Below are 50,285 nucleotides of genomic sequence, written 5' to 3' on the forward strand. Positions count from 1 at the left end.
GAACAAGCAGCTGTCGCCGCAGAAACTGAATTACAAGCCTTACTGGTGCGCGAAAAAGTTGAAGCCGCGCGCAGAGCGATGCTGCTGTATCCGCAACAATTAAGCTGGAACTGGTGGGATGACGTCACCGTAGAAATCCGTTTCTGGCTTCCGGCGGGAAGTTTTGCAACCAGCGTTGTCAGGGAACTTATCAACACAACAGGTGATTATGCGCATATTGCTGAGTAATGATGACGGGGTACATGCACCCGGTATACAAACGCTGGCGAAAGCCTTGCGTGAGTTTGCTGACGTTCAGGTGGTCGCCCCCGATCGTAACCGCAGCGGCGCTTCAAATTCTCTGACACTGGAATCCTCCCTGCGCACGTTTACCTTTGAAAATGGTGATATTGCTGTGCAAATGGGAACCCCGACCGATTGCGTCTATCTTGGCGTGAATGCTCTGATGCGTCCGCGCCCGGACATTGTTGTGTCCGGAATTAACGCCGGGCCGAATCTGGGGGATGATGTTATTTATTCCGGTACGGTAGCCGCCGCGATGGAAGGCCGTCATTTAGGTTTTCCGGCGCTTGCCGTCTCGCTTGACGGGCATAAACATTACGACACTGCCGCGGCGGTAACCTGTTCAATTTTGCGCGCACTGTGTAAAGAGCCGCTGCGCACCGGACGTATTCTTAACATTAACGTTCCGGATTTACCCTTGGATCAAATCAAAGGTATTCGCGTGACGCGCTGCGGTACACGACATCCGGCAGATCAGGTGATCCCGCAGCAAGATCCGCGCGGCAATACGCTGTACTGGATTGGCCCGCCGGGCGGTAAATGTGATGCCGGTCCGGGGACCGATTTTGCTGCGGTAGATGAGGGCTATGTCTCCATCACGCCGCTGCATGTGGATTTAACTGCGCATAGCGCGCAAGATGTGGTTTCAGACTGGTTAAACAGCGTGGGAGTTGGCACGCAATGGTAAGCAGACGCGTACAAGCACTTCTGGATCAATTACGTGCGCAAGGTATTCAGGATGAGCAGGTGCTGAATGCACTTGCCGCCGTGCCGCGTGAAAAATTCGTTGATGAAGCGTTTGAACAAAAAGCCTGGGACAATATCGCCTTGCCGATAGGTCAGGGGCAGACAATTTCGCAGCCGTATATGGTGGCGCGAATGACCGAATTACTCGAGCTGACGCCGCAGTCGCGGGTGCTGGAAATTGGCACCGGTTCGGGATATCAAACGGCAATCCTGGCGCATCTTGTCCAGCATGTTTGCTCGGTTGAACGGATTAAAGGCTTGCAGTGGCAGGCGCGTCGCCGCCTGAAAAATCTTGATTTACATAATGTTTCAACCCGTCATGGCGATGGATGGCAAGGTTGGCAGGCACGTGCGCCGTTTGACGCTATCATTGTTACGGCGGCACCGCCGGAAATTCCAACTGCGCTAATGACGCAGCTGGACGAAGGCGGGATTCTCGTCTTACCCGTAGGGGAGGAGCACCAGTATTTGAAACGGGTGCGTCGTCGGGGAGGCGAATTTATTATCGATACCGTGGAGGCCGTGCGCTTTGTCCCTTTAGTGAAGGGTGAGCTGGCTTAAAACGTGAGGAAATACCTGGATTTTTCCTGGTTATTTTGCCGCAGGTCAGCGTATCGTGAACATCTTTTCCAGTGTTCAGTATGGTGCCTTGCACGGTAATTATGTCACTGGTTATTAACCAATTTTTCCTGGGGGATAAATGAGCGCGGGAAGCCCAAAATTCACCGTTCGCCGCATTGCGGCTTTGTCACTGGTTTCGCTATGGCTGGCAGGCTGTTCTGACACTTCAAATCCACCGGCCCCGGTCAGCTCCGTTAATGGCAATGCGCCTGCAAATACCAATTCTGGTATGTTGATTACGCCGCCGCCGAAAATGGGGACGACGTCTACAGCTCAGCAACCGCAAATTCAGCCGGTACAGCAGCCACAAATTCAGGCCACTCAACAACCGCAAATCCAGCCGGTGCAGCCAGTAGCTCAGCAGCCGGTACAGATGGAAAACGGACGCATCGTCTATAACCGTCAGTATGGGAACATTCCGAAAGGCAGTTATAGCGGCAGTACCTATACAGTGAAAAAAGGCGACACACTTTTCTATATCGCCTGGATTACTGGCAACGATTTCCGTGACCTTGCTCAGCGCAACAATATTCAGGCACCATACGCGCTGAACGTCGGTCAGACCTTACAGGTGGGGAATGCTTCCGGTACGCCAATCACTGGCGGAAATGCCATTACCCAGGCCGACGCAGCAGAGCAAGGAGTTGTGATCAAGCCTGCACAAAATTCCACCGTTGCTGTTGCTTCGCAACCGACAATTACGTATTCTGAGTCTTCGGGTGAACAGAGTGCTAACAAAATGTTGCCGAACAACAAGCCAACTGCGACCACGGTCACAGCGCCTGTAACGGTACCAACAGCAAGCACAACCGAGCCGACTGTCAGCAGTACATCAACCAGTACGCCTATCTCCACCTGGCGCTGGCCGACTGAGGGCAAAGTGATCGAAACCTTTGGCGCTTCTGAGGGGGGCAACAAGGGGATTGATATCGCAGGCAGCAAAGGACAGGCAATTATCGCGACTGCAGATGGACGCGTTGTTTATGCCGGTAACGCGCTGCGCGGCTACGGTAATCTGATTATCATCAAACATAATGATGATTACCTGAGTGCCTACGCCCATAACGACACAATGCTGGTCCGGGAACAACAAGAAGTGAAGGCGGGGCAAAAAATAGCAACCATGGGTAGCACCGGAACCAGTTCAACACGCTTGCATTTTGAAATTCGTTACAAGGGGAAATCCGTAAACCCGCTGCGTTATTTGCCGCAGCGATAAATCGGCGGAACCAGGCTTTTGCTTGAATGTTCCGTCAAGGGATCACGGGTAGGAGCCACCTTATGAGTCAGAATACGCTGAAAGTTCATGATTTAAATGAAGATGCGGAATTTGATGAGAACGGAGTTGAGGTTTTTGACGAAAAGGCCTTAGTAGAAGAGGAACCCAGTGATAACGATTTGGCCGAAGAGGAACTGTTATCGCAGGGAGCCACACAGCGTGTGCTGGACGCGACTCAGCTTTACCTTGGTGAGATTGGTTATTCACCACTGTTAACGGCCGAAGAAGAAGTTTATTTTGCGCGTCGCGCACTGCGTGGAGATGTTGCCTCTCGCCGCCGGATGATCGAGAGTAACTTGCGTCTGGTGGTAAAAATTGCCCGCCGTTATGGCAATCGTGGTCTGGCGTTGCTGGATCTTATCGAAGAGGGCAACCTGGGGCTGATCCGCGCGGTAGAGAAGTTTGACCCGGAACGTGGTTTCCGCTTCTCAACATACGCAACCTGGTGGATTCGCCAGACGATCGAACGGGCGATTATGAACCAAACCCGTACTATTCGTTTGCCGATTCACATCGTAAAGGAGCTGAACGTTTACCTGCGAACCGCACGTGAGTTGTCCCATAAGCTGGACCACGAACCAAGTGCGGAAGAGATCGCAGAGCAACTGGATAAGCCAGTTGATGACGTCAGCCGTATGCTTCGTCTTAACGAGCGCATTACCTCGGTAGACACCCCGCTGGGTGGTGATTCCGAAAAAGCGTTGCTGGACATCCTGGCCGATGAAAAAGAGAATGGTCCGGAAGATACCACGCAAGATGACGATATGAAGCAGAGCATCGTCAAATGGCTGTTCGAGCTGAACGCCAAACAGCGTGAAGTACTGGCACGTCGATTCGGTTTGCTGGGGTACGAAGCGGCAACACTGGAAGATGTAGGTCGTGAAATTGGCCTCACCCGTGAACGTGTTCGCCAGATTCAGGTTGAAGGCCTGCGCCGTTTGCGCGAAATCCTGCAAACGCAGGGGCTGAATATCGAAGCGCTGTTCCGCGAGTAAGTAAGCATCTGTCAGAAAGGCCAGTCTCTTATGAGGCTGGCCTTTTTCTTTTGTATGGGGAGTTGGTGTGTTTCGTCGCCTGGATAAGACACGTCAGCGTCCCATCCGGCAATCAACATCCTATTTGCTCATCATCTTGCGCACCAGCTGCATAAACAGCTCCTGCTCTTCTGCACTCAAACGCCCCAAAAATTCCTCATCCACACTGTCACCAATCGGTATCGCCGCAGCAAGTACCTTTTCTCCTTCGGCAGTCAGCCAGACAAAGCGTCGCCGCTTATCAGCAGAGTCATGTTCTCGTCTGACTAAGCCACGATTTTCCATTCGTGCCAACATTTCTGCCAGCGTTGCTTTGGTGCTGACGGCTGCTTCTATCAGTGCCACCTGTTCGATACCAGGTTTATCAGCAATGGCGCGCATCACCGCGTACTGTGGTTTGGTCAGATCAGGTAACTCGTGCTGCCAGCGAGCCGTGTGCTGCTGAAAAAGCTGTCGTAACTGATGGAACGCTTTATTTCGTAACGCCATGTAAACTCCGGGCAAACTATCTGCCGCTATCATAGCGGTTTTTCAGTGACGCAGGGGATGTTGTTACTTTTCAGTGCTTGCCGCGATGAGAACAGAGGCGTATTTTAATAATAACGTTCGTGTACGAACAATTAAGAGAATTAACAATGAGACTGATCGTCGGGATGACAGGGGCCACCGGAGCGCCTCTTGGTGTGGCATTACTGCAAGCGCTGCGGGAGATGCCGAATGTCGAGACTCATCTGGTGATGTCGAAGTGGGCGAAAACCACCATTGAACTGGAAACGCCTTACAACGCCCGCGATGTTGCTGCCCTCGCAGACTTCTGCCATAACCCGGCGGATCAGGCCGCAACCATCTCCTCAGGTTCCTTTCGTACCGACGGCATGATCGTTATTCCGTGCAGTATGAAAACGCTCGCCGGTATCCGTGCCGGTTACGCCGATGGCCTGGTGGGGCGCGCGGCGGACGTCGTGCTCAAAGAAGGCCGCAAACTGGTGCTGGTGCCGCGTGAAATGCCGCTTAGCACAATCCATCTCGAAAATATGCTCGCACTTTCGCGCATGGGCGTGGCGATGGTGCCGCCGATGCCTGCCTTTTATAACCATCCCGAAACGGTAGATGACATTGTCCACCACGTGGTAGCCCGCGTGCTGGATCAATTTGGCCTCGAACATCCTCACGCCAGGCGCTGGCAAGGATTGCCGCAGGCCCGGAATTTTTCTCAGGAGAATGAATAATGGCATTTGATGATTTACGCAGCTTTTTACAGGCGCTCGACGACCATGGGCAATTGCTGAAAATCAGCGAAGAGGTGAACGCGGAACCGGATCTGGCAGCAGCAGCTAACGCCACCGGGCGTATCGGCGACGGCGCGCCCGCGCTGTGGTTTGATAATATTCGCGGCTTTACCGATGCCCGCGTGGCAATGAACACCATCGGTTCCTGGCAGAACCACGCGATTTCCCTCGGCCTGCCGCCAAATACCCCGGTTAAAAAACAGATTGATGAGTTTATCCGCCGCTGGGATAACTTCCCGATTGCCCCGGAGCGCCGCGCCAATCCGGCCTGGGCGCAGAACACCGTTGATGGCGACGAGATCAACCTGTTCGATATCCTGCCGCTGTTTCGTTTAAACGATGGCGATGGCGGTTTCTATCTCGACAAAGCGTGCGTGGTTTCCCGCGATCCGCTTGATCCGGATAACTTCGGCAAGCAGAACGTCGGCATCTACCGTATGGAAGTGAAGGGTAAGCGTAAGCTCGGTCTGCAACCGGTGCCGATGCACGATATCGCCCTGCATCTGCATAAAGCGGAAGAGCGCGGTGAAGATCTGCCGATTGCCATCACCCTGGGTAACGACCCGATCATCACCCTGATGGGGGCCACGCCGCTGAAATACGATCAGTCCGAGTACGAAATGGCGGGCGCGCTGCGCGAAAGTCCGTACCCGATCGCCACCGCTCCGCTGACCGGTTTTGATGTGCCGTGGGGCTCGGAGGTGATCCTCGAAGGAGTCATCGAAAGCCGCAAACGCGAGATTGAAGGGCCATTCGGTGAGTTTACCGGCCACTACTCCGGCGGGCGCAATATGACCGTCGTGCGCATTGATAAAGTCTCTTATCGCAGCAAACCCATTTTTGAATCGCTCTATCTCGGGATGCCGTGGACGGAAATCGACTACCTGATGGGGCCAGCCACCTGTGTGCCGCTGTATCAACAACTGAAAGCTGAGTTCCCGGAAGTGCAGGCGGTAAACGCCATGTACACCCACGGCCTGCTGGCGATTATCTCCACCAAAAAACGCTACGGTGGCTTTGCCCGCGCGGTGGGCCTCCGTGCGATGACCACGCCGCACGGTCTGGGCTACGTGAAGATGGTGATTATGGTCGATGAAGACGTTGATCCGTTCAACCTGCCGCAGGTGATGTGGGCGCTCTCTTCGAAAGTGAACCCGGCAGGGGATTTGGTGCAGTTGCCGAATATGTCCGTGCTGGAACTCGACCCTGGCTCAAGTCCGGCGGGGATCACCGACAAGCTGATTATCGACGCCACCACGCCTGTCGCCCCGGACAACCGTGGTCACTACAGTCAGCCGGTGGTGGATTTACCGGAAACCAAAGCCTGGGCTGAAAAACTGACCGCTATGCTGGCCGCACGTCAATAAGGAGAACAAGATGATTTGTCCACGTTGTGCCGATGAACAGATTGAAGTGATGGCGAAATCGCCGGTAAAAGATGTCTGGACGGTATATCAGTGCCAGCATTGCCTTTATACCTGGCGCGATACCGAACCGCTGCGCCGCACCAGCCGCGAACATTATCCCGAAGCGTTCCGCATGACGCAGAAAGATATTGATGACGCGCCGATGGTGCCGAGCATCCCGCCGCTGCTGGCGGAAGGTAAGTGTTAATAAAAAAGTGCCGGGTAGAGGCTTTGCTTTACCCGGCCACGTTATTTAATTTTATAAAACGATAACCGTCTGCTTTCCGGCGAGCCGGTATCAATATAAACCTGATTGGCAAATGTCTGGATATTTATAAACATCATATGTCCAAAGATAAAACAGTCGGCACCGTTTATTTCTTTTAACTCTCCCTTGAATGATTTCTGCACGCGATCAACAGGCCAGAGTAATTCGCTTTCTGCTATTTCTTTACCAAACTGATATTCATCACCCGGATAATCTGCATGTGCGATGACATATTTTATGTTGTCGTTAGTGATTTCAATAATATGTGGAAGGTGATGGAATTTCAGCAACAGATCTATTGCCTCTTGTTGCTCTGAATCATTTAAATTGAAAAACCAGTCACCACCGCTGGCAAGCCACATATTTCCATCGCCAGTTTCGAATGCCTCAAGCGCCATCGCTTCGTGGTTGCCTTTAGCCGATGTAAACCAGGGCTGGTTTAGCAGGCGCAGCACGTTAAGACTCTCCGGCCCACGATCAATATTATCGCCGACAGAAATAAGTAAGTCGGTTTCAGGGCAAAAAGAGAGTTGATGTAAGCGGGATTGTAATAATTGATAGTCACCATGAATATCACCAACGGCCCATATATGGCGATAGTGATGGGCATTGATTTTTTGATAGCGTGTAGATGGCATGGTTTTACCCTGTAAAATAAGATTTCCTATTATACAGGGTATTTTTATTTGATTCGTCAGTTGTCGTTAATATTCCCGATAGCAAAAGACTATCGGGAATTGTTATTACACCAGACTCTTCAAGCGATAAATCCACTCCAGCGCCTGACGCGGAGTCAGTGAATCCGGGTCGAGGTTTTCCAGTGCCTCGACCGCAGGCGAAGTTTCTTCCGGTAGGGACAGCAAAGACATTTGTGTACCATCCACTTGCGTAGCAGCGGCGTTCGGCGAAATGCTTTCCAGCTCACGCAGTTTTTGCCGTGCGCGCTTAATAACCTCTTTTGGCACGCCCGCCAGAGCAGCAACCGCCAGGCCGTAGCTTTTGCTCGCCGCGCCATCCTGCACGCTGTGCATAAAGGCAATGGTGTCGCCGTGCTCCAGCGCATCGAGATGCACGTTGGCGACGCCTTCCATTTTCTCCGGCAGTTGGGTCAGCTCGAAATAGTGGGTAGCAAACAGCGTCAACGCTTTGATCTTATTTGCCAGATTTTCCGCGCATGCCCACGCCAGCGACAGACCATCGTAAGTGGAAGTTCCGCGCCCAATCTCATCCATCAGCACCAGACTGTACTCGGTGGCGTTATGTAAAATATTGGCGGTTTCGGTCATCTCCACCATAAAGGTTGAATGCCCGGATGCCAGATCGTCTGCCGCGCCTACGCGGGTAAAGATACGGTCGATCGGGCCAATCTCGACTTTTTGCGCCGGTACGTAGCTGCCGATATACGCCATCAGCGCAATCAACGCGGTCTGGCGCATATAGGTACTTTTACCGCCCATGTTCGGACCGGTAATGATCAACATGCGGCGCTGCGGCGACAGGTTCAGCGGGTTAGCGATAAACGGCTCATTCAGTACTTGTTCAACTACCGGATGGCGACCTTCGGTAATGCGAATACCCGGTTTATCAATAAAGGTCGGGCAGGTGTAGTTCAGGGTATAGGCCCGTTCCGCCAGGTTCACCAGCACGTCGAGTTCCGCCAGCGCGCTCGCGCTCTGTTGCAACGCTTCCAGATGCGGCAACAGCAGGTCGAACAGCTCTTCATAAAGTTGTTTTTCCAGAGCCAGTGCTTTGCCTTTTGAGGTGAGAACTTTATCTTCGTACTCTTTCAGCTCCGGAATAATGTAACGCTCGGCGTTTTTCAGCGTCTGGCGGCGCATGTAGTTAATCGGTGCCAGATGGCTTTGCCCACGGCTGATCTGAATGTAGTAGCCGTGCACTGCATTAAAGCCAACTTTCAGCGTGTCCAGGCCGGTACGTTCACGCTCGCGGACCTCCAGACGCTCCAGATAATCGGTCGCACCGTCAGCCAGCGCGCGCCACTCATCCAGCTCTTCGTTATAGCCCGATGCGATAACACCACCGTCGCGTACCAGCACCGGTGGTGTGTCGATGATTGCTCGCTCCAGCAGATCGCGCAGCTCGGCAAACTCGCCCATCTTCTCACGCAGCGCTTGTACCGGTGCACTATCGACATTTTCTAACTGCGCACGCAACTCCGGCAGTTGCTGGAAAGCGTGGCGCATACGGGCCAGATCGCGCGGGCGAGCAGTACGTAACGCCAGACGCGCCAGAATACGTTCCAGGTCGCCCACCTGACGCAGCACAGGCTGTATCTCGGCGGTGAAATCCTGCAATGCGCCAATAGTTTGCTGGCGCTCAAGCAACACGCGGGTATCGCGCACTGGCATATGCAGCCAGCGTTTCAGCATACGACTACCCATCGGCGTTACAGTGCAGTCGAGCACTGAAGCCAGCGTGTTTTCCGCACCGCCCGCCAGGTTCTGAGTAATTTCCAGGTTACGACGCGTCGCGGCATCCATAATGATGCTGTCCTGCTCACGTTCCATGGTGATAGAACGAATATGCGGCAGGGTCGTGCGTTGGGTATCTTTCGCATACTGCAACAGACAACCGGCAGCACAAAGTCCGCGCGGCGCGTTCTCGACGCCAAAACCGACCAGATCGCGGGTGCCAAATTGCAGATTCAACTGCTGGCGCGCAGTGTCGATTTCAAACTCCCACAGCGGACGACGACGCAGGCCGCGACGACCTTCAATCAGCGACATCTCGGCGAAATCTTCTGCATACAACAGCTCTGCCGGGTTGGTACGTTGCAGCTCTGCAGCCATCGTTTCGCGGTCCGCCGGTTCGCTAAGGCGAAAACGCCCGGAGCTGATATCCAACGTCGCGTAGCCGAACCCTTTGCTGTCCTGCCAGATAGCTGCCAGCAGGTTATCCTGACGCTCCTGCAACAGCGCTTCATCGCTGATGGTGCCCGGCGTAACGATACGGACAACTTTGCGCTCGACCGGCCCTTTGCTGGTCGCCGGATCGCCAATTTGTTCGCAGATGGCAACGGACTCGCCCTGATTCACCAGTTTGGCGAGATAGTTTTCCACCGCATGGTAGGGGATCCCCGCCATCGGGATCGGCTCTCCCGCGGAAGCACCGCGTTTGGTCAGTGAAATATCCAGCAGCTGCGAGGCGCGTTTCGCGTCGTCATAAAACAGTTCGTAAAAGTCACCCATCCGATAGAACAGCAGGATCTCGGGATGCTGGGCTTTCAGCTTGAGATACTGCTGCATCATTGGCGTATGGGCATCAAAATTTTCTATTGCACTCATGGAGTTATGTCCGGTTCCCTGATATTAAATGGGGTGTGATGGTTTTTATTTTCGTTGTAATCACATAAGGCGCACATGATACCGGAGTTAATCATTTCAGGGGAAGAAGCGAACGGCGAGTTCTTGATGGTGATTCCGGGAAAGATGCTGTTTTGCAGCTTTTGCGTGATGCTTATGAAGCAAGTACGCAAAATTGCGTCGGTTGAATAAACCTCCTCCTTCAGAGCCATAGTCCCCTTTCAAATTAAGTTGTAATATAAATACACCTTAAGAGTATGGAGGCAGCATGTCCGGCAAGCGTATCTCTCGTGAAAAACTGACGATTAAAAAAATGATCGATCTTTATCAAGCGAAATGCCCGCAGGCGTCAGCGGAGCCGGAGCATTACGACGCGCTGTTTGCCTACGCGCAAAAGCGGCTGGATAAATGTGTGTTCGGCGAAGAGAAACCAGCCTGTAAGCAGTGTCCGGTGCACTGTTACCAGCCAGCAAAGCGTGAAGAGATGAAACAGATTATGCGTTGGGCCGGGCCGCGAATGCTGTGGCGTCATCCGATCTTAACCGTGCGTCATCTCATCGATGACAAGCGTCCGGTGCCGGAGTTGCCAGAAAAATATCGTCCAAAGAAATAAATCTGCCGGAGAGCCATACTCTCCGGCAAATAAGGCGTTTACGCTTTGGTGGCAATCAGGATGGCTGATGCTTTGATCAATGCAATAACGCGCGAGCCAGTGGTGAGTTTCATTTCATCCTGACTTTCATTTGTTACCACTGCCACAATTTCAAAACCCGCATCCGTTTTGATATGGACAGTGGCGTTCACTGCGCCTTCGGTGATTGTCGACACGCTGCCAGCAAACTGGTTGCGAGCAGAGAATTTCAGTCCACAGTCTTCCGTTGCCAGTGTTACCCACGGGGCTTTAATCAGGGCAATCGCTTCTTTCCCTTTTGCCAGACCAAGAGCCTGCTGGCTGCTGTGTGTAACAATTGCCACCAGCTTTGCACCACCTGCCAGCGTCAGTTCTACTTCATCATTCACAGCGCCCATTGCTACTGCGCTAACTGTTCCGGTTAATTGATTTCTTGCTGAAACTGCCATACTGCCTCCTTTCATTGAATGTTGATCGAGTATAACCACATCTGTTAAATCAATGCCGATTTATCAATTCCCAGTCGCTTCATCCGTGACAGCAGGGTCGTGCGTTTCAGCCCCAGACGTTGCGCAGCGCCTTTAGGTCCGGCAACCACGCCGTTAGTTTCTTTCAGCACGCGAACAATCAACTGATATTCATCTTCGCCCTCCTGAGCGACAACCGTTGCGGCAGGCGGCGTTTCAGGTTCTGGTAAAGCAATATCTGGCAATGACAGCTGCAGCACGTTGCCGCGTGTTAGCAATACCGCGCGCTCAATGACGTTTTCCAGCTCACGCACGTTGCCCGGCCATTCCATGTTGCTCAGGATGCGCAGCGTCTCGGCAGGAATGCTGTCGATATTGCGCCCCAGACGACGGGCAATTTTGAAGGTAAAGGCTTTCGCCAGCAGCGGAATATCTTCCGGACGCTCGCGTAGTGGCGGCAGGTGGATCGGGAATACGTTCAGGCGGTAATAGAGATCGCTACGGAACTCTCGGTCGGCGACCATTTTTTTCAGATCGCGGTTAGTCGCGGCAATTAAACGTACGTCCGTCTGAATGATTTTGTTGCTGCCAAGACGTTCAAACTCCTGTTCCTGTAATACACGCAGCAACTTCGGCTGTAACTCCAGCGGCATATCGCCCACTTCATCGAGGAATAGTGAGCTTTTATCCGCCAGTTCAAAACGACCAATGCGCTGAGCGCTGGCACCGGTAAAAGCCCCACGCTCATGACCAAATAGATCGCTTTCCAGCAATCCGGCAGGCATCGCCGCGCAGTTCATTTTGACCATGCGGCGATTATTACGCCCACTGAGATTATGGATCGCGCGGGCAATCAGCTCTTTACCTGTACCAGTTTCACCGAGGATCAGCACGGTACTGTCACTTTGCGCCACCATTTCAACTTGTTTAAGTACGCTGTACATGGCTTCGCTGCGGCCAATAATCTCGCCAAATTCACTATCAACATTGTTGAGCTGCTCGGTCAGGGCGAGGTTTTCATCAACCAGCCGTTCTTTCAGACGATGAATTTCCTGATAGGCGAGGGCGTTATCGACAGCGATTGCCACACGTTCGGCAATCTGGCGCAGTAAGCTCAGATTGGTAGTGGTAAATACTTTCTCTTCGCATTGCGCCAGTTTCAGCACGCCCAGCATGGTGTCGCCAGACATCAGCGGTAACAGGCACAAGGTTTGAATCTGGTTGCCCCAGGTGTCGAACAACATGCGTTCATAGGGGGCTAAATCGTCCCGCTCGTGGAGATTAATCAACAGCATCTCTTTACTTTTGAAGACGCGTTCGGTGAGGGTTCCGGCTTCATCGACTTCGCTCTGTTCGTGGGCGGGATGCTGTTTATCAAGATAGTGAGTGGAGTAGATGTTGAGTTTGTTTTTACGGTGGCTGCGTAAGACAATGCTGATATCGTCAATGTCGAAATAGTAATGGATTTCTTTGGCGACTTCGCTGACCAGTTCGTCCATATCCAGGCGGGAAAGCACCGCGTTGGTGATGGCGACCAGGATGCGGAAGTTATCGCGTTCCCGGCATAACAACTCATAGTCGACATTGTTAACGACGCGGCTCTGGATTTGTTCGGTGACGACAGAAACGATCTGCGTAAATGTTTGCAGGCGATTGAACTCTTTTTCACTCCACGGGCGATCGTCATAACGAATAAATTCACAGCCACCAAAAATATGCCCTTCCGCCGCCAGTGGCATCAGGCAATAGTGACCAAATTTGGGGTATAGCCCACCTGCGGCCAGCTGCGGCCAGGTTTCACAAAATTCTTCGTAACTGCAATGCAGCGTATCAGGGCGCGACAAAATGCTGCGTACCGGACCGTGTGCCAGAACAGTTTCGTCTTCATATTTAATGGGGGTGTCTTTTTCACGCGACGCGTAATAAGACGCACGTTGAGTCTGCGCTTGCCACAACACAATAGCCGCGTTGTCGGCGAGCGCAGAACGCTTTACCAGTTGCGAAAGAGCCTCACACAGCGAGGCCAGATCGGGCTGCTGCAATAGTGTCCGAGTGATGTCGAACAACCCTTGTTGTCCGAGATCACTCATCGGTGTATATGACATTTTGTTCTTCCAGGAAAGCACCGCAAAGCGGTGCAAAAGGTCATTGACTAACTATAGGAGATTTAGAATTTTATTAGCATATACGCGGAAGCGGTTCGGCGTGTGGTAAATCGAGGGTTCGTTTCACGCCATACAGACCGGCAAGACGAACACCTTTACGTTCCACCACTTCACCAATCAGCGCCGCGTCTTTCCCCAGTGGATGGGAATGTAACGCTGCCAGCACTTGCTCTGCCGCGTTGCGTTCAACGGCGATCACCAGTTTGCCTTCGTTGGCAAAGTTAAGGGCGTCCAGTCCCAGCAGCTCGCAAACGCCACGCACAGCAGGTTTAACCGGCAGTGCCGCTTCTGAAAGTTCAATACCACAACCGCAGGCTGCCGCGAACTCATGTACCACCGCGTTTACACCACCACGGGTGGCATCACGCAGCGCTTTCACGCCGGGAATGTCACGCAGCGTCTGAATAAGCGGCGTTAGTACGGCACAGTCGCTGACCAGTTCGCCATCCAGCCCCAGCTGCTCACGCAGGTTAAGGATAGTCGCCCCGTGGTCGCCGAGTGTACCGCTAACCAGCAATACATCGCCTGCGGTTAGCGTCTGTGCGCCCCAGTGAATATTCGCCGGAATTGCGCCCATACCAGCGGTGTTGATAAACAGTTTATCTGCCGCGCCGCGCTGCACCACTTTAGTGTCGCCAGTAACGATGGCAATGCCTGCCGCGCGGGCGGTTTCTGCCATGCTGGTCACAACGGCTTTCAGCGTCTCCATCGGTAATCCTTCTTCAAGGATAAAGCCACAGGAGAGATAACGCGGAATAGCGCCACTGACCGCTACGTCGTTCGCGGTGCCGCAAATCGCCAGCTTGCCGATATTGCCACCAGGAAAGAACAGCGGGTCGATGACGTAGCTGTCGGTGGTGAACGCCAGACGGTCGCCTTCCGCTACCAGCTGCGCCAGATCAAGACGTGCCTGATCTTCCTGCTCTGCCAGCCACGGGTTGGCAAAGGCTTCCATAAACAGGCTGTTGATTAATTGCTGCATCGCCTGGCCGCCGCTACCGTGGGCGAGTTGGATATTATTCACGCTTCACTCTCCTGCTGACGATACTGATACCACGCGGCGCACGCTCCTTCGGAGGAAACCATCAGCGCACCAAACGCGGTTTGAGGATTACAGGTGTTACCAAACAGCGGGCATTGATGCGGCTTACATTTGCCCGTTAATACTTCTCCACAACATGCGCGCGGGTCATCGCAGACCTGCTGCGGTGCCGGGCGGAAATGCGCTTCGGCATCGAATCGTTGATAATCCGGCGTCAGGTGTACACCAGAAGATTCAATCACGCCTAAGCCGCGCCATTCGCTGTCGCCGTTGACACAGAACACATCGGCAATCGCCTGTTGCGCCAGCAGGTTACCGGCATCCGGCACCACCCGACGATACTGATTCTCTACCTTGCTGTGGGCCGCTATTTTCTGCTCCACCAGCATGACCACGCCTTGTAGTAGATCAAGCGGTTCGAATCCAGCAACCACCAGCGGACGATGAAAATCGCTGGCGATAAAATTATAGGCGTCGGTGCCGATAACCATACTGACGTGGCCGGGCGCGAGGAACGCGTCGATACCGTTATCCGGCTGTTCCAGCAAACTGCGCAGTGTTGGGATGAGCGTAATGTGCTGGCAGAAGAAGTAAAAATTCTGCACATCGCGGGCTTTTGCCTGTTGCAGAGTGATGGCGGTGGTCGGCATGGTGGTTTCAAAACCTAAGCCGAAGAACACCACTTTGCGGGTTGGATTCTCCTGCGCCAGTTTCAACGCATCCATCGGCGAGTAAACGATGCGCACATCGGCACCGCGCGCTTTTGCCTGTAACAGCGAACCCTGTTTCCCTGGTACGCGCATGGCGTCGCCAAAGGTACAGAAGATGACTTCCGGATGGCTGGCAATCTCCACGCAGGTGTCGATTCTACCCATCGGCAGTACACACACCGGGCAACCGGGACCGTGGATAAACTCAACGTTTTCCGGCAGCAACTGGTCGAGGCCGAATTTAAAAATGGCGTGGGTATGACCGCCACACACTTCCATAATCCGCAGAGGGCGTTCGGCGGTGTAAGAGAGATGTGAAGCTCGTTCGCGCAGATGCTCAATTAACTGCATCACCTGTTCCGGCGCGCGATATTCATCAACAAAACGCATTATTTTTCCTCGCCATACAACAGCGCACCGACATCCGGCTCAACGTCAAACATGTTTTGTAAGGCGTCGAGAGTGTCGCGCGCTTCGGCTTCATTAATTACGCTCATGGCAAAGCCAACGTGAACCAGTACCCACTGGCCCACGCGTGGCTGACCGTTTTCATCGCAGCTGCCGACTAACGATAAATCGACATCGCGCTGAATGCCGCAGACGTCGACTTTCGCCTGGTTGCCGTCAATGGTGCGGATCTGGCCGGGAACGCCTATGCACATCGCTGTGTCTCCAGCCAGTTCAGCCACTGGTCCATCCCTTCGCCGCTGGTGGCGGAAATAAGGATGATTTCAATTTCTGGATTGACTTCGCGGGCGCAGGCGATGCACTTCTCAACGTCAAAGTTGAGATACGGCAGCAGGTCAACTTTGTTGAGCAGCATCAGTGAGGCGGCGGCAAACATATGTGGATATTTCAGCGGTTTGTCTTCACCTTCGGTAACGGAAAGCACCGCCACTTTGTGTTTTTCACCGAGATCGAAGCTCGCCGGACATACGAGGTTGCCAACGTTTTCGATAAACAGAATACCGTTATCGTCCAGTGGCAGGCGCGGCGCGGCGTCGGCGATCATCTGTGCGTCAAGATGGCAACCTTTACCGGTATTCACCTGAATCGCTGGCGTGCCGGTAGCGCGAATGCGCGCGGCATCGTTCACGGTTTGCTGGTCGCCTTCAATCACCGCACACGGAACGCTATCTTTCAGGCGCATTAAGGTTTCCGTCAGCAGGGTGGTTTTACCGGAACCAGGGCTGGAAACCAGGTTGAGCACCAGTTGCTTGCGGGCAGCAAAGCGCGCGCGGTTGCGTTCAGCCAGACGGTTATTTTTGTCCAGCACGTCAATTTCGACTTCCAGCATCCGACGCTGGCTCATGCCCGGCGCGTGAGTGCCCGCTTCGCCATGACCGTAATGCAGGTCGCCTTCTTCAGTCTGGCTGGGGGTAAATTCAGGCGTTTTAATGCCGGTGATTTTCATCTTCGGGCGTGCCGCCGGGGCAAATGGCGCGCTACGAAACGCGGAATGAGGGTTATGTTCATCACCCTCGATATACAGGTTGCCTTCACCGCAACCGCATGTTGTACACATCGCTCACTCCTGGTCTATTTCTATCCGCCGAATCTGTAAACCGTCGTCTGCCACAATCTGTAGCATATCACCATGACACTGTGGACAGCGGCGGACGCGCTGGGTCAGTAGCGTCACATACTGTTGGCATGTTTCACACCAGCATTCGGCCTCTTGTTCTTCGAGGTGCAGTTTACAACCTTCCGCCACGCTGCCGCGGCAAACCAGATCAAAACAAAAGGCAAGAGAGCTGGTTTCGACACAAGAAAATGCGCCAATTTTGAGCCAGACCCCAGTTACGCGTTTTGCGCCGTGTTTTGCGGCCTGCTGTTCGATCAATTCCAGTGCCCGTTGGCAGAGGGTTATTTCGTGCATATCGCCTCCCATTAACTATCGCCAGCTACAAGCAATAATTGTGCCAGTGTTGATTATCCCTGCGGTGAATAATGTCGATGATGTCGAAATGACACGTCGACACGGCGACGAAATTCATCTTTAGCTTAAAAATCTCTTTAATAACAATAAATTAAAAGTTGGCACAGAAAATGCTTAAAGCTGGCATCTCTGTTAAACGGGTAACCTGACAATGACTATTTGGGAAATAAGCGAGAAAGCCGATTACATCGCACAGCGGCATCGTCGCCTACAGGACCAGTGGCACATCTACTGCAATTCGCTGGTTCAGGGGATCACGTTATCGAAAGCGCGCCTGCATCACGCCATGAGTTGCGCGCCGGACAAAGAACTCTGTTTCGTCCTTTTTGAACATTTTCGTATTTATGTCACCCTGGCGGATGGCTTTAACAGCCACACCATCGAGTATTACGTCGAAACAAAAGATGGTGAAGACAAACAGCGGATTGCGCAGGCGCAACTGAGCATTGACGGCATGATTGATGGCAAGGTCAACATCCGCGATCGCGAACAAGTTCTGGAACACTATCTCGAAAAAATCGCTGGCGTTTACGACAGCTTATATACCGCCATTGAAAACAATGTGCCGGTGAATTTAAGCCAACTGGTAAAGGGACAAAGCCCGGCAGCATGAGCTGAGGCTTTGCCCGTTTTGCAGGCGTTACGCCTGTTTGGGGATGGGCGTGTCGATGAGTGTCGAAAATGACATTTCATCGGCATGTTTTCGTCAAAAATGACAATCACCTGAGGAATGACTGGTGAATCGTTTTGTAATTGCTGACTCCACGCTCTGTATCGGCTGTCACACCTGTGAGGCCGCCTGTTCAGAGACGCATCGCCAGCATGGGCTGCAATCTATGCCGCGCCTGCGAGTGATGTTGAATGAAAAAGAATCTGCGCCACAACTTTGCCACCACTGTGAAGATGCACCCTGCGCAACGGTCTGCCCGGTTAACGCCATCACCCGCGTTGATGGGGCTGTGCAGCTAAATGAAAGTCTGTGCGTAAGCTGCAAACTGTGCGGCATCGCCTGCCCGTTTGGCGCAATTGAATTTTCCGGCAGCCGTCCGCTGGATATTCCGGCAAACGCCAATACTCCGAAAGCGCCACCGGCACCGCCTGCTCCGGCGCGTGTCAGTACGCTGCTTGACTGGGTGCCAGGTATTCGCGCGATCGCCGTCAAATGTGACCTTTGCAGTTTTGATGAACAAGGTCCGGCCTGCGTGCGGATGTGCCCGACTAAAGCCCTGCATCTGGTGGATAACACCGATATCGCCCGCGTCAGCAAACGTAAGCGTGAGCTGACTTTTAACACGGACTTTGGCGATCTCACCTTGTTTCAGCAGGCTCAAAGTGGAGAGGCTAAATGAGCGCAATTTCCCTGATCAATAGCGGCGTGGCGTGGTTTGTCGCCGCCGCTGTTCTGGCATTTCTCTTTTCTTTTCAAAAGGCGCTAAGCGGCTGGATAGCCGGAATTGGCGGCGCGGTGGGTAGTCTGTATACGGCAGCCGCGGGCTTCACTGTACTGACTGGCGCGGTTGGCGTGAGCGGTGCGCTGTCGCTGGTAAGCTACGATGTGCAAATCTCTCCGCTTAACGCGATTTGGCTGATTACGCTCGGTCTGTGCGGTCTGTTTGTCAGCCTCTACAACATTGACTGGCATCGCCACGCGCAGGTGAAGTGCAACGGCTTGCAGATCAATATGTTGATGGCTGCCGCCGTCTGCGCCGTCATTGCCAGCAACCTCGGCATGTTCGTGGTAATGGCCGAAGTCATGGCCTTGTGTGCGGTGTTCCTCACCAGCAACAGCAAAGAGGGCAAACTGTGGTTTGCGCTGGGGCGTCTTGGCACTCTGCTGCTGGCGATTGCTTGCTGGCTGCTGTGGCAGCGTTACGGCACGCTGGATCTGCGCCTGCTGGATATGCGCATGCAACAGCTGCCGCTTGGTTCCGATATCTGGCTGCTCGGTGTGATTGGTTTTGGCCTGCTGGCCGGGATTATCCCGCTGCACGGCTGGGTGCCACAGGCTCATGCTAACGCCTCTGCGCCAGCTGCCGCGCTGTTTTCCACGGTGGTGATGAAAATTGGCCTGCTGGGTATTTTAACTCTGTCACTGCTGGGCGGTAACGCACCGCTGTGGTGGGGGATCGCGCTGCTGGTGCTCGGTATGATCACCGCGTTCGTCGGTGGTCTGTATGCGCTGATGGAGCATAATATCCAACGCCTGCTGGCTTACCACACCCTGGAAAATATCGGCATTATCCTGCTGGGGCTGGGCGCTGGCGTAACGGGTATCGCGCTCGAACAACCGGCGCTGATTGCCCTTGGTCTGGTCGGTGGTCTGTACCATCTGCTTAACCATAGCCTGTTCAAGAGCGTACTGTTCCTTGGTGCGGGGAGCGTCTGGTTCCGTACCGGTCATCGCGATATCGAAAAACTCGGTGGTATTGGCAAGAAAATGCCGGTTATCTCCATCGCCATGTTAGTCGGGCTGATGGCAATGGCTGCGCTGCCGCCGCTGAACGGTTTTGCCGGGGAATGGGTTATCTATCAATCCTTCTTCAAACTGAGCAATAGTGGCGCGTTTGTTGCCCGTCTTCTCGGGCCGCTGCTCGCCGTGGGGCTGGCAATTACCGGTGCGCTGGCGGTGATGTGTATGGCGAAAGTCTATGGCGTTACTTTCCTCGGCGCGCCGCGTACCAAAGAAGCCGAAAACGCCACCTGTGCGCCGCTCCTGATGAGCGTAAGCGTAGTGGCACTGGCGATTTGCTGCGTAATTGGCGGTGTTGCTGCGCCGTGGCTGCTGCCGATGCTCTCTGCTGCTGTACCTCTGCCGCTGGAGCCTGCTAACACCACCGTTTCTCAACCAATGATCACGTTGCTGCTGATTGCCTGCCCGCTGCTGCCATTCATCATTATGGCGATTTGCAAAGGCGATCGTTTGCCGTCGCGTTTCCGCGGCGCGGCCTGGGTGTGCGGCTACGACCATGAAAAATCAATGGTGATTACTGCTCACGGTTTTGCCATGCCGGTGAAACAGGCGTTTGCGCCGGTGCTGAAACTGCGCAAATGGCTGAATCCGGTGTCGCTGGTACCGGGCTGGCAGTGCGAGGGGAGTGCGTTGCTGTTCCGCCGGATGGCGCTGGTTGAACTGGCGGTGCTGGTGGTGATTATTGTTTCACGAGGAGCCTGAGAATGAGTGTTTTATATCCGTTAATTCAGGCGCTGGTGCTATTTGCCGTTGCGCCGCTGCTCTCCGGTATTACCCGCGTAGCGCGCGCCCGTCTGCATAACCGTCGTGGGCCGGGTGTGTTGCAGGAGTATCGCGACATTATCAAACTGCTGGGGCGTCAGAGCGTTGGCCCGGATGCCTCCGGCTGGGTGTTCCGCCTGACGCCGTATGTGATGGTGGGCGTCATGCTGACTATCGCCACTGCGCTGCCGGTGGTGACCGTCGGTTCTCCGCTGCCGCAACTGGGCGATTTGATCACCTTACTGTATCTCTTCGCCATCGCGCGTTTCTTCTTTGCCATTTCTGGTCTGGATACCGGTAGCCCGTTTACCGCTATCGGCGCGAGCCGTGAAGCGATGCTTGGCGTGTTGGTTGAACCGATGCTGCTGCTTGGTCTGTGGGTCGCCGCACAGGTTGCCGGTTCCACCAACATCAGCAACATCACCGACACCGTTTATCACTGGCCACTGAGCCAGAGCATCCCGCTGGTGCTGGCGCTTTGTGCCTGTGCGTTCGCCACTTTTATCGAAATGGGCAAACTGCCGTTCGACCTGGCGGAAGCCGAGCAGGAGTTGCAGGAAGGTCCGCTCTCTGAGTATAGCGGCAGCGGTTTTGGCGTCATGAAATGGGGCATCAGCCTGAAACAGTTGGTGGTGTTGCAGATGTTCGTCGGGGTGTTTATTCCGTGGGGACAAATGGAAACCTTCACCGTCGGTGGGCTGCTGCTGGCGCTGGTGATTGCCATCGTCAAACTGGTGGTTGGCGTCCTGGTTATCGCGCTGTTCGAAAACAGCATGGCCCGTCTGCGTCTTGATATTACACCACGCATTACCTGGGCCGGGTTTGGCTTTGCATTTTTAGCGTTCGTCTCCTTGCTGGCGGCGTGATTAAAGAGAGTTTGAGCATGTCTGAAGAAAAATTAGGTCAACATTATCTCGCCGCGCTGAATGAGGCATTTCCGGGCGTCGTGCTGGACCACGCCTGGCAGACCAAAGATCAGCTGACCGTGACCGTGAAGGTGAACTACCTGCCGGAAGTGGTGGAGTTTCTCTACTACAAGCAGGGGGGCTGGCTGTCGGTGCTGTTTGGTAACGACGAACGCAAACTTAATGGTCATTACGCCGTTTACTACGTGCTGTCGATGGAGAAGGGCACCAAATGCTGGATAACCGTGCGCGTTGAAGTTGACGCCAACAAACCGGAATATCCGTCCGTAACGCCGCGCGTTCCGGCGGCGGTGTGGGGCGAGCGTGAAGTGCGCGATATGTACGGTTTGATTCCGGTAGGGCTGCCGGATGAACGTCGTCTGGTGCTGCCGGATGACTGGCCGGATGAACTTTATCCGCTGCGTAAAGACAGCATGGATTATCGTCAGCGTCCGGCACCAACTACCGATGCTGAAACCTACGAGTTCATCAACGAACTGGGCGACAAGAAAAACAACGTCGTGCCGATTGGTCCGCTGCACGTCACTTCCGACGAACCGGGCCACTTCCGTCTGTTTGTCGATGGCGAAAACATTATCGACGCCGACTACCGTCTGTTCTACGTTCATCGCGGCATGGAAAAACTGGCGGAAACCCGCATGGGTTATAACGAAGTGACCTTCCTCTCTGACCGTGTGTGCGGGATCTGCGGCTTTGCTCACAGCACCGCCTACACCACGTCGGTGGAAAACGCGATGGGTATTCAGGTGCCAGAACGAGCGCAGATGATCCGCGCCATTCTGCTGGAGGTGGAACGCCTGCACTCGCATCTGCTCAACCTCGGCCTGGCCTGTCACTTTACCGGCTTCGACTCCGGCTTTATGCAGTTCTTCCGCGTGCGTGAAACCTCCATGAAAATGGCAGAGATCCTTACCGGTGCACGTAAAACCTACGGCCTGAACCTGATCGGCGGGATTCGTCGCGATCTGCTGAAAGACGACATGATCCAGACCCGCCAGCTGGCACAACAGATGCGTCGTGAAGTGCAGGAGCTGGTGGATGTGCTGCTGAGCACACCGAACATGGAACAACGCACCGTCGGTATTGGTCGTCTGGACCCGGAAATCGCTCGCGACTTCAGTAACGTTGGCCCGATGGTCCGTGCCAGCGGTCACGCCCGTGATACCCGTGCCGATCACCCGTTTGTTGGTTATGGCCTGCTGCCAATGGAAGTCCACAGCGAGCAGGGCTGCGACGTTATTTCCCGTCTGAAAGTGCGTATCAACGAAGTCTATACCGCGCTGAACATGATCGACTACGGTCTGGATAACCTGCCGGGCGGTCCGCTGATGGTGGAAGGCTTTACCTACATTCCGCACCGTTTCGCGCTGGGCTTTGCCGAAGCGCCGCGCGGCGACGATATCCACTGGAGCATGACCGGCGACAACCAGAAGCTGTACCGCTGGCGCTGCCGTGCGGCGACCTACGCGAACTGGCCGACCCTGCGCTACATGCTGCGCGGCAACACCGTTTCCGATGCGCCGCTGATTATCGGTAGCCTGGACCCTTGCTACTCCTGTACCGACCGCATGACCGTGGTCGATGTGCGTAAGAAGAAGAGCAAAGTGGTGCCGTACAAAGAACTCGAGCGCTACAGCATTGAGCGTAAAAACTCGCCGCTGAAATAAGGAATCGCCATGTTTACCTTTATCAAAAAAGTTATCAAAACCGGCACGGCGACCTCGTCTTATCCGCTGGAGCCGATTGCGGTTGATAAAAACTTCCGTGGTAAGCCAGAGCAGAACCCGCAGCAGTGCATCGGCTGCGCGGCCTGCGTCAATGCCTGCCCGTCAAACGCCTTAACGGTTGAAACCGACCTCGCCACAGGAGAGCTTGCCTGGGAGTTTAATCTCGGGCGCTGCATCTTCTGTGGACGCTGCGAAGAAGTTTGCCCGACGGCGGCGATCAAACTGTCGCAAGAGTACGAACTGGCGGTGTGGAAGAAAGAAGACTTCCTGCAACAGTCCCGCTTCGCGCTGTGCAACTGCCGCGTCTGCAATCGTCCTTTCGCCGTCCAGAAAGAGATCGACTACGCCATTGCGCTGCTTAAGCACAATGGTGACAGCCGCGCGGAAAACCACCGCGAAAGCTTTGAGACTTGCCCGGAATGTAAGCGCCAGAAATGCCTGGTGCCGTCCGACCGTATTGAACTGACTCGCCATATGAAAGAGGCCATCTGATGAGCAATTTATTAGGCCCCCGTGACGCCAACGGCATTCCGGTCCCGATGACGGTGGATGAATCCATCGCCAGCATGAAGGCGTCGTTACTGAAAAAAATCAAACGTTCTGCCTACGTTTACCGCGTGGACTGCGGCGGCTGCAACGGCTGCGAAATCGAAATTTTCGCCACGCTTTCGCCGCTGTTTGATGCAGAACGCTTCGGCATTAAAGTCGTTCCTTCACCGCGTCATGCGGATATTTTACTGTTTACCGGCGCGGTCACCCGTGCAATGCGATCCCCTGCGCTGCGTGCGTGGCAGTCCGCGCCGGACCCGAAAATCTGTATCTCCTACGGTGCCTGCGGTAACAGCGGTGGCATTTTCCACGATCTCTACTGCGTGTGGGGCGGTACGGATAAAATCGTCCCGGTGGATGTCTACATTCCGGGGTGCCCGCCAACGCCAGCCGCCACGCTGTACGGCTTTGCAATGGCGCTCGGCCTGCTGGAGCAGAAAATTCACGCCCGTGGCCCGGGTGAGCAGGATGAACAACCGGCGGAAATCCTTCATGGCGATATGGTGCAGCCGCTGCGTGTGAAAGTGGATCGCGAAGCACGCCGCCTGGCGGGTTATCGTTACGGTCGTCAGATTGCCGATGACTTCCTGACACAGTTAGGGCAGGGTGAAGAACAGGTTGCACGCTGGCTGGAAGCGGAAAACGATCCGCGTCTGAACGAGATTGTCAGCCATCTGAATCATGTTGTTGAAGAGGCGCGTATCCGATGAGTGAAAAGGTGGTGTTCAGTCAACTGAGCCGTAAATTTATTGATGAGAACGATGCCACGCCCGCCGAGGCGCAGCAGGTGGTCTATTACAGCCTGGCGATTGGTCACCACCTTGGGGTTATCGATTGCCTGGAAGCCGCGCTCACCTGCCCGTGGGATGAATATCTGGCATGGATTGCCACTCTGGAGACGGGCAGTGAAGCCCGCCGTAAAATGGAAGGCGTGCCGAAGTACGGTGAGATCGTCATCGACATTAACCATGTGCCGATGCTGGCTAACGCATTCGATAAAGCCCGGGCAGCGCAAACTTCGCAGCAGAAAGAATGGAGTACCATGCTGTTAAGTATGCTGCATGATATTTATCAGGAAAATGCCATCTATTTGATGGTGAGGAGACTGCGTGACTGACGTTTTACTCTGTGTTGGCAATAGCATGATGGGCGATGATGGCGCAGGTCCGCTGCTGGCGGAAAAGTGCGCCGCCGCGCCGAAAGGTAACTGGGTGGTGATTGACGGCGGTAGCGTACCGGAAAACGACATCGTCGCCATCCGTGAACTGCGCCCGACACGACTGCTGATTGTCGATGCCACGGATATGGGGCTAAACCCCGGCGAGATCCGCATCATCGATCCGGATGACATCGCCGAGATGTTTATGATGACTACCCATAACATGCCGCTGAACTACCTTATCGACCAGTTGAAAGAAGACATTGGCGAAGTGATTTTCCTCGGCATCCAGCCGGATATCGTCGGTTTTTACTACCCGATGACCCAGCCGATTAAAGATGCGGTAGAAACCGTTTATCAACGACTGGAAGGCTGGGAAGGGAATGGCGGCTTCGCGCAGTTAGCGGTGGAAGAATAATTCTTCATTAGGGAATTCAGGGAATTGAACATCAAAACAGGGATGTGCGCTTTTTTATTGAGCTTAGTGCTGCCTGCACAGGCCACCAGCTTTACCGAATATCTGCCAATGAGTGACAGCGAATACGCGCAAAAGCGGGCGCTGAAACCTCTCCTGACTATGCCTTATTATACCGAGCAAACCTGGCATTTTAGAAAAGTGGGCGTTGCTGGCGTGACGCTTGAGAAGATGCCAAATGATGATAGTGAATGGCAATTGAACGGTAAAGATCGCGCCGGTAAATCCTGGTCTGTGCCTGTGGGGGTGCTGCAAAATATGGCGGGTAATGCGCAACTTTACCGTGCCGATCTTGATCGTAACGGCATTCAGGATCTGGTTATCTGGCGGGGTATTTCAGGAAATGGTCTGGCACCTAACGCGTTTTTGATTCTGATGACCTTTAATCAGCAAGGTCGCCCGTGTGTTTTTCAGTCCGATAGTTTTTATACCGCAAGTGAAACTGGCATTGATGATTTGCTGGATTTACAAAGGAATGGCCACACGCAATTGCTGGATATGCAGTTTGATTCCGGTTACTGGATAACCAGTCTGTATCAGGTAAAAGACGCCAAATGGCAGCGTGTTCACGGCTGGTTTGGCAAGTTAAGCTATCCCGCGCTCACGCGTTTTACTTATACCCCCAACCGTAAACTCGTCCTCAAACCCATCGCCGGGCGCGACCCGCAATCGGAAGATCTGGCGCTGACGCAGCGTTGCTTGATAAAGGGGGATGTTCTTGATGGGGTGAACCAGCTCTGATGCCAAACGCCAGATTGCCCGATGCGCAACGCTTATCGGGCCTTGTAGGCCGGATAAGGCGTTCACGCCGCATCCGGCACGGTTACTTACTCTAAATCCTCACCATTACTGGCAATCACTTTTTTATACCACCAGAACGATTTCTTACGCGTGCGCGCCAGCGTGCCGTTGCCTGCATCGTCACGGTCTACATAGACAAAACCGTAGCGTTTGCTCATTTCACCCGTTGAGGCGGAAACTAAATCAATACAGCCCCATGTGGTGTAGCCCATCAGCGGAATGCCATCTGCAATCGCTTCGCCCATTGCGCGGATATGTTCGCGTAAATAGCTGATGCGATAGTCATCGTTAATCTCACCGTTGGCAGCAAATTCATCTTTTGCGCCGAGGCCGTTTTCCACCAGAAACAGCGGCTTCTGATAGCGGTCGTACATCATATTCATGGTGATACGCAGACCGAGTGGATCAATACCCCAGCCCCAGTCGCTTACCTGTAGATATGGGTTACGCAGCGATTTCACCACGTTCGCCGCACTGCTGTTGTTGGCGTTCATCTCCGCCGAGGCGCAGCGCGAGGCGTAATAGCTGAAGGAGACAAAATCGACGGTGTTTTTCAGGATTTCATCATCGCCCGGTGCTTTGTTGATGGTTACCCCTTTTTCGCGGAATACGCGGGAAGAGTAAGCCGGATACGCGCCGCGCGCCTGCACATCGATAAAAAACAGGTTTTCCCGATCTTTCTCCAGCGCCGCCCAGACATCTTCCGGCTTGCAACTGTAAGGGTAGAAGTTACCGCCCGCCAGCATACAGCCCACCTGATTTTGCGGGTTAACCTCATGGGCTATTTTGGTGGCTAGCGCACTGGCAACCAGCTGGTGATGCGCGGCCTGATATTTCACCTGATCCTGATTTTCCCCTTCTTCAAACACCAGACCCGCGCCGGAGAACGGGCTATGCAACATAATGTTGATTTCATTGAAGGTAAGCCAGTATTTCACCAGACCATTAAATGCTTCAAAGCAGGTCCGGGCGTAGCGGCTGAAAAACTCCACCAGCTTGCGGTTACGCCAGGAGCTATATTCGGTGACCAGATGCATCGGCACATCGAAGTGGCATAACGTGACCAGCGGTTCGATACCGTACTTTTTACACTCTTCAAATACCGCGCGATAAAAAGCAATGCCCTGCTGGTTGGGTGTCAGCTCATCGCCCTGCGGAAAGAGGCGGCTCCAGGCAATTGAGGTACGGAACACTTTGAACCCCATCTCTGCCATCAGGGCGATATCTTCTTTATAACGATGATAAAAATCCGTCGCTTCATGGCTGGGATAAAACTCGTCATCACGCAACTGAAAACGTTTTTCCAGTCCCAGTTTCACCGCCATTCGATGCTCGCCGTGTGGGATCATATCGACGGTGGTCAGCCCTTTGCCACCTTCACGGTACGCACCTTCAGACTGGTTGGCGGCAAGCGCGCCGCCCCATAAAAAACCTTGCGGAAATACTGACATTTTCATCCTCAATTAAGACTTACTTCTTTGGCGACGGTCGGTTGTGCGCTCTGATGCTTTCGCGCCTCGGCAGTCGCTTCCTCAACAGGAATATCCTCAAAGCCGAGCAACAGTGTGAGGATGAACGACAGCACGACCGCCAGCGCCATGACGGCGAACACCCAGACGATGCTCATTGGATTCGCCGGATCGAAGAACTGCACGCTGGTAAATAGCCCCGGCGCTGCCATTGAGTGGCTGGCAAGCCCCGCCATACCGGCAACCGCGCCGCAAATAAAACCACTGATAAGACTGGCGATAAGCGGACGTTTCAGGCGGATCGCCACGCCATATAACGCCGGTTCGGAAATCCCCGCCATAATGGCTGATGCCGCCGCTGCGAGCGCCGTCTGGCGCAGTTCCGGGTTTTTCGTTTTCCACGCCACCGCCAGTGATGAACCGCCCAGCGACAGGTTAGCGCCGATCTCTGACGGCATGACCATTCCTTCTTTGCCGGTTTCGGCAATGGTCTGAATGATGGTTGGCGTAAAGACGCGGTGCATCCCGGTCATTACCAGCAGAGGCCACAGCGCGCCCATAATGGCGACTGAAAGCCAGCCCAGATAACCATGAATGGTGTAAACCAGCGCCGAAATGGCGCTACCGATCCAGATACCAATCGGGCCAATCAGCAGGATTGCCAGCGGTGCGGCAATCAACACAATCAGCATTGGCTTGAGGAAGTTTTTCGTCACCGCCGGTGTAATGCTGTCCACCCAGCGTTCGATATATGACAGGCACCAGGTCATCACCAGCGCCGGGATCACCGTGTAGGTGTATTTCACCGCGGTGACCGGAATCAGGGCAAATTCGACATGTTCACCCTGGGCCGCTTTCGCCATCAGTTCAATAAAACTCGGATGTACCAGCACACCCGCGATGGCAATCGCCAGCGACATATTGGTTTTAAATTTGATGGCGGCAGATGCCGCGACCATTAGCGGCAGGAAGAAGAAAGCACCGTCACCAATCACATTCAGAATGGTTAAGGTCGGCGATCCTTTTGTCAGCACGCCGCTCATTTCGAGGATCATCGCCAGCAGTTTGACCATCGATCCGCCGATAATCGCCGGGATCAGCGGTGACATGGTGCCGATCAGCGCATCGAGGATCCCCGCACCAATGCGACGCAGCGTGAGTTTGGGTTTACCCACGGGCTGTGCGGGCTGCATATCTCCCGGCAGCAGGCTGACGACTTCCTGAAAGGCTTGTGAAACGGTATTGCCGATAATCACCTGACACTGGTTGTCACTACGTACCACGCCGAGCACGCCGGGGATGGTTTTCAACGTCGGACTGTCGATAAGCTGGTCATCTTTGATAACAAAGCGCAAACGCGTCATACAGTGCGTGACTGCCGAGATGTTATCAACGCCGCCCAGTGCCGCTATTACCGAGCGTGCCAGCGCCGCATAATTTTTGGCCATCGGATTTTATCCTGTTATCAGTAGGGTAGATGTAGTTGTTATCAGTCGACGTGACGGAAAATGCCGATGCTGAAACGGAATTAGGAAACCGGTTTCACAAAATCATGAATAGTTGTCACTAAATAAGCAAGAGAGTTAATTGTTCATTTTTTATATTTGTGAAACCGGTCACCTGAATATTTTTCCCGCCGATTGCGCAAGGACAATCGGCAAACGGTGCAGTACACTGCGTTGATTGCGTGTAAAGGGATGAAAATGATGACGACGATGCTGGAAGTGGCGAAGCGCGCCGGGGTTTCAAAAGCGACCGTTTCCCGCGTGCTTTCAGGTAATGGCTACGTCAGCCAGGAGACTAAAGATCGCGTGTTTCAGGCGGTAGAAGAGAGCGGTTACCGCCCAAACTTGCTGGCGCGCAATCTGTCGGCGAAGAGTACTCAGACGCTGGGGCTGGTAGTGACCAACACGCTTTACCACGGCATTTATTTTAGTGAACTACTGTTTCATGCCGCGCGAATGGCTGAAGAGAAAGGGCGACAGTTGCTATTGGCAGATGGTAAACACAGCGCCGAAGAAGAGCGCCAGGCGATTCAGTATCTGCTGGATTTGCGCTGCGACGCCATTATGATTTACCCGCGTTTTTTAAGCGTGGATGAGATTGATGACATCATTGACGCACACAGTCAGCCGATAATGGTGCTTAATCGCCGCCTGCGCAAAAATAGCAGCCATAGCGTCTGGTGCGATCATAAACAGACCAGCTTTAACGCCGTGGCAGAGTTGATAAACGCCGGGCATCAGGAGATTGCTTTCCTTACCGGCTCGATGGATTCCCCCACCAGCGTTGAACGTCTTGCCGGGTATAAAGACGCGCTGTCGCAGCATGGTATTGCGCTCAATGAAAAACTTATCGCTAACGGTAAATGGACGCCTGCCAGCGGGGCCGAAGGGGTAGAAACGTTGCTCGAACGTGGGGCTAAATTTAGCGCGTTAGTTGCCAGTAACGACGATATGGCGATAGGTGCGATGAAAGCGTTGCACGAGCGCGGCGTAGCGGTGCCAGAGCAGGTGTCAGTTATCGGATTCGATGATATCGCTATTGCCCCCTACACCGTTCCGGCGCTCTCCAGCGTAAAAATTCCGGTAACTGAGATGATTCAGGAAATTATTGGACGGCTGATTTTTATGCTCGATGGTGGGGATTTCTCACCGCCGAAAACCTTCAGCGGAAAACTGATCCGCCGCGGCTCCCTCATTGCTCTTTCGCAATAAACATTGTCATCACATGTCATCGTCACTAGTGTCGATGACATCGTTTTTCCTGCATTACAGAATTTAATTTCTTTAAATAACAGTAAATTAAAAACTGGCATGATTTGTGAATGTATCGGCGCATTAACTGTCATTGCTGGAGAATTTGATGAACCGTTTCATCATTGCTGACGCGAGTAAATGTATTGGTTGCCGTACCTGTGAAGTGGCGTGCGTGGTTTCTCATCAGGAGAATCAGGACTGTGCATCGCTGACCCCGGAAACTTTTTTACCGCGAATCCATGTCATTAAAGGTGTGAACATTTCTACGGCAACAGTCTGCCGTCAGTGTGAAGATGCACCGTGCGCTAACGTCTGCCCGAATGGTGCTATCAGCCGTGATAAAGGGTTTGTTCATGTGATGCAGGAACGTTGCATTGGTTGCAAAACCTGCGTTGTGGCTTGCCCGTATGGCGCGATGGAAGTGGTGGTACGTCCGGTGATTCGCAACAGCGGCGCAGGGCTTAACGTACGGGCTGACAAAGCCGAAGCCAATAAATGCGACCTCTGTAACCATCGTGAAGACGGCCCGGCGTGTATGGCTGCTTGCCCGACCCATGCGCTGATTTGTGTCGATCGTAATAAACTTGAACAACTGAGCGCAGAAAAACGTCGCCGTACGGCGCTGATGTTCTAAAAATCTTACTGAACTGTTCTGGCATCAAAGGAATTCCCGGAAATATTCGTAGAATACGGAGCGGGCGGTATCGCCGACCTGTGATTGCCGGATACGACGCGGTCGTGTCCGGCTGGGCGGGTTACGAAATTCATGATGGCGGGAATAACTCAATGGCAAAAAACATATCTTGCGGTGTCCAACTGCGTATTCGTGGCAAAGTGCAGGGCGTCGGTTTTCGTCCGTTTGTCTGGCAACTGGCACAGCAATTAAATCTTCACGGCGATGTCTGTAATGACGGCGATGGCGTAGAAGTCCGGCTGCTGGAAGCCCCGGAAACGTTTCTTGTTCAATTGCATCAGCACTGCCCGCCGCTGGCGCGTATTGATAGCGTCGAGCGTGAGCCGTTTATCTGGTCACAACTGCCCACTGAGTTCACTATCCGCCAGAGCACAGGCGGCACCATGAATACGCAAATTGTCCCGGATGCCGCCACTTGCCCTGCTTGCCTTGCCGAAATGAATACCCCGGGCGAGCGGCGTTATCGTTATCCGTTTATCAACTGTACCCACTGCGGCCCGCGTTTCACCATTATTCGCGCGATGCCTTACGACCGCCCGTTTACCGTGATGGCGGCGTTTCCGCTGTGTCCGGCTTGTGACAAAGAGTACCGCGACCCGCTCGATCGTCGCTTCCACGCCCAGCCGGTGGCCTGCCCGGAGTGTGGCCCACATCTTGAATGGGTAAGTCATGGTGAACATGCAGAACAAGAGGCGGCATTACAGGCGGCTATCGCACAGTTAAAAATGGGCAACATTGTCGCCATCAAAGGGATTGGCGGATTTCATCTCGCCTGCGATGCGCGTAACAGTAACGCGGTGGCGACACTACGGGCACGTAAACATCGCCCGGCGAAACCGCTGGCGGTCATGTTGCCAGTGGCTGACGGTTTACCAGACGCTGCGCGCCAGTTGCTTACCACGCCCGCCGCGCCGATTGTGCTGGTGGATAAAAAATACATACCTGAGCTTTGTGATGATATCGCCCCTGGCCTTAACGAAGTTGGGGTGATGTTGCCTGCGAACCCGCTCCAGCATTTGCTGTTACAGGAACTGCAATGCCCGCTGGTGATGACCTCCGGCAACCTGAGCGGTAAACCACCAGCTATCAGCAACGAACAGGCGCTGGCGGATTTGCAGGGCATTGCCGACGGATTCTTGATACATAACCGCGACATCGTGCAGCGGATGGATGATTCGGTGGTGCGCGAAAGCGGCGAAATGCTGCGCCGTTCGCGGGGGTATGTGCCGGATGCGCTGGCTTTGCCTCCGGGCTTTAAAAATGTTCCGCCTGTGCTGTGTCTCGGCGCGGATCTGAAAAATACCTTCTGCCTGGTGCGCGGTGAACAAGCGGTGTTGAGTCAGCATCTGGGCGATTTAAGTGACGATGGCATCCAGATGCAGTGGCGCGAAGCGTTACGCCTGATGCAAAACATCTACGATTTTACCCCGCAATACGTTGTGCATGACGCACATCCGGGCTATGTCTCCAGCCAGTGGGCGCGCGAAATGAATCTGCCGACGCAAACGGTGCTGCATCATCATGCCCACGCGGCGGCGTGTCTGGCAGAACATCACTGGCCACTGGAGGGCGGTGATGTCATTGCTTTGACGCTCGACGGTATCGGTATGGGGGAGAACGGCGCTTTGTGGGGCGGCGAGTGTCTGCGGGTGAACTATCGCGAATGCCAGCACCTGGGCGGCTTGCCAGCGGTGGCGCTTGCTGGGGGCGATTTGGCTGCAAAGCAGCCGTGGCGTAACCTGCTGGCGCAGTGCCTGCGCTTTGTGCCGGAGTGGCAGAATTACCCTGAAACGGCAAGTGTGCAACAGCAAAACTGGAGCGTGCTGGCGCGGGCCATTGAGCGTGGAATTAACGCGCCGCTGGCATCATCGTGTGGACGTTTGTTCGATGCCGTAGCGGCGGCGTTGGGCTGTGCGCCAGCCACGTTAAGTTATGAAGGTGAAGCGGCTTGCGCCCTCGAGGCGCTGGCGGCTTCGAGCCAGGGAGTGACGCATCCGGTGACGATGCCGCTGGTGGACAATCAACTGGATCTCGCCACCTTCTGGCAGCAGTGGCTGAACTGGCAGGCACCGGTTAATCAACGCGCGTGGGCGTTTCATGATGCGCTGGCGCAGGGTTTTGCCGCGTTGATGCGTGAGCAGGCCACGATGCGCGGTATCACTACGCTGGTATTTAGCGGTGGGGTTATTCATAACCGATTGCTGCGTACACGCCTGGCGCATTATCTCGCTGATTTCACATTACTCTTTCCGCAGAGTTTACCGGCGGGTGATGGCGGCTTGTCTCTGGGGCAGGGGGTTATTGCTGCGGCGCGCATCCTGCATGCTGCATAGTGGCGGATGTGGCGTAACGAAGCGTTAAAAGTAGCGCGGACAGTCCCCTCGCCCTTTGGGCGAGGGAGAAAACCATGCCTACATCGGCAACGTTTTCAACAATCCAAACGCCTCTTTCATCCGATCCTCACTGACCACAAAGGCGCGAAGCTGGTCTGTATCGTCAACGCCGCGTGCCACCATTCCCTGATGTTCGGTATTAATTTGCCAGCGTAAATCCTGACGCTGGGTTTCGCCTGCCAGATGCAGCGGTAATTCTGGCGTTTTGATTTTCACCAGCATCGCCGGGAGTTTCAGCGGCGTGTTATTGCCGAGAAGAATTTTTGCCAGCACCATCGCGCTAAGTTGAATCGGCTGGAGGAACGGCAATACCTGACCGTTAATTTCCGCGCAATCGCCCAGCGCATAAATATCGGCATTACTGGTTTGCAGATAACTATCGACGCAAACGCCGCGATTAATCGTCAGCCCGGCGCGTCGTGCCAGGGCGGTTTCCGGGCGCAGCCCGGTGGCGGCAATTACCGCATCCACTTCGATGCTGCGCTGGCGGTCCAGCGTTGCCAGAATGCCAGAATCCGTTTTTTCCAGCCCCTGCAACTGAGATTTTAACAGCAGATGAACGCCCATCTCCGTCAACCGATGCTGCAAGCGGCTGCTTACTTCCGGTGGCATTAACGATGCCAGAATACTGGCAGCGTTGTCGATTAGCGTGACCGCTTTGCCTGCACGACAAAAATCCATCGCCAGTTCGCTACCAATCAAGCCACCGCCAACAATCAACACGCGTCGGGCATCCCGCAGTTGCGTTTCACAGGCGCGATACTCTTGCTGACTATTTAACGTCAGCATTAACTCACGCCCGGGCACTGGCGGGACAAAGGCGCTGGCACCGGTTGCCAGCACTAACTTGTCGTATTGCCACTGATTATTCTGACTTTTCACCACATGGGCTTTGGCATCGATATCCGTTACCCAGGTGTGCGGAAACAGGCGCAGATTAAACTGCCCGGCAAATTCACCTGCCGTCTGGCGGGTAAGGTCGTCGGCACGTTGCCCCTGACTGATAACATGGCTGAGGTCAGGTTTGTTGTACTCATCCATGCTGTCGGCGGCAATCAGGGTTAATGGAATACTGGCGTCCTGTTTGCGAATATTTTTCACCAGTTGGCGGGCGGCGAAGCCCGAACCAATGATCACAATGCCGTTGCTCATTTTGCCTCCGATGCCAGTTCGTCAAAGACGTCTTTGCCGAGAGAGCATTCCGGGCACAGGAAGTTATCCGGGACTTCACTCCACGGCGTTCCTGGCGCAACGTCCTGCATTGGCTCGCCTTTTGCCGGATCGTAAATCCACTGGCAGACGCTGCATTGCATCCGTGGGCCGAGGTCAGCCGTCGTGGCGGCAGAGGTTTCTTCTTTAACCACCGTATTCACCGTGCTCTGCGGCAGCGGCGCGAGCGCCCACTGACGGGCGATTTCGCGACCGTGTTCACGACATAACTCCAGAGCGTCCTGGTCTGGTCGCCATTTGGCTTTCAGGCTAAGCGACATTTCGAAACCCGCATCCTGCAGGCGCGTGGAAAGACGATCCACCGCACCGCCGCTCCAGCCGTGAGAGCCGAAAGCGCTGGCGCGTTTGTTACGGAAGCGTAATCCGGTCATCTCCTCCACCAGCCCGGCGATTTTCGGCATCATCACATTATTCATCGTAGAGGTGCCGACCAGCACGCCTTTTGAGCGGAAGACATTGGTCAGGATTTCGTTTTTATCGCTTCGGGCGACGTTGAAAATTTTCACCGCCACGCGTGGGTCGGTTTCCGCAATCCCCTGGGCGATAGCGTCAGCCATCATGCGGGTGTTATTCGACATGGTGTCGTAGAAAATGGTGATTCTGTCTTCCTGATAATCCGCCGCCCATTTCAGGTACAGCTCGACAATTTGCGTCGGGTTATCGCGCCATACCACGCCGTGAGAGGTCGCTATCATATCGACTGGTAAGTTAAAGCCCAGGATCTCGGTAATTTTCGGCGTTACCAGGCGGCTGAACGGCGTCAGGATATTGGCGTAGTAACGCTGGCACTGCTCGAAAAGCTCCGTCTGATCCACTTCATCGTTGAACAGATGCTCGTCGCAGTAGTGCTGACCGAAAGCATCGTTACTGAACAGCACCGCGTCGCCTGTCAGGTAAGTCATCATGCTGTCCGGCCAGTGCAGCATTGGCGTTTCGACAAAAATGAGCTGTTTGCCGTTGCCGATATCCAGCGTGTCGCCAGTTTTCACCACATTAAAATTCCACTCCGGATGATGGTGATGACCATTTATTGAGTCGATAGCGTTGGCAGTACAATAGATCGGCGTATCGGGAATTTGCGCCATCAGTTCGGTCAGCGCCCCGGCGTGATCCTCTTCAGCATGGTTAATCACGATGTAATCGATATCCGCCAGATCGATTTCATTACGCAGGTTCTGCACAAATTCGCGGCTGAATTTATGGTCGACGGTGTCGATCAGCACGTTTTTTTCTTCACGGATGAGGTAGCTGTTGTAGCTGCTGCCGCGCAGCGTTTTATATTCTGTACCGTGAAAATCACGTACTTCCCAGTCACGTTGACCAACCCAATGAATGTTATTTTTCACCACAATAGACATAGCAACCTCAATTTATTCAGCGTGTTCTAAAAAGATGTCTTGCTAATTGCAGATTGCGTGCCAGTTTTTTATCTGATTGTTTTTACTCTATAAATAAAATTGTGCTCATTAATGAGTAGTCAAAATGACTATCAATAAAATGGTCGATATGACAATATCTATAGTCAAATTGACAGTGAGGCAAAGATGAGTTTTTCCGTTGATGTGCTGGCGAATATCGCCATCGAATTGCAGCGTGGGATTGGTCATCAGGATCGTTTTCAGCGCCTGATCACCACGCTGCGTCAGGTGCTGGAGTGTGATGCCTCTGCGTTGCTACGTTACGACTCGCGGCAGTTTATTCCGCTTGCCATCGACGGGCTGGCGAAGGATGTACTCGGTAGACGCTTTGCGCTGGAAGGGCATCCACGGCTGGAAGCGATTGCCCGCGCCGGGGACGTGGTGCGTTTTCCCGCAGACAGCGAATTGCCCGATCCCTATGACGGTTTGATTCCCGGGCAGGAGAGTCTGAAGGTTCACGCCTGCGTTGGTCTGCCATTGTTTGCCGGGCAAAACCTGATCGGCGCATTGACGCTCGACGGGATGCAGCCCGATCAGTTCGATGTTTTCAGCGACGAAGAGTTACGCCTGATTGCCGCGCTGGCGGCGGGAGCGTTAAGCAATGCGTTGCTGATTGAGCAACTGGAAAGCCAGAATATGCTGCCGGGCGATGCCGCGCCGTTTGAAGCGGTGAAACAGACGCAGATGATTGGCTTGTCGCCAGGCATGACGCAATTGAAAAAAGAGATTGAGATTGTGGCGGCGTCCGATCTCAACGTCCTGATCAGCGGTGAGACTGGAACCGGTAAGGAGCTGGTGGCGAAAGCGATTCATGAAGCCTCGCCACGGGCGGTGAATCCGCTGGTCTATCTCAACTGTGCTGCACTGCCGGAAAGTGTGGCGGAAAGTGAGTTGTTCGGGCATGTGAAAGGAGCGTTTACTGGTGCTATCAGTAACCGCAGCGGGAAGTTTGAAATGGCGGATAACGGCACACTGTTTCTCGATGAGATCGGCGAGTTGTCGTTGGCATTGCAGGCCAAGCTGCTGAGGGTGTTGCAGTATGGCGATATTCAGCGCGTTGGCGATGACCGCAGTTTGCGGGTCGATGTGCGCGTGCTGGCGGCGACTAACCGCGACTTACGCGAAGAGGTGCTGGCAGGGCGATTCCGCGCCGATTTGTTTCATCGCCTGAGCGTGTTTCCACTTTCGGTGCCGCCGCTGCGTGAGCGGGGCGATGATGTCATTCTGCTGGCGGGGTATTTCTGCGAGCAGTGTCGTTTGCGGCTGGGGCTCTCCCGCGTGGTATTAAGTTCCGGGGCGCGGAATTTATTGCAACATTATAGTTTCCCGGGGAACGTGCGCGAACTGGAACATGCTATTCATCGGGCGGTAGTGCTGGCGAGAGCAACCCGCAGCGGCGATGAAGTGATTCTCGAGGCGCAACATTTTGCTTTTCCTGAGGTGACGTTGCCGCCGCGAGAAGCTGCGGCGGTGCCCGTTGTTAAGCAAAATCTGCGTGAAGCGACAGAAGCGTTCCAGCGTGAAACCATTCGCCAGGCACTGGCACAAAATCATCACAACTGGGCTGCCTGCGCGCGAATGCTGGAAACTGACGTCGCCAACCTGCATCGGCTGGCGAAACGTCTGGGATTGAAGGATTAAATAATCCCGGCCTGATAGAAATCCTGCAGGTTAATTGCGCCGGTGAGTTTGCCGTTTTCATCCACCACCGGTGCGGCAGTGATTTTGCGCTTCATCAGGATCTCTTTGGCGTCGATGGCGCGACTTTGTGCCTGTAATGTGGTGCCGCCTGTCGTCATCGCTTCATTAACTGGCGTGGTGAGTGCGCCGCCGCCAACCAGCCAGCGACGTAAATCGCCGTCGGTAAAGACGCCTTGTACCTGTTGTTGAGCGTCACATACCGCCACCAGCCCCAGACCAGTGCGGCTGAGTTCCAGCATCGCATCCATCACGCTGGCGGTTAACGCTACCTGCGGGATAGCGTCATCACGGCGCATCAGATGATGCACTTTATTCAGCAAGCGAGCGCCCAGTGCTCCAGCAGGGTGGGAGCGGGCAAAATCTTCTTCATTAAATCCGCGCGCCTGCATGACCGCCATCGCCAGCGCGTCACCCATCATCAGGGTATTCACGGTGCTGGAGGTCGGCGCAAGGTGCATCGGACAGGCTTCGCGTTCTACGGAGATATCCAGCACCGCTTTCGCCGCCAGGCCCAGCGGTGACGTCGGTTTGCCGGTCATCGCCAGCAGCGCGATAGATTTATCTTCCAGACGCGGAATAATCAGATCCAGTTCCTTCGCGCCACCGGAGTAAGAGATAAACAGCATCACATCGCGGCTTTCGATCATCCCCAGGTCGCCGTGCAATGCCTCTGCCGGATGGACAAAAAAGGCAGGAGTGCCGGTGCTGGCAAGCGTTGCGGCGATTTTCTTACCAATGTGGCCCGATTTGCCAATTCCCGAAACCACCACTTTGCCTTCGCAGTGCAGGATGATATTGGCGGCGCGAACAAAATCATCGCCCAGACGTTCCGGTAAATGGCTTGCTTCCTGCAACTCCAGCATTAACGTCTGACGTCCCGCGTTCAGTAGTGCTTCACTCATTGCTCTCTCCGGTTATGATCACGTCGATCCCTTTTTCTTCCAGCGCCTGACGAAACGCTGGATCGATACCTGCGTCGGTAATCAGCTTATCGACGCTTTCAAGACTACAAACCACGTTGGGGCTTTTACGACCAAACTTCGATGAGTCAGCCATCAAAATCACTTCGCGCGCGGCATTACACATCGCCTTACTGACGGTATAGACCTCGTTGAAGGTGGTTACGCCCGCATTGAGATCGATGCCGTCAGTGCCCATGAACAATTTGTCGAAGGTGAAATGCTCGAAGGCATTCTCTGCCAGTTGCCCGTGAAATGAGGCCGATTTTTTGCGAAATGTTCCGCCTGGCATCAGGATAGTTTGTTCGTTATCCAGTTCGGATAGCGCATTGACGATATGCAGGCTGTTGGTCATCACTGTGATGTTATTAAAGCGCGAGAGCAGGGGAACCATCTGCAAAACGGTACTGCCAGCATCAAGAATGATCGAATCGCCATCATGGATAAAACTAACGGCAGCTTCTGCAATCAGCTCTTTCTTGTGGGTGTTGATGAGTGTTTTATGATCGATAGGCGGATCGGATTCCTCTTTATTCAACACCACTCCGCCATAAGTACGAATGACGGTTCCGGCATGTTCCAGAATGACCAGATCTTTGCGAATGGTTGTGCCTGTGGTGTCAAAGTATTGCGCCAATTCTTCAACCGAGCATTTACCCTGCTTTTGCAGATACTCCAGAATGGCGGCCTGACGCTGACGAGGTTTCATGGGCGTGATTACCTGATTTAGGTTTCAAAATGATAACTTCGCAAGCAAGTAACATTCACAACGAAATTATCCACGTTTCAGTTTAAGCGCCAATGATAGAGCATTCTGTGATAGTGGATCATGGGGAAAGATCACATCGGGCTGTAAATCACCCGCATGCATACCGGTAATTGCGGGAATTTTTTGCGGTCGGGCGAAGACGGTCAGTCCTTTCATAAACAAGGTGTCGACGATGCGTTGCTGATCGTCCAGCGCGATGGCGACCACGACCCGCGGTTTAAAGCGCCCGCTGGAACGGCCCACGCCAACCCGCCCTTGCTGGCATAGCGTGTCGAAGGCACGGTTAAAACGAGAAATTTGCCAACCGCCTAAGGCCAGTTGCGCACACCAGGCGATAACGGCGACGGTGATGAGTGCGGATACCATAACTTCTCCGTAATGTAGTGGCGGAAGTCCTGTAGACCTGATAAGCGTAGCGCATCAGGCATTCTATTAGTCGCGCGGAGATCCTTAAAAGATCTCCGCTGTTGATCAGAACATCACCTGACCGCCGGTGACATTGATCGACTGACCAGTGCAGTACGACGCCTTAGGACTGGCGTAGAACAGCAGCATATTCAGCACATCCTGATAATCGCAGCCGCGTTTGAGCGGTACTTTATCGATGTAATACTGCTCGACTTGCTCCGGTTTGATACCCAGCTTGGTCGCGTATTGTGGCAACAGTGACTGGAACATAGGCGATTTCAGCAGGTTACCGAGCATCAGCGAATGCACCGTAATGCCGTACTCCGCCAGATCCAGCGCCAGTGATTGAGTCAGCCCGACGCCACCAAATTTCGCTGCGCTGTAGCCAGAGTTGTGTTTGCTGCCCACTTTGCCGGATTTCGAGTTGATCTGAATAATGCGACCCTGAATCCCGTCGCGGATCATCAAACGCGAAAATTCACGGGCACACAGGAAATAGCCCACCAGATTCACCTGTAGCGAGCGGTCAAAATCTCCAAGCTGGAAATCGCTGATAAAGGCTGCTTTTGCTATTCCGGCGCTGTAGACCAGTAAATCCACGCGACCAAAGATTTCATCTACCCCACGAGAAAGCGCCAGAACGCTTTGCTCGCTGGTGGCGTCAGCACCAAAACCGTACGCCATACCTTCACCATATTCGGCGTTAATTTCTTGTGCCACATTTGCGGCTTTGTCGCTCTGAATATCGACAACCGCGACGCGATACCCCTCGGCAGCCAGACCGTGGCACAGGAACGCGCCTAATGTTTGCCCACCACCGATGACAACGGCAACCTGATTCATTTTTTACTCCTTAACAGATTCAAACTTCAAAACCGATCCCGGCGCGATATCGTCGGGTACAGGGCCTGCCACATGGACAGTGCCCGGAAATTCCGCTTCGCTTAAACCATCGAAGCGCAGGGTGACATGACCCAGTTCGCGAAGGTTGTCTTCCGCCACGCTGCCAACGGCGGTCACCGGATAGCGATGCCGCCCGAGCGTAAATTGCAAACCGGGATGGAGTGCACCTTTCAACTCGCCGTGGCAATGGATGAAGCAATACTCTTCGAGATCCGCCGGCGCGCCTTCACGAAAGGTGATGAGCATCTGGTCGCTAAGGGCGTCCGTGGCACTCGCGCCGATACGGGTGATGGTGGTCTGATAAATAACGGTCATGTTTCAGCCTCTATTGATAGATAAAACCGGAGACAAACCAGGCGATCAGTACAGTTGGCGCGCCGGTTAAAAAGCGGCTCACCAGAACAGAAGGGACACCGACGCGAACCGTGTCCTGACGAGCTTCCGCCAGCGACAAACCGACCGGGATGAAGTCGCAGGCCGCCTGCGCGTTGATGGCAAACAGTGCAGGTAAAGCCAGATGCGGCGGAATATTGCCGAGACCAATCTGCACGCCAATCAATACGCCGATAACCTGTGCGATAACTGCGCCTGGGCCGAGGAAAGGTGAAAGCAGCGGGAAGGAGCAGATGAGCGCCAGCATGACCAGCCCCAGTGGATGGCTCGCCAGCGGAGCAAGACCGTGGGCAATCCAGTCGCCAAGACCGGAAGCCATAATGATGCCGATAAGCGCCGAGACGAACGCCATAAACGGCAGAATGGTTTTTAATACCGTGTCGATGGTGTCACGACCAGATTGAAACAACACGGCAACGGCAGAACCCATACCCATTCCCACCTTCGCCAGTAAACCATCGCTTTGTTCGGTGATTTTCTTGCTGGTGTCATAGTCACGGCCCACGGAAGAGGGTTGTGGTGTCGCATCACCCACTACAGTGATGTTTTCTTCTTTTACGCCAGAGACATAAATATCTTCCACAATGTACTGCGCCAGCGGGCCGGACTTGCCCGTCGAGTGGATATTAATGGTGGGAATACGCCGTTTCGGATAGATGCCACAGCGTAATGTGCCGCCACAGTCGATTACCGCGACACCAATTTCCGCCTCCGCGGGTTCACCTTCTTTAAATCCGTCAATAGCCTGCCAGCCAGTAAGCTGTGCCAGTTTGTCAACAATCGCAGGCCGGGTACCGGCGGTGATATAGACGATTTTTTTTCCCGGTTTGGCTTCCAGCTCAAGCGGGCCGCCCCAGCCACCCGTTCCTTTTTCGATCCGAATACGCGTCATGATGTTGCTCCTGCCAGATGAACTTTTTGTTCAAGTTGAATGCCCATCTTTTTCTCAAAAATGGCGGTGGTCAGATCGGTCACCCAGCCGCGGAAGAAGTTGGTGACCAGACCAACCAGCAGATAACTCACCGCCAGTGGGCCAAGTGGCAGATTCAGTGTTGTCAGACCGCTGGCAATGCCAAGATAAACAAACAGTTCGCCAGGGTTGATATGGGGGAAGAGGCCATTCATTGAGTGGCAGCTATAAGAGGCCGCCGCGTAATAGCTGGGTTTGTACTTTTCCGGCATAAAGCGACCCAGGCTTAAGGTCATCGGATTGCAAAAGACAAACGTGCCAATGCACGGTAACAGCAGGTAACGGGAAACAGGGTTACCGGCGCAACGTTGAGCAAAACGTTCAATACGATGCTGACCGATAAAATTAATCAGTGCGTTCATGATAACCAACAGGCTAATCAACAGCGGAAGAATGCCGGTCACCATCCCGGTAAACACCTCTCCGCCCTTTTGGAACAGCCCGATAAACCACTCTGCACCATGAGTAATGGTTTCTATCATTGTTCTCTCCTTCAGGATTTATTGTTTTATTACCAAACGGCAATCTAATCTAATCAGATTGAAAGATTTAAAAGTGTTATTTTGATCGCAAAATGAAAGATAAATATTTTAATTTGAAAGTTTGAATAAAAGGATAGCGAGGAGAATGAGTTGAGTTATGTAAAGTCCGTATCGGGCAGTGACTACCGCTTCCTTGTGCGGGGCGTGATGCTTTACCATACTTGCCCCTGGTTGAATCTGTTAAATGGACCCCTCATGTTCAAGCGTCGTTATGTAACATTGCTTCCCCTTTTTGTGTTGCTTGCCGCCTGTAGCAGCAAGCCAAAACCTACTGAGACTGAAACGACCACCGGAACGCCGTCTGGCGGCTTCCTGCTTGAGCCGCAGCACAATGTGATGCAGATGGGCGGTGACTTCGCCAATAACCCGAATGCCCAGCAGTTCATCGACAAAATGGTGAACAAACACGGTTTCGATCGTCAGCAGTTGCAGGAAATTCTCTCCCAGGCGAAACGTCTGGATTCGGTACTGCGGCTGATGGATAACCAGGCACCAACCACATCGGTGAAACCGCCATCAGGTCCGAACGGCGCATGGCTGCGTTATCGCAAAAAATTTATTACGCCGGACAACGTGCAGAATGGTGTGGTTTTCTGGAATCAGTATGAAGATGCGTTGAATCGCGCGTGGCAGGTGTATGGCGTACCGCCGGAAATTATCGTCGGGATTATCGGCGTTGAAACCCGCTGGGGGCGCGTGATGGGGAAAACCCGTATCCTCGATGCGCTGGCAACGCTGTCATTTAACTACCCACGCCGCGCGGAGTATTTCTCTGGCGAGCTGGAAACTTTCCTGCTGATGGCGCGCGATGAGCAGGACGATCCGCTCAATCTGAAAGGTTCCTTTGCCGGGGCGATGGGCTACGGACAGTTTATGCCGTCGTCTTACAAACAATATGCGGTAGATTTCAGCGGCGACGGGCATATCAACCTGTGGGATCCGGTTGATGCCATTGGTAGTGTGGCGAACTATTTCAAAGCGCACGGCTGGGTGAAAGGCGATCAGGTCGCGGTAATGGCAAACGGTCAGGCTCCAGGCTTGCCAAATGGCTTCAAAACCAAGTACAGCATTTCGCAGCTTGCCGCGGCAGGTTTAACGCCACAGCAGCCGCTGGGCAACCATCAACAAGCCAGCCTGCTGCGTCTGGATGTTGGAACAGGTTACCAGTACTGGTACGGTCTGCCGAACTTCTACACCATTACCCGTTATAACCACAGCACCCATTACGCAATGGCGGTCTGGCAGTTAGGACAAGCCGTGGCGCTGGCGCGCGTGCAGTAACTATTTGCAAGAGGGGAGCGTGAGCTTCCCTCTGGCTAATCAGCTTTTTTCTGAATCCTCCTCGTAAAATTGCAACGCCAACACCATCTTCCTGACGAAAGTGCTATCTTGTCCGGCATAAATTTTTGACTGACAGAGGTTGTGATGACTGACAGTGAACTGATGCAGTTAAGCGAACAGGTTGGGCAGGCGCTGAAAGCCCGTGGCGCAACCGTAACAACTGCTGAGTCTTGTACCGGCGGTTGGGTAGCGAAAGTGATTACCGATATTGCCGGCAGTTCCGCCTGGTTTGAACGCGGATTTGTCACCTACAGTAACGAAGCAAAAGCGCAAATGATCGGTGTACGCGAAGAGACGCTGGCGCAGCATGGTGCGGTGAGCGAACCTGTCGTGGTGGAAATGGCGATAGGCGCACTGAAAGCGGCTCGTGCTGATTACGCCGTGTCTATTAGTGGTATCGCCGGGCCGGATGGCGGCAGTGAAGAGAAGCCTGTCGGCACCGTCTGGTTTGCTTTTGCCACCGCCCGCGGCGAAGGTATTACCCGCCGGGAATGCTTCAGCGGTGACCGTGATGCGGTGCGTCGTCAGGCTACTGCGTATGCATTGCAGACCTTGTGGCAACAATTTCTACAAAACACTTGATACTGTATGAGCATACAGTATAATTGCTTCAACAGAACATATTGACTATCCGGTATTACCCGGCATGACAGGAGTAAAAATGGCTATCGACGAAAACAAACAGAAAGCGTTGGCGGCAGCACTGGGCCAGATTGAGAAACAATTTGGTAAAGGCTCCATCATGCGCCTGGGTGAAGACCGTTCCATGGATGTGGAAACCATCTCTACCGGTTCGCTTTCACTGGATATCGCGCTTGGGGCAGGTGGTCTGCCGATGGGCCGTATCGTCGAAATCTACGGACCGGAATCTTCCGGTAAAACCACGCTGACGTTGCAGGTGATCGCCGCAGCCCAGCGCGAAGGTAAAACTTGTGCGTTTATCGATGCTGAACACGCGCTGGACCCAATCTACGCACGTAAACTGGGCGTCGATATCGACAACCTGCTGTGCTCCCAGCCGGACACCGGCGAGCAGGCACTGGAAATCTGTGACGCCCTGGCGCGTTCTGGCGCAGTAGACGTTATCGTCGTTGACTCCGTGGCGGCACTGACGCCGAAAGCGGAAATCGAAGGCGAAATCGGCGACTCTCACATGGGCCTTGCGGCACGTATGATGAGCCAGGCGATGCGTAAGCTGGCGGGTAACCTGAAGCAGTCCAACACGCTGCTGATCTTCATCAACCAGATCCGTATGAAAATTGGTGTGATGTTCGGTAACCCGGAAACCACTACCGGTGGTAACGCGCTGAAATTCTACGCCTCTGTTCGTCTCGACATCCGTCGTATCGGCGCGGTGAAAGAGGGCGAAAACGTGGTGGGTAGCGAAACCCGCGTGAAAGTGGTGAAGAACAAAATCGCTGCGCCGTTTAAACAGGCTGAATTCCAGATCCTCTACGGCGAAGGTATCAACTTCTACGGCGAGCTGGTTGACCTGGGCGTGAAAGAGAAGCTGATCGAGAAAGCAGGCGCGTGGTACAGCTACAAAGGTGAGAAGATCGGTCAGGGTAAAGCGAATGCGACTGCCTGGCTGAAAGACAACCCGGAAACCGCGAAAGAGATCGAGAAGAAAGTACGTGAGTTGCTGCTGAGCAACCCGAACTCAACGCCGGATTTCTCTGTAGATGACAGCGAAGGCGTAGCAGAAACTAACGAAGATTTTTAATCGTCTTGTTTGATACACAAGGGTCGCATCTGCGGCCCTTTTGCTTTTTTAAGTTGTAAGGATATGCCATGACAGAATCAACATCCCGTCGCCCGGCATATGCTCGCCTGTTGGATCGTGCGGTACGCATTCTGGCGGTGCGCGATCACAGTGAGCAAGAACTGCGACGTAAACTCGCGGCACCGATTATGGGCAAAAATGGCCCGGAAGAGATTGATGCCACGGCAGAAGATTACGAGCGTGTTATTGCCTGGTGCCATGAACATGGCTATCTCGATGACAGCCGATTTGTTGCGCGCTTTATCGCCAGCCGTAGCCGCAAAGGTTATGGACCTGCGCGTATTCGTCAGGAACTGAATCAGAAAGGTATTTCCCGCGAAGCGACAGAAAAAGCGATGCGTGAATGTGACATCGACTGGTGCGCACTGGCGCGCGATCAGGCGACGCGAAAATATGGCGAACCTTTGCCAACTGTCTTTTCAGAAAAAGTTAAGATCCAGCGTTTTCTGCTCTATCGTGGCTATCTGATGGAAGATATCCAGGATATTTGGCGAAATTTTGCCGACTGAACGCATACGGGATTTTACTTCCCAGTCAAGAAAACTTATCTTATTCCCACTTTTCAGTTACCAGCCGGGCGGTTAACGACACGCAACGGCTGGTAGCGATATTTCGTTAGCTTGATTTCAGGATAATTATGAGCAAGAGCACCGCTGAGATCCGTCAGGCGTTTCTCGACTTTTTCCATAGTAAGGGACATCAGGTAGTTGCCAGCAGCTCCCTGGTACCCCATAACGACCCAACTTTGTTGTTTACCAACGCCGGGATGAACCAGTTCAAGGATGTGTTCCTTGGGCTCGACAAGCGTAATTATTCCCGCGCTACCACTTCCCAACGCTGCGTGCGTGCGGGTGGTAAACACAACGACCTGGAAAACGTCGGTTACACCGCGCGTCACCATACCTTCTTCGAAATGCTGGGCAACTTCAGCTTCGGCGACTATTTCAAACACGATGCCATTCAGTTTGCATGGGAACTGCTGACCAGTGAAAAATGGTTTGCCCTGCCGAAAGAGCGTCTGTGGGTTACCGTCTATGAAAGCGACGACGAAGCCTACGAAATCTGGGAAAAAGAAGTAGGGATCCCGCGCGAACGTATTATTCGCATCGGCGATAACAAAGGTGCGCCATACGCATCTGACAACTTCTGGCAGATGGGTGACACTGGTCCGTGCGGCCCGTGCACCGAAATCTTCTACGATCACGGCGACCACATTTGGGGTGGCCCTCCGGGAAGTCCGGAAGAAGACGGCGACCGCTACATTGAGATCTGGAACATCGTCTTCATGCAGTTCAACCGCCAGGCCGATGGCACGATGGAACCGCTGCCGAAGCCGTCTGTAGATACCGGTATGGGTCTGGAGCGTATTGCTGCGGTGCTGCAACACGTTAACTCTAACTATGACATCGACCTGTTCCGCACGTTGATCCAGGCGGTAGCGAAAGTCACTGGCGCGACCGATCTGAGCAATAAATCGCTGCGCGTAATCGCAGACCACATTCGTTCTTGTGCGTTCCTGATCGCGGATGGCGTAATGCCGTCCAATGAAAACCGTGGTTATGTACTGCGTCGTATCATTCGTCGCGCAGTGCGTCACGGTAATATGCTCGGCGCGAAAGAAACCTTCTTCTACAAACTGGTTGGTCCGCTGATCGACGTTATGGGCTCTGCGGGTGAAGACCTGAAACGCCAGCAGGCGCAGGTTGAGCAGGTGCTGAAGACTGAAGAAGAGCAGTTTGCCCGTACTCTGGAGCGCGGTCTGGCGCTGCTGGACGAAGAGCTGGCAAAACTTTCTGGTGATACGCTGGATGGTGAAACTGCTTTCCGTCTGTACGACACCTATGGCTTCCCGGTTGACCTGACGGCTGATGTTTGTCGTGAGCGCAACATCAAAGTTGACGAAGCTGGATTTGAAGCAGCAATGGAAGAGCAGCGTCGTCGTGCGCGCGAAGCCAGCGGCTTTGGTGCCGATTACAACGCAATGATCCGTGTTGACAGTGCATCTGAATTTAAAGGCTATGACCATCTGGAACTGAACGGCAAAGTGACCGCGCTGTTTGTTGATGGTAAAGCGGTTGATGCCATCAATGCAGGCCAGGAAGCTGTGGTCGTGCTGGATCAAACGCCATTCTATGCGGAATCCGGCGGTCAGGTTGGTGATAAAGGCGAACTGAAAGGCGCTAACTTCTCCTTTGCGGTGGAAGATACGCAGAAATACGGCCAGGCGATTGGTCACATCGGTAAACTTGCTGCGGGTTCTCTGAAAGTGGGCGACGCGGTGCAGGCTGATGTTGATGAAGCTCGTCGCGCCCGTATTCGTCTGAATCACTCCGCAACGCACCTGATGCACGCGGCGCTGCGCCAGGTTCTGGGTACTCATGTATCGCAGAAAGGTTCACTGGTTAACGACAAAGTGCTGCGCTTCGACTTCTCACACAACGAAGCGATGAAACCGGAAGAGATTCGTGCGGTCGAAGACCTGGTGAACGCACAGATTCGCCGTAACTTGCCGATCGAAACCAACATCATGGATCTCGAAGCGGCGAAAGCGAAAGGTGCGATGGCGCTGTTCGGCGAGAAGTATGATGAGCGCGTACGCGTGCTGAGCATGGGCGATTTCTCCACCGAGTTGTGTGGCGGTACTCACGCCAGCCGCACTGGTGATATTGGTCTGTTCCGCATCATCTCTGAATCGGGTACTGCTGCAGGCGTTCGTCGTATCGAAGCGGTAACCGGAGAAGGCGCTATCGCCACCGTTCATGCAGACAGTGATCGCTTAAGCGAAGTCGCGCATCTGCTGAAAGGCGATAGCAATAATCTGGCTGATAAAGTGCGTTCAGTACTGGAACGTACGCGTCAGTTGGAAAAAGAGTTACAACAGCTTAAAGAACAAGCTGCCGCACAGGAGAGCGCAAATCTTTCCAGTAAGGCAATTGATGTTAATGGTGTTAAGCTGTTGGTTAGCGAGCTTAGCGGTGTTGAGCCGAAAATGTTGCGTACCATGGTTGACGATTTAAAAAATCAGCTGGGGTCGACAATTATCGTGCTGGCAACGGTAGTCGAAGGTAAGGTTTCTCTGATTGCAGGCGTATCTAAGGACGTCACAGATCGTGTGAAAGCAGGGGAGCTGATTGGTATGGTCGCTCAGCAGGTGGGCGGCAAGGGTGGTGGACGTCCTGACATGGCGCAAGCCGGTGGTACGGATGCTGCGGCCTTACCTGCAGCGTTAGCCAGTGTGAAAGGCTGGGTCAGCGCGAAATTGCAATAATATAAGCGTCAGGCAATGCCGTGGACTCGCTTCACGGCATTCGCATTAACGCTATCGACAACGATAAAGTCAGGTTGAAGTTGTGTATATCGGCTAAACTTAGGTTTAACAGAATGTAATGCCATGACTGCTTAGATGTAATGTGTTTGTCATTGCTTACTTTTTGGCGTTATATGATGGATAATGCCGGGATACAGAGAGACCCGACTCTTTTAATCTTTCAAGGAGCAAAGAATGCTGATTCTGACTCGTCGAGTTGGTGAGACCCTCATGATTGGGGATGAGGTCACCGTGACAGTTTTAGGGGTAAAGGGCAACCAGGTACGTATTGGCGTAAATGCCCCGAAGGAAGTTTCTGTTCACCGTGAAGAGATCTACCAGCGTATCCAGGCTGAAAAATCCCAGCAGTCCAGTTACTAATCTTTCCGCGTCTCATCTTTATCGGTGAGACGCACCCTCAAAATTTCTCTTTCACTCCATTGTCTTTTCGCTTTACTCCCGTTCATTCAACTTAAGTCTCCATTTTTTTGCATTACTGCTATCTGTCAGACCTCCGTTTTTCTGTTGATAAAACACTCTTTTTGACGTTTTTACAGACTAATTGAGCGTGAAGTGTGCAAACGATAAAAGTGTGGGAAAAATTGTTTGACTTATAAGTCTCAGAAAGTAATATGTGCGCCACGCAGCGACGATGAGCGATAAACAAGTTCTTCGAAGCACTCGTAAGAGGCGTGTGGTGAGGTGGCCGAGAGGCTGAAGGCGCTCCCCTGCTAAGGGAGTATGCGGTCAAAAGCTGCATCCGGGGTTCGAATCCCCGCCTCACCGCCATTTGCATCCGTAGCTCAGCTGGATAGAGTACTCGGCTACGAACCGAGCGGTCGGAGGTTCGAATCCTCCCGGATGCACCATCTCTTACTTGATACGGCTTTAGTGGCGGTATCAAAAAATCTGCAGTAAAGTAAGTTTCCCGATGCATCCGTAGCTCAGCTGGATAGAGTACTCGGCTACGAACCGAGCGGTCGGAGGTTCGAATCCTCCCGGATGCACCATCTCTTACTTGATATGGCTTTAGTAGCGGTATCAATATCAGCAGTAAAATAAATTTCCCGATGCATCCGTAGCTCAGCTGGATAGAGTACTCGGCTACGAACCGAGCGGTCGGAGGTTCGAATCCTCCCGGATGCACCATCTCTTACTTGATATGGCTTTAGTA

At 53.6% G+C, this 50,285-nt stretch carries 51 protein-coding genes and 4 tRNA genes (1 of these 55 cut by a window edge); 34 read left to right on the forward strand and 21 right to left on the reverse strand.

What is annotated here, in order from left to right; genetic code table 11:
* From truD to rpoS, 5 genes are all read left to right on the forward strand, one after another.
* Positions 1-228: the end of a tRNA pseudouridine(13) synthase TruD gene (gene truD / locus ACJHYW_RS12415; RefSeq protein WP_000568908.1), read on the forward strand. 822 nt of this gene lie to the left of the window's left edge; the window shows 228 of its 1,050 coding nt (coding positions 823-1,050); its start codon lies beyond the left edge, outside the window; the stop codon is at positions 226-228.
* Positions 209-970, forward strand: a complete 762-nt coding sequence (gene surE, locus ACJHYW_RS12420) for a 5'/3'-nucleotidase SurE (protein ID WP_001295182.1) — start codon at positions 209-211, stop codon at positions 968-970. Before truD ends, surE begins: the two co-directional genes overlap by 20 nt.
* Positions 964-1,590, forward strand: coding sequence for a protein-L-isoaspartate O-methyltransferase (pcm, locus tag ACJHYW_RS12425; RefSeq protein ID WP_000254708.1), 627 nt, complete (start codon positions 964-966; stop codon positions 1,588-1,590). The genes surE and pcm overlap by 7 nt, the downstream gene beginning before the upstream one ends.
* A gap of 184 nt (positions 1,591-1,774) precedes the next feature.
* A complete protein-coding gene (gene nlpD, locus ACJHYW_RS12430) occupies positions 1,775-2,869 on the forward strand; it encodes a murein hydrolase activator NlpD (RefSeq protein WP_306174120.1) in 1,095 nt (364 codons plus the stop codon).
* A gap of 62 nt (positions 2,870-2,931) precedes the next feature.
* Positions 2,932-3,924 carry an RNA polymerase sigma factor RpoS gene (gene rpoS / locus ACJHYW_RS12435; RefSeq protein ID WP_000081550.1) on the forward strand — a complete coding sequence of 331 codons (993 nt, stop codon included), beginning with the start codon at positions 2,932-2,934 and terminating at the stop codon, positions 3,922-3,924.
* A 120-nt stretch (positions 3,925-4,044) separates the two neighbouring features.
* On the opposite strand, the gene ACJHYW_RS12440 is transcribed toward rpoS, so the two are convergent.
* Entirely contained in the window at positions 4,045-4,452 is a 408-nt protein-coding gene (locus ACJHYW_RS12440) for a MarR family winged helix-turn-helix transcriptional regulator (RefSeq protein WP_001208071.1), read from the reverse strand.
* 146 nt (positions 4,453-4,598) lie between these two features.
* Between ACJHYW_RS12440 and ACJHYW_RS12445 the strand changes: the two genes are divergently transcribed.
* Genes ACJHYW_RS12445 through ACJHYW_RS12455 form a run of 3 tightly spaced genes read left to right on the forward strand, consistent with a single transcriptional unit; the run spans position 4,599 to position 6,866 of the window.
* Positions 4,599-5,192 carry a non-oxidative hydroxyarylic acid decarboxylases subunit B gene (locus ACJHYW_RS12445; protein ID WP_001237173.1) on the forward strand — a complete coding sequence of 198 codons (594 nt, stop codon included), beginning with the start codon at positions 4,599-4,601 and terminating at the stop codon, positions 5,190-5,192.
* Positions 5,192-6,619 (forward strand): non-oxidative hydroxyarylic acid decarboxylases subunit C, encoded by a 1,428-nt coding sequence (locus ACJHYW_RS12450; RefSeq protein WP_000863203.1) that lies wholly within the window; start codon positions 5,192-5,194, stop codon positions 6,617-6,619. Before ACJHYW_RS12445 ends, ACJHYW_RS12450 begins: the two co-directional genes overlap by 1 nt.
* A gap of 10 nt (positions 6,620-6,629) precedes the next feature.
* On the forward strand, positions 6,630-6,866 hold the full coding sequence (locus ACJHYW_RS12455; protein WP_000562981.1) for a non-oxidative hydroxyarylic acid decarboxylases subunit D: 237 nt from the start codon (positions 6,630-6,632) through the stop codon (positions 6,864-6,866).
* 41 nt (positions 6,867-6,907) lie between these two features.
* Here the strand turns inward: ACJHYW_RS12455 and pphB are convergent, their stop codons facing one another.
* Entirely contained in the window at positions 6,908-7,564 is a 657-nt protein-coding gene (pphB, locus tag ACJHYW_RS12460) for a protein-serine/threonine phosphatase (RefSeq protein ID WP_001141294.1), read from the reverse strand.
* Between the two features lie 105 nt (positions 7,565-7,669).
* On the reverse strand, positions 7,670-10,231 hold the full coding sequence (gene mutS, locus ACJHYW_RS12465; protein WP_410233361.1) for a DNA mismatch repair protein MutS: 2,562 nt from the start codon (positions 10,229-10,231) through the stop codon (positions 7,670-7,672).
* A 75-nt stretch (positions 10,232-10,306) separates the two neighbouring features.
* Here mutS and ACJHYW_RS12470 point away from each other — a divergent pair, with 75 nt between their 5' ends.
* On the forward strand, positions 10,307-10,441 hold the full coding sequence (locus ACJHYW_RS12470) for a hypothetical protein (protein ID WP_000611937.1): 135 nt from the start codon (positions 10,307-10,309) through the stop codon (positions 10,439-10,441).
* Between the two features lie 76 nt (positions 10,442-10,517).
* The gene (locus ACJHYW_RS12475; RefSeq protein WP_000015479.1) at positions 10,518-10,862 is read left to right on the forward strand and encodes a nitrous oxide-stimulated promoter family protein; all 345 of its coding nucleotides are present in this window, start codon (positions 10,518-10,520) and stop codon (positions 10,860-10,862) included.
* Between the two features lie 38 nt (positions 10,863-10,900).
* Here ACJHYW_RS12475 and ACJHYW_RS12480 read toward each other — a convergent pair whose 3' ends face one another.
* The 7 genes from ACJHYW_RS12480 to hypA all read right to left on the reverse strand — a co-directional run bounded on the left by ACJHYW_RS12480 (position 10,901) and on the right by hypA (position 17,143).
* Entirely contained in the window at positions 10,901-11,329 is a 429-nt protein-coding gene (locus tag ACJHYW_RS12480) for a molybdopterin-binding protein (protein ID WP_000301062.1), read from the reverse strand.
* A gap of 44 nt (positions 11,330-11,373) precedes the next feature.
* Positions 11,374-13,452 carry a formate hydrogenlyase transcriptional activator FlhA gene (gene flhA / locus ACJHYW_RS12485; protein WP_001361307.1) on the reverse strand — a complete coding sequence of 693 codons (2,079 nt, stop codon included), beginning with the start codon at positions 13,450-13,452 and terminating at the stop codon, positions 11,374-11,376.
* A gap of 73 nt (positions 13,453-13,525) precedes the next feature.
* A complete protein-coding gene (gene hypE, locus ACJHYW_RS12490) occupies positions 13,526-14,536 on the reverse strand; it encodes a hydrogenase maturation carbamoyl dehydratase HypE (RefSeq protein ID WP_001059943.1) in 1,011 nt (336 codons plus the stop codon).
* Positions 14,533-15,654 carry a hydrogenase formation protein HypD gene (gene hypD, locus ACJHYW_RS12495; protein WP_001212979.1) on the reverse strand — a complete coding sequence of 374 codons (1,122 nt, stop codon included), beginning with the start codon at positions 15,652-15,654 and terminating at the stop codon, positions 14,533-14,535. The genes hypE and hypD overlap by 4 nt, the downstream gene beginning before the upstream one ends.
* A complete protein-coding gene (gene hypC, locus ACJHYW_RS12500) occupies positions 15,654-15,926 on the reverse strand; it encodes a hydrogenase 3 maturation protein HypC (RefSeq protein WP_000334876.1) in 273 nt (90 codons plus the stop codon). Before hypC ends, hypD begins: the two co-directional genes overlap by 1 nt.
* Positions 15,917-16,789 carry a hydrogenase nickel incorporation protein HypB gene (hypB, locus tag ACJHYW_RS12505; protein ID WP_000337682.1) on the reverse strand — a complete coding sequence of 291 codons (873 nt, stop codon included), beginning with the start codon at positions 16,787-16,789 and terminating at the stop codon, positions 15,917-15,919. Before hypB ends, hypC begins: the two co-directional genes overlap by 10 nt.
* A 3-nt stretch (positions 16,790-16,792) precedes the next feature.
* Positions 16,793-17,143: a hydrogenase maturation nickel metallochaperone HypA gene (gene hypA, locus ACJHYW_RS12510; RefSeq protein ID WP_001299100.1), complete on the reverse strand. Its 351-nt coding sequence runs from the start codon at positions 17,141-17,143 to the stop codon at positions 16,793-16,795.
* Positions 17,144-17,354: 211 nt separating this feature from the next.
* On the opposite strand from hypA, the gene hycA reads away from it, so the two are divergent.
* The 10 genes from hycA (at position 17,355) to ACJHYW_RS12560 (ending at position 26,012) form a co-directional block, all read left to right on the forward strand.
* Positions 17,355-17,816: a formate hydrogenlyase regulator HycA gene (hycA, locus tag ACJHYW_RS12515; RefSeq protein WP_000158056.1), complete on the forward strand. Its 462-nt coding sequence runs from the start codon at positions 17,355-17,357 to the stop codon at positions 17,814-17,816.
* Positions 17,817-17,940: 124 nt separating this feature from the next.
* Entirely contained in the window at positions 17,941-18,552 is a 612-nt protein-coding gene (hycB, locus tag ACJHYW_RS12520; protein ID WP_001079173.1) for a formate hydrogenlyase subunit HycB, read from the forward strand.
* Positions 18,549-20,375: a formate hydrogenlyase subunit 3 gene (gene hycC / locus ACJHYW_RS12525; RefSeq protein ID WP_001274404.1), complete on the forward strand. Its 1,827-nt coding sequence runs from the start codon at positions 18,549-18,551 to the stop codon at positions 20,373-20,375. The genes hycB and hycC overlap by 4 nt, the downstream gene beginning before the upstream one ends.
* Before the next feature lie 2 nt (positions 20,376-20,377).
* The gene (gene hycD, locus ACJHYW_RS12530; protein WP_000115226.1) at positions 20,378-21,301 is read left to right on the forward strand and encodes a formate hydrogenlyase subunit HycD; all 924 of its coding nucleotides are present in this window, start codon (positions 20,378-20,380) and stop codon (positions 21,299-21,301) included.
* A gap of 17 nt (positions 21,302-21,318) precedes the next feature.
* Positions 21,319-23,028 (forward strand): formate hydrogenlyase subunit HycE, encoded by a 1,710-nt coding sequence (gene hycE, locus ACJHYW_RS12535; RefSeq protein ID WP_001288122.1) that lies wholly within the window; start codon positions 21,319-21,321, stop codon positions 23,026-23,028.
* Between the two features lie 9 nt (positions 23,029-23,037).
* Complete coding sequence (hycF, locus tag ACJHYW_RS12540) at positions 23,038-23,580, forward strand: formate hydrogenlyase subunit HycF (protein WP_000493785.1); 543 nt, start codon at positions 23,038-23,040, stop codon at positions 23,578-23,580.
* Positions 23,580-24,347, forward strand: coding sequence for a formate hydrogenlyase subunit HycG (gene hycG, locus ACJHYW_RS12545; RefSeq protein ID WP_000067399.1), 768 nt, complete (start codon positions 23,580-23,582; stop codon positions 24,345-24,347). The genes hycF and hycG overlap by 1 nt, the downstream gene beginning before the upstream one ends.
* The gene (hycH, locus tag ACJHYW_RS12550; RefSeq protein ID WP_001291930.1) at positions 24,344-24,754 is read left to right on the forward strand and encodes a formate hydrogenlyase assembly protein HycH; all 411 of its coding nucleotides are present in this window, start codon (positions 24,344-24,346) and stop codon (positions 24,752-24,754) included. Before hycG ends, hycH begins: the two co-directional genes overlap by 4 nt.
* Positions 24,747-25,214, forward strand: coding sequence for a hydrogenase maturation peptidase HycI (gene hycI / locus ACJHYW_RS12555; RefSeq protein WP_280740078.1), 468 nt, complete (start codon positions 24,747-24,749; stop codon positions 25,212-25,214). Before hycH ends, hycI begins: the two co-directional genes overlap by 8 nt.
* A 42-nt stretch (positions 25,215-25,256) precedes the next feature.
* Complete coding sequence (locus tag ACJHYW_RS12560) at positions 25,257-26,012, forward strand: hypothetical protein (RefSeq protein WP_024179463.1); 756 nt, start codon at positions 25,257-25,259, stop codon at positions 26,010-26,012.
* Between the two features lie 86 nt (positions 26,013-26,098).
* Here the strand turns inward: ACJHYW_RS12560 and ascB are convergent, their stop codons facing one another.
* Both ascB and ascF read right to left on the reverse strand, forming a co-directional pair.
* Positions 26,099-27,523, reverse strand: a complete 1,425-nt coding sequence (ascB, locus tag ACJHYW_RS12565; RefSeq protein ID WP_000110377.1) for a 6-phospho-beta-glucosidase AscB — start codon at positions 27,521-27,523, stop codon at positions 26,099-26,101.
* Positions 27,524-27,531: 8 nt separating this feature from the next.
* Positions 27,532-28,989 carry a PTS cellobiose/arbutin/salicin transporter subunit IIBC gene (gene ascF / locus ACJHYW_RS12570; RefSeq protein WP_001107868.1) on the reverse strand — a complete coding sequence of 486 codons (1,458 nt, stop codon included), beginning with the start codon at positions 28,987-28,989 and terminating at the stop codon, positions 27,532-27,534.
* 258 nt (positions 28,990-29,247) lie between these two features.
* Here ascF and ascG point away from each other — a divergent pair, with 258 nt between their 5' ends.
* From ascG to hypF, 3 genes are all read left to right on the forward strand, one after another.
* Positions 29,248-30,258 (forward strand): DNA-binding transcriptional regulator AscG, encoded by a 1,011-nt coding sequence (ascG, locus tag ACJHYW_RS12575; protein WP_024179462.1) that lies wholly within the window; start codon positions 29,248-29,250, stop codon positions 30,256-30,258.
* A gap of 148 nt (positions 30,259-30,406) precedes the next feature.
* On the forward strand, positions 30,407-30,934 hold the full coding sequence (gene hydN, locus ACJHYW_RS12580) for an electron transport protein HydN (RefSeq protein WP_001078777.1): 528 nt from the start codon (positions 30,407-30,409) through the stop codon (positions 30,932-30,934).
* A gap of 152 nt (positions 30,935-31,086) precedes the next feature.
* On the forward strand, positions 31,087-33,327 hold the full coding sequence (gene hypF / locus ACJHYW_RS12585) for a carbamoyltransferase HypF (RefSeq protein ID WP_001361303.1): 2,241 nt from the start codon (positions 31,087-31,089) through the stop codon (positions 33,325-33,327).
* Positions 33,328-33,405: 78 nt separating this feature from the next.
* Here hypF and norW read toward each other — a convergent pair whose 3' ends face one another.
* Both norW and norV read right to left on the reverse strand, forming a co-directional pair.
* Positions 33,406-34,539, reverse strand: a complete 1,134-nt coding sequence (norW, locus tag ACJHYW_RS12590) for an NADH:flavorubredoxin reductase NorW (protein WP_000064725.1) — start codon at positions 34,537-34,539, stop codon at positions 33,406-33,408.
* Positions 34,536-35,975, reverse strand: a complete 1,440-nt coding sequence (norV, locus tag ACJHYW_RS12595; RefSeq protein ID WP_000029616.1) for an anaerobic nitric oxide reductase flavorubredoxin — start codon at positions 35,973-35,975, stop codon at positions 34,536-34,538. The genes norW and norV overlap by 4 nt, the downstream gene beginning before the upstream one ends.
* A gap of 186 nt (positions 35,976-36,161) precedes the next feature.
* Here norV and norR point away from each other — a divergent pair, with 186 nt between their 5' ends.
* Entirely contained in the window at positions 36,162-37,676 is a 1,515-nt protein-coding gene (gene norR, locus ACJHYW_RS12600) for a nitric oxide reductase transcriptional regulator NorR (RefSeq protein WP_000010736.1), read from the forward strand.
* On the opposite strand, the gene gutQ is transcribed toward norR, so the two are convergent.
* From gutQ to srlA, 7 genes are all read right to left on the reverse strand, one after another.
* On the reverse strand, positions 37,673-38,638 hold the full coding sequence (gene gutQ, locus ACJHYW_RS12605; protein ID WP_001287400.1) for an arabinose-5-phosphate isomerase GutQ: 966 nt from the start codon (positions 38,636-38,638) through the stop codon (positions 37,673-37,675). The two genes, norR and gutQ, sit on opposite strands and share 4 nt — an antisense overlap.
* Positions 38,631-39,404, reverse strand: coding sequence for a glucitol operon DNA-binding transcriptional repressor SrlR (gene srlR / locus ACJHYW_RS12610; RefSeq protein ID WP_000804550.1), 774 nt, complete (start codon positions 39,402-39,404; stop codon positions 38,631-38,633). The genes gutQ and srlR overlap by 8 nt, the downstream gene beginning before the upstream one ends.
* Before the next feature lie 66 nt (positions 39,405-39,470).
* Entirely contained in the window at positions 39,471-39,830 is a 360-nt protein-coding gene (gene gutM / locus ACJHYW_RS12615) for a transcriptional regulator GutM (RefSeq protein WP_000252908.1), read from the reverse strand.
* A 105-nt stretch (positions 39,831-39,935) separates the two neighbouring features.
* A complete protein-coding gene (gene srlD / locus ACJHYW_RS12620; protein ID WP_001077343.1) occupies positions 39,936-40,715 on the reverse strand; it encodes a sorbitol-6-phosphate dehydrogenase in 780 nt (259 codons plus the stop codon).
* A 3-nt stretch (positions 40,716-40,718) separates the two neighbouring features.
* The gene (gene srlB, locus ACJHYW_RS12625) at positions 40,719-41,090 is read right to left on the reverse strand and encodes a PTS glucitol/sorbitol transporter subunit IIA (RefSeq protein WP_000216213.1); all 372 of its coding nucleotides are present in this window, start codon (positions 41,088-41,090) and stop codon (positions 40,719-40,721) included.
* A 10-nt stretch (positions 41,091-41,100) separates the two neighbouring features.
* On the reverse strand, positions 41,101-42,060 hold the full coding sequence (srlE, locus tag ACJHYW_RS12630; protein WP_000196926.1) for a PTS glucitol/sorbitol transporter subunit IIB: 960 nt from the start codon (positions 42,058-42,060) through the stop codon (positions 41,101-41,103).
* Positions 42,057-42,620, reverse strand: a complete 564-nt coding sequence (gene srlA / locus ACJHYW_RS12635; RefSeq protein ID WP_000573321.1) for a PTS glucitol/sorbitol transporter subunit IIC — start codon at positions 42,618-42,620, stop codon at positions 42,057-42,059. Before srlA ends, srlE begins: the two co-directional genes overlap by 4 nt.
* Before the next feature lie 255 nt (positions 42,621-42,875).
* Here srlA and mltB point away from each other — a divergent pair, with 255 nt between their 5' ends.
* The 10 genes from mltB to ACJHYW_RS12685 all read left to right on the forward strand — a co-directional run bounded on the left by mltB (position 42,876) and on the right by ACJHYW_RS12685 (position 50,260).
* Positions 42,876-43,961: a lytic murein transglycosylase B gene (gene mltB, locus ACJHYW_RS12640; RefSeq protein ID WP_001328874.1), complete on the forward strand. Its 1,086-nt coding sequence runs from the start codon at positions 42,876-42,878 to the stop codon at positions 43,959-43,961.
* Between the two features lie 144 nt (positions 43,962-44,105).
* Positions 44,106-44,603, forward strand: coding sequence for a nicotinamide-nucleotide amidase (gene pncC / locus ACJHYW_RS12645; protein WP_000132231.1), 498 nt, complete (start codon positions 44,106-44,108; stop codon positions 44,601-44,603).
* 79 nt (positions 44,604-44,682) lie between these two features.
* Positions 44,683-45,744, forward strand: a complete 1,062-nt coding sequence (gene recA / locus ACJHYW_RS12650) for a recombinase RecA (RefSeq protein ID WP_000963143.1) — start codon at positions 44,683-44,685, stop codon at positions 45,742-45,744.
* A gap of 68 nt (positions 45,745-45,812) precedes the next feature.
* Entirely contained in the window at positions 45,813-46,313 is a 501-nt protein-coding gene (gene recX, locus ACJHYW_RS12655) for a recombination regulator RecX (protein WP_000140506.1), read from the forward strand.
* Between the two features lie 128 nt (positions 46,314-46,441).
* Positions 46,442-49,072: an alanine--tRNA ligase gene (alaS, locus tag ACJHYW_RS12660; protein ID WP_000047171.1), complete on the forward strand. Its 2,631-nt coding sequence runs from the start codon at positions 46,442-46,444 to the stop codon at positions 49,070-49,072.
* A 234-nt stretch (positions 49,073-49,306) separates the two neighbouring features.
* The gene (gene csrA, locus ACJHYW_RS12665; RefSeq protein ID WP_000906486.1) at positions 49,307-49,492 is read left to right on the forward strand and encodes a carbon storage regulator CsrA; all 186 of its coding nucleotides are present in this window, start codon (positions 49,307-49,309) and stop codon (positions 49,490-49,492) included.
* A 315-nt stretch (positions 49,493-49,807) separates the two neighbouring features.
* Positions 49,808-49,900, forward strand: a tRNA-Ser gene (locus ACJHYW_RS12670).
* A gap of 3 nt (positions 49,901-49,903) precedes the next feature.
* Positions 49,904-49,980 (forward strand) — tRNA-Arg (locus tag ACJHYW_RS12675).
* A 64-nt stretch (positions 49,981-50,044) separates the two neighbouring features.
* Positions 50,045-50,121 (forward strand) — tRNA-Arg (locus tag ACJHYW_RS12680).
* Between the two features lie 62 nt (positions 50,122-50,183).
* Positions 50,184-50,260, forward strand: a tRNA-Arg gene (locus ACJHYW_RS12685).
* The last annotated feature ends 25 nt before the right edge of the window (positions 50,261-50,285 follow it).

The organism is Escherichia sp. WS3063 (genome assembly GCF_046486595.1).
Classification (GTDB): Bacteria; Pseudomonadota; Gammaproteobacteria; order Enterobacterales; family Enterobacteriaceae; genus Escherichia; species Escherichia coli.

Bases quoted from the DNA above. Each gene is read 5' to 3' on its own strand.
- hypD (WP_001212979.1), bottom strand. From the start codon at position 15,654: ATGCGTTTTGTTGATGAATATCGCGCGCCGGAACAGGTGATGCAGTTA.
- hypC (WP_000334876.1), bottom strand. From the start codon at position 15,926: ATGTGCATAGGCGTTCCCGGCCAGATCCGCACCATTGACGGCAACCAG.
- srlD (WP_001077343.1), bottom strand. From the start codon at position 40,715: ATGAATCAGGTTGCCGTTGTCATCGGTGGTGGGCAAACATTAGGCGCG.
- mltB (WP_001328874.1), top strand. From the start codon at position 42,876: ATGTTCAAGCGTCGTTATGTAACATTGCTTCCCCTTTTTGTGTTGCTT.
- pcm (WP_000254708.1), top strand. From the start codon at position 964: ATGGTAAGCAGACGCGTACAAGCACTTCTGGATCAATTACGTGCGCAA.
- pncC (WP_000132231.1), top strand. From the start codon at position 44,106: ATGACTGACAGTGAACTGATGCAGTTAAGCGAACAGGTTGGGCAGGCG.
- ACJHYW_RS12480 (WP_000301062.1), bottom strand. From the start codon at position 11,329: ATGGCAGTTTCAGCAAGAAATCAATTAACCGGAACAGTTAGCGCAGTA.
- ACJHYW_RS12560 (WP_024179463.1), top strand. From the start codon at position 25,257: ATGTGCGCTTTTTTATTGAGCTTAGTGCTGCCTGCACAGGCCACCAGC.
- hycF (WP_000493785.1), top strand. From the start codon at position 23,038: ATGTTTACCTTTATCAAAAAAGTTATCAAAACCGGCACGGCGACCTCG.
- gutM (WP_000252908.1), bottom strand. From the start codon at position 39,830: ATGGTATCCGCACTCATCACCGTCGCCGTTATCGCCTGGTGTGCGCAA.
- gutQ (WP_001287400.1), bottom strand. From the start codon at position 38,638: ATGAGTGAAGCACTACTGAACGCGGGACGTCAGACGTTAATGCTGGAG.
- csrA (WP_000906486.1), top strand. From the start codon at position 49,307: ATGCTGATTCTGACTCGTCGAGTTGGTGAGACCCTCATGATTGGGGAT.
- ascF (WP_001107868.1), bottom strand. From the start codon at position 28,989: ATGGCCAAAAATTATGCGGCGCTGGCACGCTCGGTAATAGCGGCACTG.
- hycE (WP_001288122.1), top strand. From the start codon at position 21,319: ATGTCTGAAGAAAAATTAGGTCAACATTATCTCGCCGCGCTGAATGAG.
- hycD (WP_000115226.1), top strand. From the start codon at position 20,378: ATGAGTGTTTTATATCCGTTAATTCAGGCGCTGGTGCTATTTGCCGTT.
- ACJHYW_RS12470 (WP_000611937.1), top strand. From the start codon at position 10,307: ATGATACCGGAGTTAATCATTTCAGGGGAAGAAGCGAACGGCGAGTTC.
- mutS (WP_410233361.1), bottom strand. From the start codon at position 10,231: ATGAGTGCAATAGAAAATTTTGATGCCCATACGCCAATGATGCAGCAG.
- pphB (WP_001141294.1), bottom strand. From the start codon at position 7,564: ATGCCATCTACACGCTATCAAAAAATCAATGCCCATCACTATCGCCAT.
- norW (WP_000064725.1), bottom strand. From the start codon at position 34,539: ATGAGCAACGGCATTGTGATCATTGGTTCGGGCTTCGCCGCCCGCCAA.
- ascG (WP_024179462.1), top strand. From the start codon at position 29,248: ATGACGACGATGCTGGAAGTGGCGAAGCGCGCCGGGGTTTCAAAAGCG.
- ACJHYW_RS12445 (WP_001237173.1), top strand. From the start codon at position 4,599: ATGAGACTGATCGTCGGGATGACAGGGGCCACCGGAGCGCCTCTTGGT.
- hycG (WP_000067399.1), top strand. From the start codon at position 23,580: ATGAGCAATTTATTAGGCCCCCGTGACGCCAACGGCATTCCGGTCCCG.
- hydN (WP_001078777.1), top strand. From the start codon at position 30,407: ATGAACCGTTTCATCATTGCTGACGCGAGTAAATGTATTGGTTGCCGT.
- srlA (WP_000573321.1), bottom strand. From the start codon at position 42,620: ATGATAGAAACCATTACTCATGGTGCAGAGTGGTTTATCGGGCTGTTC.
- srlE (WP_000196926.1), bottom strand. From the start codon at position 42,060: ATGACGCGTATTCGGATCGAAAAAGGAACGGGTGGCTGGGGCGGCCCG.
- norR (WP_000010736.1), top strand. From the start codon at position 36,162: ATGAGTTTTTCCGTTGATGTGCTGGCGAATATCGCCATCGAATTGCAG.
- ACJHYW_RS12450 (WP_000863203.1), top strand. From the start codon at position 5,192: ATGGCATTTGATGATTTACGCAGCTTTTTACAGGCGCTCGACGACCAT.
- recX (WP_000140506.1), top strand. From the start codon at position 45,813: ATGACAGAATCAACATCCCGTCGCCCGGCATATGCTCGCCTGTTGGAT.
- hycH (WP_001291930.1), top strand. From the start codon at position 24,344: ATGAGTGAAAAGGTGGTGTTCAGTCAACTGAGCCGTAAATTTATTGAT.
- hycA (WP_000158056.1), top strand. From the start codon at position 17,355: ATGACTATTTGGGAAATAAGCGAGAAAGCCGATTACATCGCACAGCGG.
- norV (WP_000029616.1), bottom strand. From the start codon at position 35,975: ATGTCTATTGTGGTGAAAAATAACATTCATTGGGTTGGTCAACGTGAC.
- rpoS (WP_000081550.1), top strand. From the start codon at position 2,932: ATGAGTCAGAATACGCTGAAAGTTCATGATTTAAATGAAGATGCGGAA.
- srlR (WP_000804550.1), bottom strand. From the start codon at position 39,404: ATGAAACCTCGTCAGCGTCAGGCCGCCATTCTGGAGTATCTGCAAAAG.
- ACJHYW_RS12440 (WP_001208071.1), bottom strand. From the start codon at position 4,452: ATGGCGTTACGAAATAAAGCGTTCCATCAGTTACGACAGCTTTTTCAG.
- alaS (WP_000047171.1), top strand. From the start codon at position 46,442: ATGAGCAAGAGCACCGCTGAGATCCGTCAGGCGTTTCTCGACTTTTTC.
- hycC (WP_001274404.1), top strand. From the start codon at position 18,549: ATGAGCGCAATTTCCCTGATCAATAGCGGCGTGGCGTGGTTTGTCGCC.
- srlB (WP_000216213.1), bottom strand. From the start codon at position 41,090: ATGACCGTTATTTATCAGACCACCATCACCCGTATCGGCGCGAGTGCC.
- hypB (WP_000337682.1), bottom strand. From the start codon at position 16,789: ATGTGTACAACATGCGGTTGCGGTGAAGGCAACCTGTATATCGAGGGT.
- ACJHYW_RS12455 (WP_000562981.1), top strand. From the start codon at position 6,630: ATGATTTGTCCACGTTGTGCCGATGAACAGATTGAAGTGATGGCGAAA.
- ACJHYW_RS12475 (WP_000015479.1), top strand. From the start codon at position 10,518: ATGTCCGGCAAGCGTATCTCTCGTGAAAAACTGACGATTAAAAAAATG.
- hypA (WP_001299100.1), bottom strand. From the start codon at position 17,143: ATGCACGAAATAACCCTCTGCCAACGGGCACTGGAATTGATCGAACAG.
- ascB (WP_000110377.1), bottom strand. From the start codon at position 27,523: ATGTCAGTATTTCCGCAAGGTTTTTTATGGGGCGGCGCGCTTGCCGCC.
- surE (WP_001295182.1), top strand. From the start codon at position 209: ATGCGCATATTGCTGAGTAATGATGACGGGGTACATGCACCCGGTATA.
- hypF (WP_001361303.1), top strand. From the start codon at position 31,087: ATGGCAAAAAACATATCTTGCGGTGTCCAACTGCGTATTCGTGGCAAA.
- recA (WP_000963143.1), top strand. From the start codon at position 44,683: ATGGCTATCGACGAAAACAAACAGAAAGCGTTGGCGGCAGCACTGGGC.
- flhA (WP_001361307.1), bottom strand. From the start codon at position 13,452: ATGTCATATACACCGATGAGTGATCTCGGACAACAAGGGTTGTTCGAC.